Origin of the sequence: Bacteroides sp. OM05-12 (assembly GCF_003438995.1) — a bacterium.
In the GTDB taxonomy this organism is placed as follows: domain Bacteria; phylum Bacteroidota; class Bacteroidia; order Bacteroidales; family Bacteroidaceae; genus Bacteroides.
The window spans coordinates 19,284-76,954 of sequence record NZ_QSUN01000016.1; the positions used below are offsets into that span (position 1 = coordinate 19,284).

The window sequence follows — 57,671 nt, forward strand, 5'->3', positions numbered from 1 at the left end:
TTACTAATAAAAGCCACAATAATAATAAAATAATAGGTCTTCGCATATCGTTCATTTTTAATAACTTACCCAACCATACACAAATCTTTCTCTAGTTTTTTTCGAATGTGTTTATAATATAGCAACATATTCTCAATTTCCACATTTCAATTTGGGAGGTCTATAATATCCTGCAGACTTAGATGAAGCAGCTCTTTTATATTTTAATAAATTATTTCTACAAAAATAATAATGTATACTTTTTTTTGATTCATCAAGCACTGTTTCAGGAAGTACTCTATCGTGAATCATATCCGTTAATGCATCATACTTTTTTAAAACAGAAAGTGTCTCTTCAGTAAGCGGATAATCATCGTCATCCCAATAAAACAATTTGCTCTTTACTATTACATATCTAGATGGCAATTTGCCTTTACTACCAACCACTGCATCCGGTAAATAAAATAATTTGTTTATTGAGGGAATAATATTTATAACAAACAGATTCGCATAAACACTATCACAAATCCATTTTAAAGCACCCTGATTCCTTTGAAGAGTATAATGTTTCAATGTGTCTTGAATTCTAATATGAAAAATAGAATCTTGCTTAAATAAACGGCAGTTATCTGCAAAATCAGTTATAGCCTCATAAATAGCAAATTCTGCAAAGTTAGTGCTCTGGGGAATGTACTTTTCCTGGCTGTAAGAATTTACTAATAAAAGCCACAATAATAATAAAATAATAAGTCTTCGCATATCGTCCATTTTTAAGAACTTACCCAACCATACACAAATCTATCTCTAGTTTTTTCGATTGCATTTATAATATAGCAATATATTTCAATTCCCACATTTCAGTTTAGGAGGACTATAATATCCTGTAGCTGCATTAGTAACTACTCTTTTATATATTGATATATTATTTTTACAAAAATAATAAGATGCACCTTTTTGGGAATCATCAATTACAGTTTCTGGAAGCATCCCGTCATTAATCATATCCGTTAATGCATCATATTTTTTTAATACAGAAAGAGTTTCTTCAGTAAGCGGATAATCATCATCGTCCCAATAAAATAATTTATCCTTTACTATTACATATCTAGAGGGCAATTTACCTTTACTACCAACCACTGCATCCGGTAAATAGAACAATTTATTTACTGAACCAAAAATTTCCACGACCAATATATTTGCATAAATACTATCACAAATCCATTCTAAAGTTCCCTGATTCCTTTGAAGGGTATAATGTTTCAATGTATCTAGAGTCGTAATATAAAAAATAGAATCTTGCTTAAATAAACGGCAGTTATCTGCAAAATCTGTTATAGCTTCATAAATAGCAAATTCTACAAAGTTAGTACTTTGGGGAATGTACTTTTTCTGGCTGTAAAAATTTACTAATAAAAACCACAATAACAATAAAATAATAGGTCTTCGCATATCGTCCATTTTTAACAACTTACCCAACTATACACAAATCTATCTCTAGCTTTTCGAATGCGTTTATAATATATTCTTAATTTCCACAATTTAATTTGGGAGGTCTATAATATCCTGTAGCTATATTAGTAACCACTCTTTTATATTTTGATAAGTTGTTTCTACAAAAATAATAATGTGCGCCTTTTTGAGCATCATCAATTGAATATTCCGGAAGCATCCCATCATAAATCATATCTGTCAATGCATCATATCCTTTTAAAACAAAGAGCATTTCTTCGGTAAGCGGATAGTCATTATCGTACCAATAAAACAATTTACCCTTTACTATTACATATCTGGAAGGCAACTTACCCTTACTGCCAATCACTGCATCAGAATAATATCCCATCTTATCTCTTTCACCTGATATACCTACCATTAACAAATTTGTATAAACACTATCACAAACCCATTTTAAAGTACCCTGATCCCTTTGAAGAGTAACATATCTTGAGGTATCTTCAACATAAACATAGAAAATAGAATCCTGTTTAAATAAACGACAGTTATCTGCAAAATCAGTTATAGCTTCATAAATAGCAAATTCTGCAAAGTTAGTACTCTGGGGAATGTACTTTTTCTGACTGTAACAATTTACTAATAAAAGCCACAATAATAATAAAATAATAGGTCTTCGCATACCGTCTATTTTTAATAACTTACCCAACCATACACAAATCTATCTCTAGTTTTTTCGATTGCATTTATAATATAGCAATATATTTCAATTCCCACATTTCAGTTTAGGAGGTCTATAGTATCCTGCTGCTTTAGAAGTAATAATTCTTTTATACTTCAACAAATTATTCTTGCAAAAATAATAATGTGCACCTTTTTGAGCATCATCAATTAAAAATTCTGGAAGCATTCCATCGTAAATCATATCTGTTAACACATTATACTTTTTTAAAACAGAAAGCATTTCTTCAGTAAGCGGATAATCCCTATCCCGCCAATAAAACAACTTACCCTTTACTATTACATATTTGGAAGGCAACTTACCCTTACTACCAACTACTGCGTTCGGATAATATCCGATCTTATCCCTTTTACCTAATATTTCTATAACAAGTATATTCGTATAAACACTATCACAAACCCATTTTAAAATACCCTGATGCCTTTGGAGAGTAACATATCTTGAAGTATCTTCAACATGAACATTAAAAACAGAATCTTGTTTAAATAAACGACAGTTATCCGCAAAATCAGTTATAGCTTCATAAATAGCAAATTCTGCAAAGTTAGTACTCTGGGGAATGTACTTTTCCTGGCTGTAACAATCTGTTAGCAGGAGCCACAATAATAATAAAATAACAGAGCTTTTCATATCATTATTTTTTAATCATAATCAATGCCAGTTAGTATAGGGAAATTTATATGGAAATTTTCCACCATAATATTCCGGATGCGTCAAAATATAAAATTGTAAATGAGGATACATATCAAGCGCCTGATCTCTTGATTCTTTATCCTTCCCAGATGGCCGCATTCTGTCTGATACACTTACATTTGGATGTGTATGAAAGAATCCTGTTAAACTACTTTCTAAATTTGAATCAGGATATACCCTATTCCACACAACATGTCCCCTCGAATTTGCTTGATCAAAACGATTATTCGCATATTTACCTATTGACATATGTGTTGTTGAACCTGCACCGTCTTTAGAAAAATAAGCTCCGGCTATTTCTTTTCCAACCATATCGGATAATTTCAGAATAAAACTTTCCACTCCATCTACTGAAGCTTGCCCTTCTCCTCCAACAGCTATTATATTGCTATTTTCCTTAAAATTGATTCCATCACTCAAGATTCCCTTTTCTACATTATCTATCAAAGTTTTCACTTCTCCATTTTTATTTACCCGAGGAACATATTCATCATTTTTTTTATCATATTCAAATTTCCCTACCTGATCAAATTCATCATCGTTTTCTTCTACCAGATAAAAGGTTCCGGTTTTTTCATCATACCGATAAATATCCATACCATTGGGGTCGATATACATAATCGGATTATTATTACAATAAACATAAGGACTTATCGAATAATATTTCTCACACATAGGATCCATCGTACTAAATCGTCCTAACACGGGATCCTGCATCCGGGCACTGAAATCATACAAATCAATTCCATGCATACGCTCTAATTCTTTACCGCCATATTTATATTTCTGAACATCACCACCACTACTTTCACCAAATAATCCACCGAAAGGATAATAATGGTTTACCTGCTCTATACCGCCTGATTCATTTGCCACCACACGATTATTACCCTGATGATCTTTTAAATAGAAATGAAATGTACGATCTTTACAGGCAATATATCCTTCAGACAACAGTATTTTAGCCAATGTATCATTCTCATATACAAAGTTATCACAATAATCCGTATATCCACTATAAACAATACTCATATTTACTCCTCCGCTTCTCTGCATACTTCCTTCTGAGTGACCGTAAGAAACACGTAACTTCTTACCTTCAGCATCGTAATCATATTGAATATGATTTTGTGTGTAAGGAAATAATGCAATGCCCGGATTAAAAATCGTACTCTTCCTCTCCATACTCACCAAAAACGGTAAGTTCAAATTGTTATAAGCTATACTTTCAATTTTTTTATTCCTGTCCGAAGTCATATTTCCATTCGCATCATACGTATACTCCACATCTGTATCTGCTCCGTCTACAAAATGCATCACATCCTTATAAACAGGATCATTATCCGACACATCAGAAACACTTTTCAATTGATTACCGTTATATGTATAACTCAGATTGTCAATGATGCCATAAGGATCTGTCGAAGGATTCTCATCACCATTTACGATACGGGATTGTATCCGTTGGGCTTGCTGGGGAGTTATACGCCCATAACGGCTCAGTTGCAGAATATTTCCTTGCTTGTCATAAGATTCAACTTTTACATCAAATGAATTTGCATTAGCACACAGCGAAGAGGTACAATAAGCATAATCAGCAAAAGTCAAACGGTTAAGACCGTCATATTTAAATAAGTAATTTCTCGTTATATCTTCATTACCTACCTTCCAATCTATCCGGCTTATATTGCCGTTGTAGCATCTTCCGATATTGGCATAATACATTTTCTCGGTAAAATTCGGACTGATAATATCCGTCAACCAATTTCTGATATTATACTTATACTGTATTGTTTCAATGTTATTTATATTCTTTTGTTTCATCCGGCCTAAATTGTCATAACTGTAATTCGTAGTTATTGTTTTAGCAAATACGTTATAAGTAGTAGAAGTCAAACGTTCCGCATGGTCATAAGTATTGGTACAAATATCAAGAAAAGAAGTCTGATCCTTTGAATGCTCATGTACGTCTTTCAATACTTTGCCCGTAAAGGTATAAGTGTAATAATGATTATCGCCACCATCCAAATGATTGGTAGAGAGTTCCTGAATAATATTACCATGAGCGTCATAATAGTAAGCCATTGCCGTATAATTTCCCGAACCGTCTAATGCGTACGTGCGCTTGCCCGTCAGCAGTCCTTTTGCATTACCCCATTTCTTACCCTCTTTATCCCAATGAGGATCATACATCAAATAGATTTCTTTTTCAGGCATCAATTTCAGGAATTGATAATCATCATAGTAATAAACCGTCAAAAGAGTGGTGGGAGCCTGATGGTAAAAACCTTTGGAATACCCGGTATCTTCCTGAGGATACTGGTGAGGAGTCGTTGAGAAAGACTCCGTTACAAGCCAACCGGAGAAAGATTTACGAATGGAAGCGACATCACCGGCTTCCTCCACTTCCGAGACATAAAGCAAACGTCCCAATATATCGTATTTATTTACCAGCCAGACATTTCTTTTCCGTTGATTCCCATCCTGGCTCAGAACTAATCTGTCCGATCGGTCATAAACCTGATAAAAAGGCTCACAGCCCGGGAGTTTTGTTTCAATGCAACGGTTACGCTCATCATATTTATACTGATAAGCGTATTTATTCAGATTATCCGTACTGATATTGTCATTAATCATCGGAGGAAGAACAAAACAACGGTTACCAAAATCATCATATACATAATAGGTGTCATGTGCTTCCCCGTTATTCATTTGGCGTACCAAGATTATTTGTTCCTGATTATCAGTAAACGTATAGCTTAAATTGCCATCTTCATCTGTAGTCTCTACACAAAACAATTGACCGGAAATATAATTCCCATTTCGAGTGAGACCGCCGGAACTATTCACATAATAACGGCTCACTCTCAAATTACCGAAGCCGGTCTTTACAAGGTAACGGTTTTTAATTCCTTTACCTGCTGAGTGCCAAAGACTACCCGGACCGGTCTGACGTATCACCCGATTCAAAGACGAATTCTCATAAACGGTTTCATTATAAGGGTTGCTGTCACTATGTTTACTTGTTGCCTGACTTGTAAAGTCCGAGACATATCCGCCCCGTCCGGAAACTGGTGTGGGAATCCATTGTCTGGTCTCACGTCCGAAGCTGTCATACTCCTGCAAAGTCACCAAATCTTCTCCATCGGGAGTTATTCCTACCTGCACATTCTGACTGGGACGCCCCAAACCATCACAATATTGAATGTTATCTATGTATTGGGTTCCTTCCGCATTCAGCATCGTACGCTTTAGAATATAGTTCTGGTTCGAAGACAAACCATCCGGCATTACATGGCTGGGATGGGAGCGGGAAAGCGTTACCACTCCGGTAGTCCAATCCGAATTCTCCGTTACACAATTACCATTCGTATCCCAACTCACGTTTATCCGTTGAAGAGACCGGCATTGAGAACCGGGAATACCGTCGGTATTCTCCGCACTCAGGCGATCAGGCTTGCTCTTATTGGAAGTACCGTCATAAAAAATACTATCTTTGGTCATTCCGTTCCTGTCTTTCAGCACAACCGACTCTCCTGAATTACTCAGGATAATCTTGCGTTGATACAAAATCTGCCAATCAACAGTTGACGAATTAAAGTCGTAAAGATCCGCAAGCATAAAGTTACTGTTGTTATATTGATAGGCAACAAGTAGAGACTCTCCAGGATCGATACGTGTACCGGAAGGGATATTGAAAACTTCTGTTTTACCGCCACCCTGTAGCACCCAGCCCGACAAGTCAACACCGGCGAGACCGCCATTAAAAAGCCCCACATACTCCCCGTTACTATAAGCAACCCCTGTGGCTATCTGCTCATTGAGTGGAGAATCATACATTATTTCAGAAATATAGACTTTGTCTTGTGCCTGCGGCATTACAGGCAATAGTAGCAATATGAATGATAAAGACAACAGTCTCCGGCATAATACTATCTTATCCATAGCTTTATCGTTTTATTAGTTTCTCACCTGATATATGGCCATTCACGACAATACGCAAGATATATTCTTTCTGAGAATAACCGTCAAGAGAAATTTGTTGTGTGTAGTTGCCTCTTTGTTCCAGTCTCAAAGGAGTACGGGTCAGACATCTGCCCTGAACGTCAAACAGTTGGACAGAGACTTCCGCATCTTCCCGAAGATCATAAGATAACGAAACCGTATTACCTTCCGTATCGGGCAGTATCGTACAATTAAAGATATTATTATTATCCGGGGTAGATGTATCATTATCGGATTCCGGACTCCCATTTCGTCTTTTAGCAGAATTCCTCCCCTGCCCGGTACTTTCATCATTATTCAGACTGTCTCTTCTCTGTGAATTCTCAGGATCATCCTCCAAACTGTAATATTGTTCCACCGGAGTATAACAAAAAGCCGTACTGCCCAGCACATTCGGTTTCTGATGGAGAAAGACCGTGCGCCGGATGGTTTCAAATACAGGATAACGGTAACCCTCCGCATACCAGCGATAGGTATCTATTCGTGTGCGGAGCGTATCCGTTGCCAAATGGTAATCAATGCTATCGGACGAATAGACCGTATCACCTTTTTCAATTAATGGATAAGGGCAAAGACGTTCGGACATATTTTTCACATGGTGGATACGAAGCACATGCCGCAATGTATCACCTTCGGGGAGGGTCATTGAGCCATAACCGTCCGTTTCTACGGAAGATTTGCCCCTCGAAGTAAGGAACATTTGTCCGCAATAGTCACCGTTGCCATGAAAGTAGTCTTCATACCGACTACCGTATGCAGCGGGGTAAACAAGAAGAAGTTCCGGTTTACAATTAGCTATCAGGGTAGTCTTGTTCTCAAAGCCGCAACTAAATAAAGAATCACCCTGCTGGATATACTTATAAAGTGTACGCTGCTCACGGCCGATCATCACCGAATCGTCGTAACTGTAATATTTCAACTCGTAATGGTCATTTACCGGCTCCAAACGGCTAAAATCCCAAAGTACATTCTCGCCGGAATCACCCGGAGCCTCATATTCGACCTGTTGCTTGACAAGACAATCACCGGAACGAAATTCGTTATATAATTGAGTTAATGTAGTCTGACAATAAGCATCTATTGACGGATACAAAAATAAAAATAAGATAGTACAGTGTTTTTTCATAGTTTTCTATTTTCCAGAATAGTGATACTCATAATTCTCTATTGTTCTTTTTATCCCATTTTCTAAACTATGCACTTCCTTTAATTGTCCGAAAGAATCATAATCATAATAAACTATACGTTCATCCGGACCACAAATGGAAGTTACCCCCACCAAAGGCTTATAAGTCAAAACAGATATATGTGCATGAGGTAAAGAGCTACGCAACTGATTAATTCGATTCCAATCATCCGAAGCTGGTTCTAAGCGAGCAGCAATAGCTTCTATATCCGATTCCGAGATTTTATTCGTAACCTCGTCGTAAGTAGCATTTTTTATTTCAGCAATCGGATACATATTGTTATATCCCCATAAATAAACGACATTCACCTGATCTTTTCCACGCATCGCCGCTATTTTACCGTACGAAGTAAACTTATTGACGATTCCTGACGGCTCTCCATACAGTAGAGAAGGAGTTCCATTATAAAGACTGAAACTACTGGAAGACGTAGTAGCAGAAGGTTTTAACTCATAAATTTTATCCCTGAGATAAAGATTATTTTGATTTATATAAGTCATTAAAGTACCTCCTATTACCTTATCATTCAATCTTTTAATTACTTCTATAGGATAATCAATCATACGCTTACCTACCATTTCCTTATAAGGGCTAGCAGAGATGTCTGACACATAACGTGTTTCTACCGACAATCGCTCATTATTACTGGTAAGGGTAGTAACATTATTAGGTAAATCATATTCATTATATGCATAGGTTTCCACTAATTGTTTTTGTACTTCATAAGGATCTGCATCTTCTTCCTGATAATAATAAGTAGTTTTATTCTTTAATAATGCTTTCCCTGTAATATAATCAGAAACCAGCATATCATAGTATAAATAATCATCTGTCCACTCTTTTAGCCCAAAAGATATTTGCATAATAGGAACCGTATCACGTTCTTGATATTCATATTCATATATTTCATCCAGTAAGCTATAACCGCTATTTGACCAAATCGTTTTTTTCGTTAAATGCCCATATTTATAATCAGGGCAAATAAAATTAAAATTAAAATTTGGTTGTCCATTATATACTTCCCCTTCATATGAAACAGCATAATTATCAAAATTATCCAAAGGATCATATTTTACTAAAACACGATAACCGCAATAACGGGGATTCACATCTTCATCCTCCAAATAAAAGTATTCAACTGCCATATCGTCTCTAATTTCTTTAGCTGAAGCATAAAATATACCTCCTCCCGTAAGAGAGGCCAAGTTTGTAAAAGGAGTGGAAGATACATCGTATATAGTTCTTTGCATAGCATACTTATTACTGGGCATAGCATGTTCATCCCTTGTACGAACACGAGTAAAAGTTGGTGTTTCAGTTACAGAACCACTTGTAAAATGGAATTCCTGAACAGTACTATCAGACTTTGAATAATAATTAATAATCTTATCAATGCAGAGTCCTCCATATTTATCATTAAAAATAAAATTAGTATTATACTTAAAAAGGCGTTTTCCTCCAGCCGGATATTGAATAGACTTCAATGAATAAGCATAATTAAACTTTTCATTTACTGACAAGTCTCTCCCTATACTATATTCAAAAGTCGTTGGTTTATAAACATCTTCCTTATAAGTATTTGGAAAAGAACTATCAAATGAAGACGCTTCACTTTGATTTGTAACACTATTGCAATATCCAAAATAATCACGTCCAGCAAAAGAGGCTCTAAAAGGTAATTGAGGTTCGCCTGGTTCTTCACCGTAATAAGAGAATCTATAAATATGGGGGTCATCTGAAAATGAACTTCCATATTCTTTTATCGATTTCAATTTTAAACGTAAATCAGAAGAAGGATAAACAGGGTGAGAGATATAAGATTTAAAATAATCATATTCAAACGTCCAACGTTTCAGTATATTTCCTGAAGGAGTGTACACTTTAATTTCAGATAAGGCTTTCGGTTTTGAACTGCCATGCATCGGCAATAAATCTTCCCGTTCATTAGCTAAAATAAATTCTACACGAACACCATTAGAAGCAATTATTTCTGTTATATATGCATCGTGACTAAGTGTTTCATTATTAAATGCAGAAGCAGAAGTTGTTCCTTCTCTAAATATAAAATCAGTCCAAGCTGTATATCCTTTAATACGGCTCTTAATACCGGTTGACATTGTCTTATATGAAACATCATGAGTCCCATACTTTATCTGAATACTATCTTTATGCATCGGGCCAACAACTTTAGTCAGCCAACAAGAACAACTACATTTTGCATAATTGGTATAATAATCTATATTCGGAATATGAGCCCAACAATAATCCTGAATAATGTTTATAGAATAAGGTATCGAATACGAATATGTTGTTGTTCTATAATCAAAATCATATTGTATACCTTTCAAATCTTTAGCTGATAATGTTTGTCTCGAAGTCGGATTAAAATAGCCAAAAGAAAGTTGTTTACTTCCACATAAGTCTCTTATCTTTAGATCATATAAAAAAAAGCGTCCGGAATACCCCATAAAATTATATGAACCTAAATCCGGTATAGTCTGCCGATCGTATAAGTCTTCTAATGTTGTTTCACACTGTAGATTATTATCAAAACCAGTTATCTTCATATACGTTTTGAATTCTTCCGTCGTCATCAAATTATGGCAAAAATTCTTTTGATAATTACCGTATTTGTCATCTATGCAATTAGCCGTAATAACTCCTCCGGCATTCAAGCTCCAACCGAGTCCTACCCAAGTTGCAACCTGATCAACCTTTATACCACCGGCATAATAGCTTAATGTAATAGGCAACGAAAGCTCCCCACACTCTATAGTATATAAGGGTATTTCAATAGATGGTATTCCATGAGCCCAATCCACTGGTATATCTGCATAGCGCATCAACTCGCCAGCAGTAGGAGCTACAGGCAACACATTATTAAAATATTGATTATAAAGATTATTTTTACTGTTTTCAGCTTGCTTTATTCGAGCCAATGTTGCACTGTCCGACTTTACTACTGTTTCTTGAATATCTTGTGCATAAATAAGCAAAGGGAATATAAACAAATATGTTACAACCCAAATTTTTATCTCCTGTTTCATAGTATTCATTATAAGTATTAACAATACTACAAATATAGAAAACTAGAAGTAATTATAATTTTCAATATTGCAAAACCTGCTATACAAGATCACAAAGTCAATAATTTTTATATAACTAATAATCAAGTAAATAATATTATAAAATAATTTTAATTACTCTACAAGCGATATGCACCCATTAGAATTCATCTAGAAATTTATCAAAACTTAAATTTTGTTTTACTCCTATTTTTAATTTATACATTCGATATTTTACCATAAAAACAGTACTCATTTTCACATGCATCAAAGTTGCAATATCAACAGTAGGTATGTGGAGCTTTAGCAAACAGCAATATTTTATATCTAAATCCGTCAAATTGGGATAGTAAGTATTTAGTCTCTCAATAAATCCCAGATAACAGGAGTTTATTGTATCCTCTAAATTTAACCATTCCTCCTTTCCTAACTCTTTTTTCTGAAAGCGTTCTTTACCTTTCTTTTCTTGTAACATGAAAATTGAATTAATCAATGGATTGGTTCTCAAAAACAACTCTTGAAGTCTCCTAATTTCTAATTGTAGTTTGTCTAGTTCGGAATTCATAAATATTTAAATATAATAGTATATAAACATGATCTAGCTTCATGACGAAATAATAAAATATATGTAATCATATGAATTAAAATAAATTACTATTTATTACCTTCACCTTATCACTGTTTTGAGGTAAGTGCTTGATCTGTAATTTATAAAAGTGAAGGCACGTTTTTCGTCCTTATGTTTTTAAAAAACATCGGGATGATTGTCGACAAACATCGAGATGATTAAAAAAAACATCGGGATGTTTGATTCAACTTTTTGGGGGGAGTTCAAAAAAGAGTGCTTTCACTTTACTGTCTTATGTACCAGATGTTTATCTTCAAAGAGTGATAAGGTGAAGGCAGTTTCAACTAAAACTGAAAAACGCTTAAAGGGACGTTGGCAATCGCCTAAGGGAGCGTTACCGATCGCTCAAGGGGGCATCGGCTGACGCTCCCTTAGGTGATTACCGACGCTCCCCTAGGCGATTGGCTCATTTTGTATGAGCATTAAAGTGTTCTTATGTTTATAAATGAAGGACCGTACGATTGAAATTAATCATACGGTCCTTTGTTTGCAAACGATAGGAGTTTGTAGACAACCGACCGTATGCTAAACAGGGGGTATCAATAAGTTGCTTTTATTCTTTGATAATCATGATTGCCGTTCCTCCTCCCGGAGCTTGTTTTAATGTTAATACAGTGCTGGAGTTAACATTCTCTTCTGTGATTGTCACGGGATAAGGATTGTTTTTATAATTAGCTTCTTCGCCGTCCGCGAATATGTGTGCTTTGTAAGAAGCATTTGCGTCCAAGAAAGATAAGGGTAAATTAACCTCACGCGGTGAAGCATTGGTGATGCTTCCTATGAACCAGTTTTCACTGTCACGGTCTTTACGGGCTATGGTTACATATTCACCTATTTTAGCTTCGGGCACTACGGTCTTGGCCCAGTTCGTCGGGCAGGACGTAATAAAGTCGAAAGCCGGATTGTTTTCATAGTTCTCGATCATATCCGACGCCATTTGCAAAGGACTGTATAATACCACGGCAAGTGCAAGTTGCTTGGCCAATGTCGTTTGCGGATGAGTTTGCGGATGCACCGGATTATTGAAATTAAATGTTCCGGGCGTAAAATCCATTGGTCCTGCAAGCCCACGGGTGAATGGGATGGTTGTTGTATGTTCAGGAGGATTGCCACCGTCTGCCGACCATGCGTCATATTCTTGTCCGCGTACGCCTTCCTGTGTCATCAGGTTAGGGTAGGTGCGTTGAAGTCCCGTAGGCATCACCGGTTCATGATTGTCAATCATGATATTGTATTTTGCCGCAGTTTCGATTACTTTTCTGTAATGACGTACGCCATATTGACTTCCATGCAGCTCTTTATGGTCTAATAAGGGATTGACATATCCGGTTTTAACGGCATTGATACCATATTTCTGATAGAGTGCGAAAGCACTGTCAAGTTGTGCTTCATAATTTTGTGCCGCTCCTCCCGTTTCATTGTGTCCGATCAGGCGGACTCCTTTGGAAGCGGCATAAGAGGTTATTTTCTCCAAATCAAAATCGGGATAGGCTTTTGTAAAACTGAATTGGTCGCCGTTTGCACTCCAATCTCCGTCCCATCCGTAATTCCAGCCTTCTACCAATACCCCTGAAAAACCATGCTTCGCTGCAAAATCAATGTAATTCATGGTATTCTCTGTTGTTGCACCATGTTTGGGACCTTGTTCCCATGTTTGTTTCTTCATGTGCATACCCCACCATATTCCTATATATCTGCCCGGCTGAATCCAAGAAGTATCTTCAATTTTGCAAGGTTCATTCAGATTCAGCATTAGTCGGGATAGGATTAGATCGCCCGGCTTATCTGCGATAATGACTGTTCTCCACGGTGTTTGCATAGGGGCGTTGGCAAATACTTTTTCTCCTGTAGACCAAGGAGTAAGAAATGCTTTTAGTGTAGTGGTATTACGTTTTGGAGCCAGATTGAGAGATGCGTAATCCGTCAGGTTAGCCTCGTGTATCGTTAGATAGAGTTTTTCGTTTACTTTCATTGTCAAGGGAGTGCATATCGTATCCAACCGGCTGACTAAAGAGGGTTTGAACAATCCTTCATAGTACTCGGTATCCCATGGTATTGACCATGCAATCGCGTCTTCGGGCAGAGCAAATTCCGTTTGTTCATCCATTATGGTAAATTCTTTCAGATCGGGCTGTTCCGGGATAACGTAGCGGAAGCCGATACCATCATTGAATACCCGGAATACAACGGAGAAGTTCCGTTTGGGTTCGTCGGACTCCTCTACATCAACAATCATTTGGTTGTATTTATTCTCTATCGATGATTCTTCTCCCCAAGGCTGATGCCACATTTCGTTAAATGAAGAGTGCTCTATCTTTTTTATCTTCAGATTTTCGCCGAGATATCCTTCTTTCAAGGTTAATCCCAAGAAAGAAGTATCAATGACTTCCGTTTCTTTACGGCTTACAGTATAATACATTTTTCCGTCTTTTATGCCTGCGCTCAACTGGATATTCTTATCCGGTGAAGAAACCTTTTGAGAGTCTTCTTTTGTGCAACTGGCAGTGCTCAATATTGAAAGCGAAACAGTGAAAAGCAAGGAATAGATTTTTAAAGTTTTCATGTTTTTCATATTAAAGGATATTTTAAATCAATATGATGAAAATATAGAAGACACTCTGTCTCTATTTGATTGAAGCAAAAGTACTGTATCGCAAACTAATAAGTAAGTAATAAAATAAAAGTATAATGATATATTTTATACTTATGTAGCTAATACATTGAAAAACAGCGTTGTGTATTAAACAACGCTGTACATAAATATAAAGATAGTTAGATGGGAATTTGGGTCAAAATTAAGAGACGGATTCTATTTCCATGATCTTTTGCTCGAACTGCTCGTTCGGTATGATGGATTTATTCTTTGTTTTGGTTTTGTAAGTATTCACCGTATTCACGGAATAGTTCAGGAAATTGGCGATGTTGCTGCTTTCATTGATACCCAAACGTATTAAGGCAAATATGCGCATTTCCGGTGTAAGCATCTTACTGTTTTCCGGACAAGCTATATCCTCAGGTTTAAATAGCTGATTATAGGATTTGATGAAAGAGGGGAATAGCTTTAAAAAGACGCTGTCAAAAGAGGTGTGCATATTCTCCCTTTCCTTTTTTAAGTCGCTTTCTTTGAATGACATTCGTAAATCTTCATATTGTTTGGCCATGATCTTACGATTTACAAATTTATAAAGGTCTTCCATCCTGCCGATATACTCGGAGTTCAAGAAGAAAGCATATCCTATATATTCGTCTTTTATATTATTGCTTTCCGCCAATTTTTTGTTGGTCTCTTGTAATTGTATGTTTTGTTCTTCTATTTGAGCGTTATGTTTTTCTATTTGTTCATTGCGTTCTTCAATGATACCTTGTGCATTATTGAGTTTCCTTACTTGCTTGATAATCACAAATATGGTAATGGTCAGGGATATAAGAAGTAGTGACACGAAAGTAACGATACCGAATAATATGTTTCTCTCATTGGTGACTGCGTAATAGCGTGCTTGCTCTATTAACGGCAATACAGTGCTGATTTCTATTTTACGATGGCGTGCATTATAAAAGTCAGCATCCTCGAGTGCTAATTTTATATACTGGCTTGCCTTTGTCAGATCTCCTTTATCATAAAAGTATAAGGCCAGATCTTTTTTGGCGGTAGTTTCTCTTTTAGCCGATTCGGTATCTAAAATAGAGGCGAGAGCCTTATAATAAATCGCATTCTCCAAATCACCTTTTTCTTTGTAGAGGTCTCCTAGTATGGAACTGAGCAATGCTTGCCATCCCTTGTCAATATCGGGTCTGTGGAATAGTGTACTGAAGCAATCTATTCTTTCTTCAACACTATGAGAGTGAGTGGATCTGGAGGCACTTGCATAGATGTAATAGAAATTATCCGGTGGTAAACAATCTAATACGGAGTCACTGTAAACGTGATATAATTGGGCGTATTTATCCGTAAATGTACCGTCTGTATAATTACTCATATCAGAAAATAAACGGATACATTGGAAATAGAATTCGGCACGAATGTTTTTAGGTATGTTGTTTAAATTGGTGGAATTAACCACATCGCATGCATCTTTAAATATTCCGGCAGAGATATAACTGAATATCAAATTGCAATTTGCAATGACTTTCAATGAGTCATTCTGGCTGGCTAAAGCCATCTCTTGCACTTTTATAGCGTAGGCATGTGCAGAATCAAATTGATATGATTTATATTCATTGAACAGTCTGTTGTAAATATCATACTTCTCATGAACTTCATTCGTTCCTTTCAAACATTGTTTGAGACTGTCGATTCGGATTTCCCTACTCATAAAATAGATGTCCCGTTTCTCGACTACTTTGTCTAGAACATTGAGTATGGAATCTATTTTGTTTTGAGCGGACGTGATTGTTGCAGGTAGCAAAAATAAGATGAATAGTATGATATTTTTCATAACATTTAAAATGCGTTAAGACTACTTGTTTACTGCAAAAATATGATTTTTTTTCTCTTGAACCTAATATATTCAAACTATTTTTTCACAAATATTTTCTTTCCAACCGTATCGGTATCTGATTTTACAATATATAAGCCGGGCTTAAAACCGGGTATTGTTATCTTATCCGATGAAGAAATAGCTTGATAACATTCTCTTCCTGTTATATCATAAATTGATATCTGTATATTCCTGCAGCCTGATAGAATGATGCTTCCATTGATAGAATAGACTTTTAAATTATCTTCTTCATTTACCGGATGCATTCCTTGAGGGTTACAATCTTCTATGAAAATAAAACTGTCCGGCTTATCATTAGTGTCGGTTTCTGCACCGATATTTTCGTAAGACATTGAGCAATAAAAACCGTTTCCTTGTGCGTTGTCGTAGAAAATTCCATATCTTCCTGTCCCGTTTATATGGATGTTTTTCATTTGAAGATTCTTGATTTTATGATTGCTGCTTGCAATATGGATAGCATCGTTTTTTGAGTCATAAAGATTTATATTTTCGAATTTGATATTTTGCAAGTCATAATATGCACTGCTTGCAATATGGATTGCTCCTTGTCTGTTTCCCCAGAAATCGCCCTCAACACCCGGAGTACCATTGTTTACACCACCTCTGTAGATGGATATATCGTTAAATTCGTTATAGCCTTCAGTACCGAATCCTTTACCTGCAAAATCGCAATTAACTCTTAGTCCGGCTTCCATCGGATCAATAATAACGCAATGGCTTGCTTTGTTCTGTTGTCCGCCAAAAAATCCCAGGCTGGATGCACGCCAGTTATTTTCCGCCGTGTTATATCGGTAGATATTATTGATACATAGCTCTGAAGAAGACCATGATGCCATGTCGTCATCTCCATTGTTTCGGAAACTGCATTTCTCTACAATTGCATTTTTTATGCCGGAGCAGAGATTCAGCCCGTCGGCATAGTTATTCCGGAAACGGGAATGCTGAATTAAAAGATTATCAGAGTTCTTTCCATTGTAATTAGCTATCCATCCTCCACATTCGAAATGTTCTACCCATACGTTTCTGATAATGGAATTAGCTCCGAAACTTCCCATGAATCCTTTCCCTACCTGGTAGTTGGCATTGTTATCGTAGTATCTTTTGTTGTTTATCGTATTGATGTATAGTCCTTCAATAACGATATTGCTATTATCGGTTTCTATTCCTCTTTTATTGTATGTGGAACGATCGTCGGAAGAGGCTGTGAAGTATAATTCTGTGTACCACATACCTGCTCCTATGATTTTGGTATTGTCACTTGTTATGTTTATTTTTCTGTCGACTTCATATCTTCCTTCCGGTATAAATATTGTTTTTCCACCGTTGACTTGAATAAATGCTCCTAAATTTTTTGTAGGGTCATCGAATATAATTTTATTATCATCAGTGATGTCGTCAAACGTTATGGCAGCGGGTATTGGCTCTAATTCTATAAAATCAATCGTATATACAGAGCTGTTATCGGTGGTCTTTACTATTTTGAAAGTTGATCCTGCCGGGATTTTCTTAGCCAATTTGTAATGGCTTTCATCAAACCGCATGCGGGGAAATTTATTTGAAGCCGGAGTATTATCCGGATATTTGTTGTTTCCATATTTTAATGTGTATTGCCATGCCCAATAGGAGTCTAAGGTTATATCTTGCACATATTCATCATTTACATATAAAGCCAATGTACCTTTTGTGCCTTTACCATCTTCACTGTCCGGCAGAGAAAAGCGAATGGTGAGTCCGTCAGCCGCTTCATCATTTGTCCATTGGATATATGAGCCTTTTTCAGTCAGTTGGGCAGCCATCTGATTGGATGCTTCACTTTGCAACTCGGTTTGCAACACAGTTGGACTTAGAAATGAAGCATTTCCTGCACATCTATCCGGTTCTGCCTCATATCTTTTATAGGGTCGGTCATAATATCCTCTTTCAATATCATCATCTGGAAATGCAATGGATTGAGCAGACAAATTTAAATTTGATATGAATAAGGCTGATAATAAATAGAGGAAGTTTCTCATAGCTTAACAATGTTAAAAAATAAATTGAGAACAAAATAAGATAAATTAATATGGAAAAGGAAATAATATAATCGAAAATTACGTGGGTTAATTCTTATTATTCTTATATTCAATTGTTTACCAGTAAAATCTCTTTCTCCCGGACAAGAAATGTATAACAATAAAAAGAAATAAAATAAATTAATTATTGGGAATATTCACCCGGATATTCTATAGATTTGGACTTTCATGTTTATATTCTATTTATACTTTCTTATATTTTTGTATTTGCATGTTGTTGATTATTAGTAATATATGTGCTTCCTGAATAATATTTTCTAATATTAGAATAATAGATTTTTTTATTTCTTTTTAAGGTGTATACATTTGCTAATGATTTTTTAACCGATTTATTCACTTTAAAATTTAATAGTTATGAAAATGAAGAATTTTACTATGTTATTGGCGGCATTATCAGTGGGTACGTTTGCTAATGCGCAAGATCCGGTTTTAAATAACCCGGTAAAGGATGGTCACATGATTATTCAGTGGGATTATGCAAATGGTAAATTTGCCGAAGATGTAAATTTTGAGATAGATGAAACATTTGTTTATGCTCTGGATATAACTGGTACTCCTTTGGTAGATTGGATTGCCAGTGCTCCCGCTGGTATTACAAGGTCTGTAGGATGTACATTTTGGACTAATTATTCAGATCAAGGAACATGTGATGCGCGTTTAATAAAGATTAAAGGCAATATCTATGGTGCAACATTTAATCTTAAGCAATTCATAAAAACCAGAGCCCTTGAGCCTATGTTAGGTTTGCAGGAAGATGGAAGTTATTTAGCTACGGTTGCCGGTACTGTTACTGAAGTTTATTGTAATGTTTTCGGTTTTGGCTGGGAAGGAGTAGAATGGGGAAAAGAATGGTGGCAATTGGCAATGCCTGTTGCTGTATCTACAGTTACCCTTCCGTATACCGGTACTAAAACAGGTGATGAATTTTATAAAAATGATTATGATGATTCTAACTTCTTCCCCGGAGGCTTTAATGATTGGCAAGGATATGCTGCTCCGGGTGTAGTTCCTACGGCTATTGGTAGCAAAACAGTATCCTCTTCTCCGGTTGTAGGGTATGAATATTATAATATGGTAGGACAAAAACTAGCTGTTGCTCCGGTAAAGGGACTTTATATTGAGAGAATAGTCAGAGCGGACGGAACATCAGAGTCTAATAAAATATTGAACTAAAAAAGGTAAATAGGTTGTTTCAGGATTTTTAGATAAGCAAAGTTTGAAATATTAACTTTGCTTACTTTGATTAGTATGTTATGATATTCTAAGTAAAGTATTCTATAATGCTTTCTTAGTATATCTTTATTAACCCAATAATTGAGTATATGAAAAACAAATTAAGATTATTTCTTTTTCTGATTGTCGGTTTTTGTAGTTTGGCTTTTATTCAAACTTATGCACAGACAAATGGGAAAAGAATTTCAGGAACTGTATTTGATTCTAATAATGAGATTGTTATAGGGGCTGCTGTCAGTGTTGTGGGCACTACTACCGGAGTTGTAACTGATATTGACGGTAAATTTGTTTTGACAGTGCCTGTGGGGAGTACAATTAAAGTGACTTATCTTGGTTATGCTCCTTATCAGGAAAAAGTTATTGCTTCCAAGAATGTTTATAACGTAGTGCTAAAAGAGGATTATCAGGCATTGGATGAGGTTGTCGTTGTTGGATATGGAACTCAAAAGCGTTCGGAATTAACCGGGGCAATAACTACGGTCAAGTCCGATGAAATAAAAGATTTCTCAGCCAAAAGTATAGCAGAGGCTCTTACGGGTATGGCTGCCGGAGTAATGGTAACTAAAGGAAGCGGTTCGCCGGGAGAGACTCCGGATATTATAATTCGCGGTGCGGCTTCAGTAAATGGAATGTCTCCTTTGTACATTGTCGACGGCGTGAAACAAGGTACAGGTTTTGAGTTCAATATGCGTGATGTGGAGTCTATTGAAATCTTAAAAGATGCGGGTTCATGCGCTATTTATGGTGCACAGGCTGCCGGAGGTGTTATCCTTATTACAACAAAACGTGGCTCACAAGGAGAAAAAACTACAATAAACGCCAATGCGCGATTTGGAATCCGTAATATTTATACTGATATTAAGCTGCTGAACAGAGATGATTTCATCCGTGCCAAAGGTTATCAAGGAGCAGATATTCTAAGTTTTGAAGGCGTAGGAGATAAATCGGAATTACCGGATGTTGATTGGATGGATGTGATGTATGATACGGGCATAGAACAAGAGTATAATATTTCAATATCCGGCTCTACAAAGAAATCAAATTTCTTTTTGTCCGGTGGCTATTATAGTGAGGAAGGTGTTTTTCTGGACACAAAAGCAGACCGTTTCTCACTTCGAACTAATTTCGATTATACAATAAATAAGCATGTAACAATCGGTACATCTTTATATGGTAATTTGAGAAAAAATAATCCGGCTAAAGTATATTCTGTATATACAAATGCAATGCCGTTTCGTACGGTTCCTACAATGAAGCCGGTGGATGAAGATGGAAAATTTTCCATGACCCCTTCTTATTTGAATGGTCCTAATCTTTATGGAAATGAAATGACTTATCATTATAGAGATAACAATTATAGCTTGAACGCATTGGTTTATGCTAATGTTAATATTATCAAGGGACTGGACTTTAAAATAAACGCAGCCGGAAAGTTTTACGGATTCTCTAATAATGCATTTTCCGAAGCCTTTAATTTTAGAGCTGTTACAGAAAATGAATGGATGCAGGCTAAAGCCGGAACTTCTCAGGAGCTGACTTATAATGCGACTTTAACTTATGACAGGACATTTGGAGATCATGGCATTAAAGTGATGATCGGTACGGAGGCTACGAAATATGACGGCTATAATATAACGACAAATGCGAATGATTTTCCTGTTAAGATAGCAGAATCATTGAATCTTTCTTCCAATCCCGATAAAACAGCTTCAGACTTTATAGGAGTGGGCAGAGCTATGTCTTTCTTCGGTCGAATCAATTATTCTTATATGGGAAAATATCTTCTTACTGCTAATTTGCGTAGAGACGGTTCGGATAGATTCGGTCCTAAAAATCGTTGGGGTACGTTCCCTTCCGTCAATGGAGCATGGAGAATGAGTGAAGAATCTTTTATTAAGAATAATTTGTCTTGGCTCTCCAATGCTAAACTGCGAGCCAGCTGGGGTATCTTAGGTAATGACGGTATTGCACAGTTTTTGTATGAAGAAGCCTATGTAGGTGACCAGATTGTATATGACTTTGGAGGCAAAGGACAAGTACAAGGTTGGGCGAACTTTAAAGTGCCAAATGAGAAAATAAAATGGGAAGAAGTGCATCAGACGGATATTGGAGTTGACCTCGGATTCCTGAATAATAGATTGACAGTGACTTATGACTATTATAATCGCCAAACCAAAGATATGCTTTATTGGCGTATCGTACCATTGGCAAGCGGTATAGGTTATTATACTGATATGAATACCAAGATGCCGATTAATATAGGTAAAGTGGAAAATATAGGGCATGAAATCTCTGTAACTTGGAATGACCGTAGAGGCGGATTTAATTATATGGTTGGTGTTAATGCTTCTTTCAATAGAAATAAAGTTCGTCAGTTAGGTGAAGAAGGAGCTGCTCCGTTGGTATATGGTATAAATCGTACTGAAAATGGTAAGGCGATGGGATTACTTTACGGCTATAAGGCTGTTGGAATCTTCCAGAGTCAGGAGCAGGTTGATGAATATAATGCTAAGGCTCAGGCCATGGGCCGGAATTATTATTGGAAAGAAAAAACAGGTGTAGGGGATTTGATTTATGATGATTGTGGAAAAGGTTATGTTGATGAAAGTTGTCAGACGTATATCGGTAATCCTTGGCCTAAAATGTTTTATGGCATTAATCTCAAATTAGAATATAAAGGCTTTGATTTAGCGCTACTTTTCCAAGGGGCTACAGGCTTTGATATTTATAATGGAGTAAAAAGGTATACGCAGAATTTCGGTGATGACGGCAATACCACAAAAGATATTTTCAAGAATTCATTCTTTGGTGAGAACGGTTTGACGGATATGCCGCGTTGCGGGACATTTGATGAAGAGAACCAATGGGTGGGAGATCCTAGCCAGAATTATTCCACAGTATCTTCATTTTGGGTAGAAAGTGGTAATTATCTGAAATTGAAAAATCTTGTTTTTGGTTATTCTCTACCTAAGAATTTGTTGAAGAAAGCCTCAATAGAGAATGTTCGTGTATATTTCAGTGCATCTAACTTGTTTACTATTACAAAATATTCCGGTATCGATCCTGAAATAGCCGGAACTTCGAATAGTGGCAGTCAAAGTGTTTTGGAACGTGGAGTAGATAGATATGACCGTTATTTACCTTCCCGTTTGATTTCATTTGGTATAGATTTGACCTTTTAGTTAATCACAATAAGAAATAACGAATTATTATGAAGAATAAGATTAATCGATTTATATACACAGCTTTTCTGGCTACGACTTTAGTAGGATGTTCAGATTTCTTTGAAGTCACAGATAAAGGCTCTATATCTCCTGATATATTTCCGACGACTTTAGATCAGGTAGATTTAATGTTGAATGCAAGTTATGCCGGAAGTCATACAAAAGGATTGTATACTTTTTATTGGTTTCCGATGGGGGTTTATCTTTATGATAATACTTCCAATACGGATGCGACCTATGATAGTAGGGCGAATCAGATGAGCAATAATACCGATACGGATTGCGAATATAATGCTCAAACTTATTGCGATGTGTTGCGATGGATAGAGCTGTCTAATGCAGCTTTAGAAGGTATCGCTGATTATCGTGAACATTATGCTGTAGAGAATGAAGCTGCCGCTTTGGATTTTATGAAGGGACAAGCATTATTTAATCGTGCTTTAGCATATTGGCATGGACAAATATTCTTTGAAATCGAAAGTAAGAAAGATGGATTGGGATTGCCCTTGATAGACAAGGTTCCTAAAGCTCTTGATGAGATGATGCCGCAACGTGCGACGACCGAACAGACTTGGGATTTTGTGATAGAAACTTTAAAGGATGCGATTTCTTTATTGAAAGGTCACAATAGTGATCCTACCCGTGCTACTGAGTGGGCGGCAAAAGGTCTTTTAGCTAAAGTATATATGCAGGCAAGGCGTCCGGTTGAGGCAAAGCCCATACTCGAAGATATTATCAATAATAGTGGGAAGAAACTGGTTCCTTATTCCGTTTATTCGAATATGTTTTATGCAGATGAAGCGTATGAGTTTAACGAAGAATCACTGTATGAGATCGATATGACGATGAATGATAAGCAGAATGGTCCTTGGGGTGGATTTACAACTGGTAGTGGTATGCCGATGGTTTTTGCTCCGTGGCCGCTTAATCTTGATTTTCGTGATAGACCGTCTACTACGGAATATGATATAATAACCAATTCCACCGGAGGTTGGGGTAATAATTATGTTCACGATAAGAATGTTCGTCGTTTTGGTTTCGGATTGGGTGCTCCAGGCAATAGAATAAAGAATCCCGATTTTAAAAGTGGTGATCCTCGTTCTATTACGAATTTGCCGTATATCATTGATCCTGCTTATTATCAAAGAAGTTTGGAAATTCGCCAAAATAAAGAAGCCGATCCTCGTTTGTATATCAGCGCGGGGCAACCTTATGTGGATACAATGAAGGATTCTAAAGGAAAGGTGACATTTTATGATAGATCACCGGGTATGAATAACCAGCCGGATATATTATCATGGAACCATAAGAAATTCACGAATCGCGAAGGCTTCGAAAATCAGCTGAATTTTAGCAGTCCGGCGAATTATCCAATCATACGTTTGGCTGATATTTATTTACTGTATGCTGAAGTTCTGAAAGATTCAGACCCGTCTACTGCATTGGAATATATTAATAAAATACATCGTCGTGCTTATGATTATCCGATAGACCAACCTTCTCCGATAGATTATACAAGTTTGACTGACCGGACGAAAGCTGAACCGGATGACCATTTGGCAAATGATCCTTTGAAGTATGAACGTTGGGCAGAGCTATTTGCCGAAGGTCAATGGTGGTTTGACATACGACGTTGGGAAATAGGAGAACAGGAAATGAAGTATTTTAAAAATAATAGAAACGGCTCTTTGATTTGGAGAGGTATTGACTGTTATGTACAGCCTATTCCTAAAACGGAGATAGAAAGATATAACGGTAATATTAAGCAATCAGGAAATTATTAATCAAAAGATTATAGTCTGATATAACTTAAATAAAAGCGCGATCATTAGTCATTCGGAATTGAATGATAAATCATAGACGGAAAATATATGAGGTATATTATTCTGAATGACAGAAATGGTTGCTGTTTTTATGGTGTTATGTTATTGTCTTTTTCTTAATCCATAGATAAGTATGAAGGATAGATATCTGTTAATTGTGCTGTTGATCACAATTTTGGTTCCTATAGGGAAAGTTGCGGCTCAAAGTGTTGTGTTTCCTGACGATGATAAAGAGCGTGGGTATTATAACCGACCGTATAAAAGGTATGAGGCCGAATCCGGGAAATGCTCGGGTAGTGCATTATTCCTGAACCCCACTTATATTCAGACGGAATTGCAGAGTGAAGCATCTAATCAGATGGCAGCCCAATTGATTGAAAAGGGATCATTTGTTCAATGGGCAAATGATGAAGCGGCTGACGGACTCACCATTCGTTTTTCCCTGCCGGATGGTGAAGACGGTAAAGGAACAAAAGGCACTTTGGCTTTATATGTAAATAATGAATATGTACAAGACATAGTTTTGGACTCTTATTGGGCATGGCAGTATGCGTTGAAGAAAGGACAAACGTATCCTGATAATATTCCCGCCGGCAACAAATTTGCCAGAATGCGTTTTGATGAGATGCATGTCAGATTAGACCGTAAGATTCCTGATGGAGGCAGCTTCAAGTTGGTGAAAACGGATGATAATCAAATTCCGTATACAATAGATTTTGTAGAGTTGGAAGCCGTTCCTGAAGCTGTAACGTTTGAATCCATACAAGATGCAAATAAAGTCATGTATCTTCCTTCTGAAGGGAGGCTTGATCAGTTTATAGCAAAGAATGGTGGAAGAACAATCTATATTCCGGCCGGGAAATATGATGTAGAGGAGCGTATTTCTATTTCGCGACCGAATACAAAAGTAATAGGAGCCGGTATGTGGTATACGGAAATTTACTTTTCGGCTTCTTCGGATAATAAACAGACTTATAATAAAAGAGGCATTGAGGCCGATGCTGATAATATAGTTTTGGAAGGTTTGTATCTCAATACTGTAAATAATAAGAGATATTATAATGATAATTCCAATTATCAGGTAGGGAAAGGCCTGATGGGCAGCTTTGGGGCTAATTCTGTTATTAAAAATGTTTGGGTAGAACATTTTGAATGTGGAGGCTGGATTGATGGGACTGATCGCCTGAGAGTATCGCATTGCCGTTTTCGGAATAATTATGCCGATGGGATAAATTTGTCTTTTGGAAGTCGGAATTCTTTCGTAGAGTATTGCAGCTTCCGTAACAACGGAGATGATGACATGGCATCATGGTCACGAGGCCATAAGATGTGTGAGTATATAACCTATCGATATTGTACTGCGGAAAATAACTGGCGTGCATCCAGTGTCGGTTTTTTCGGTGGAAAAGGTCATAAAGCTCAAAACCTTGTTGTCATTGACCCTATGGAGGCCGGTTTGCGGGTAACTACAGATTTTCCGGGCAGGGAGTTTAGTGACGAGGATTTTATTGTGTATGATAATATCTCTGTTTATAGAGCGGGATGTCCAAAAGGAATACTGGGAGTCAGTGGTGACATCATTAACGGGAGTGCATCAGGGGCGATACATATAACCAGTTATTTGCAGTATGATCTTCATCATGTGAAGTTCTCTAATATTGATATTTTTAATTCAAAGGATGTGGCTATTTTCATTGGCTGTAAGAATAGAAAAAAAATAGATCAGCTTTATCTGGAGAATATTCTAATTGATGGGACACAAGGAGACGGTGTGTATTTTTCTCGTGCAAAGGGTAAAGCGTTTTATTCTAACTTACAATTTAAAAATGTGAAAGGAAAGAATATAGGAGAAGTATCAAACGGTTTTGAATTCTCTACGGACATTAAAACCGGGCTTCCCCAATAATTATCGGGGATAAGCATAAATCGGATTTTTTATAAAATCATGTGTTATTTATTCGTTTGGGCTTATCTCTTTGTGGGTTGGTGACACCTGTTGTTCAGCATACGGTCGATTGTCTGCAAACTCCTATCGTTTGCAAACAATCGACCGTATCTTTGTTAACAAACGACCTGATGTTTTTTTCAATCAACCCTATGTTTTTTTCAAACGACCTGATGTTTTTTAAAAACATCAAGGTGTTTATAAGTGAAATACAGTATAAAAAACGAATTGTCCTCAAATAACCTTCAATCTTTCAGTTTACTAATTTATGATTGATTATCAGATTGTTATCCTGAACCTTTCTTAGGAAAAAGATTCAGCCGAAGATGAATGATGAGTCTATGTGCTGAATGATTCTATCTTTCAGGGCAACTCATTCATTATCAGAGTGAAATTAGCAAACTGAAGGATGAAACTTATAGGTAATTATTGCTCTGAGAGTACACAAGTTAGACAATGTTACTTGGTGAAGTATTTTCATTTTCACAGTCACTGTCTTTCTTCTCATTTTCTTCTTCCTCTTCATCTTCTTCGTCAGCAAACGGATCCGGCTTTTGCGGGCCTTTGCCGGCAAAAAGTACAGAAGCTACCATACCTGCGATGGCTCCGCCAAGATGGCCCTCCCAGGAAACCGAATCTCTGGCAAAGAATGGAAGCATATCCCACACAAGCCCTCCATAGAGGAAAGTAACCAGCAAAGACACTGCTATAAGTGGTACGTGTTTGCGAATGATACCACTAAAAAACAGGAAGAAAGCAAGACCGTAGATTAATCCGCTTGCACCGACGTGCCAACCCGGTTTCCCGATGATAAAGGTGATGATGCCTCCTAGAATCCATACAAAGAAAAAGATCAGGGCTCCTAAATCCTTGTAGAAATAGAATAAACACCATAATAGAAAAAGTAAAGGTATTGTGTTGGCAAATAGATGTTTAAAGCTGGCATGTACCAATGGATGCGCAAAAATACCAAATACTCCTTTTTTCTCCATGGGGTAAACCCCCAGTCGGGTGAAGTCCCAATCCATACCCGTTTCCAAGACTTTTATCATGTAAAGGATGAAAATAAAGAAAAGAGGGATAACCATTGCTAGTAAAATACGGCGTATTTCGGGTTTCATACTATTGTTCTTATAAATATTTCTGCAATGCTACGAATATTTGCGGAAAAAATAAAAAATAATCAGGTAATTAATTTTGCTTTTGTGTTATAATTACTATTTTTGAGGCACTACAAATGGTTGTAGGGTATATTAAAGTAAAATTTTAACCTTAAAATATGCACAGCTATGAGCTATTTACGATTTGATAAGACTCTGATGGTGAACTTGGAAGAATCCTTGCAAAGAGAGATTCTCCGCACAAACAGATCGGGAGCCTATCATTGCACTACGGTTGTAGATTGCAATACCAGAAAATACCATGGACTGCTGGTTATTCCTGTTCCTGAACTGGATGACGAGAACCATGTGCTTCTGTCTTCGCTCGATGAGACTGTTATTCAGCATGGTGCGGAGTTCAATCTTGGGCTTCATAAGTATCAGGGTAATAATTACAGTCCCAACGGTCATAAGTATATTCGTGAGTTTGATTGTGAGAAAGTTCCAACAACTACATATCGTGTCGGCGGAGTAATAATGAAAAAGGAAAAGGTTTTCGTTCATCACGAGAACCGTATTCTTATTCGTTATACTTTGGTTGATGCGCATTCTGCGACAAAACTTCGTTTTCGTCCGTTTCTTGCTTTCCGTAGCGTGAAGCAGTATACTCACGAGAATGCACAGGCCAGCCGGGAATATCAGGAAGTGGAGAACGGAATTAAAACATGTATGTATCCGGGTTATCCCGAATTATATATGCAACTTAACAAAAAGTGTGAATTTCATTTTGAACCGAATTGGTACAGAGGCATCGAATATACGAAGGAGCAGGAGAGGGGATATGATTTCAATGAAGACCTTTATGTTCCGGGATATTTTGAAGTAGATATCAAAAAGGGCGAGAGCGTAGTCTTCTCTGCCGGAATTTCGGAAGTAAACACGCGTCAGTTGAAGAAAGTGTTTCAAGAAGAAGTGGATGATCGTACTCCGCGCGACAGTTTCTTGCATTGCCTGATAAATTCAGCTCATCAATTTCATAATAAACAAGGAGATAAGCATTATATCTTAGCCGGTTATCCATGGTTTAACTGCCGTGCACGGGATATGTTCATTGCTTTGCCCGGTCTTACACTGGCCATTGATGAAATTGATGAATTTGAATCGACAATGGCAACGGCGGAAGTCGCCATCCGGAATTTTATTAAGAGCGGGTCGAGCGAATGTAAAATCTATGAGATGGAACATCCTGATGTGCTTCTTTGGGCGGTATGGAGTTTGCAGCAGTATGCAAAAACAACCTCACGTGAGCAATGCCGACAGAAGTACGGGGATCTGCTTGAAAAGATTATAGAATATATCCGTAGGGAGAAACATGATAATTTGTTTTTGCATGACAACGGATTGCTTTATGCCAACGGAAAAGAAAAAGCCATTACATGGATGAATTCTACGGTTGACGGACATCCGGTTATTCCCCGTACAGGATATATCGTGGAATTTAACGCATTATGGTATAATGCTCTTCGTTTCGTGGCAGAAATATCCCGTGAAGGCGGTAATGCTGATTATGCCGAACTGTTGGATAGCTTGGCTGCTAAAGCAGCTGAATCATTTATTGAAACATTCCGTAACGAATATGGTTATTTATTCGATTATGTGGATGGAAACATGATGGATTGGAGTGTTCGTCCGAATATGATATTTACAGTTGCTTTTGATTATTCTCCGCTTGACCAGGCTCAGAAGAAAAAAGTATTGGATATAGTGACGAGAGAATTGGTAACCCCCAAGGGAATACGTTCGTTAAGTCCCAAGAGTGGAGGTTACAATCCTAATTATGTCGGTCCTCAGATTCAGCGTGACTATGCTTATCATCAGGGTACGGCATGGCCATGGCTAATGGGATTTTATATGGAGGCTTATTTACGTATTTATAAGATGAGTGGTATTTCGTTTGTGGAACGCCAATTGATTGGCTTTGAAGAAGAGATGACGCGTCATTGTATTGGTTCTATTCCGGAATTATTTGATGGAAATCCTCCTTTCAAAGGGCGTGGAGCTGTATCTTTTGCAATGAATATTGCTGAGTTCTTACGTATATTAAAGCTTTTGAGTAGATATAACCAATAAGGAGGAGGAACGAATATGAAAGTATTAATGTTTGGATGGGAGTTCCCTCCGCATATTTTAGGTGGTTTAGGTACTGCCAGTTATGGATTGACAAAAGGTATGTCCATGCAGGAAGATATGGAGATAACTTTCTGTATACCGAAACCTTGGGGTGATGAGGATCAGAGTTTTCTCAAAATATTGGGAATGAATAGCGTTCCCATTGTATGGAAAGATGTAAATTGGGATTATGTAAATGGTCGCGTGGGCAGCTATATGAATCCGCAGGATTATTTTGATTTGAGAGATCATATCTATGCTGATTTTAGTTATATGAACACGAATGATCTTGGCTGTATGGAGTTCTCCGGTCGTTATCCGGATAATTTGCATGAGGAGATTAATAACTATTCCATTGTTGCGGGAGTGGTTGCACGTCAGCAGGAATTTGATATTATTCATTCTCATGACTGGTTGACATATCCTGCCGGTATCCATGCAAAGCAAGTTTCCGGTAAACCGTTAGTTATCCATGTGCATGCAACGGATTTTGACCGTAGTCGTGGAAATGTAAACCCGACTGTTTATGCAATTGAAAAGAATGGTATGGATCATGCGGATCATATCATGTGTGTAAGTGAATTGACACGACAAACTGTAATTCAAAAGTATTTCCAAGATCCGAAGAAAGTATCTACGGTACATAATGCCGTATCTCCACTTTCTCAAGAAATTTTGGATATAGTGCCGAAGAGGAATCCGAAAGAGAAGATTGTTACATTCCTCGGACGTATTACCATGCAGAAAGGCCCGGAATATTTTGTGGAAGCGGCAGCGATGGTATTGGCAAAGACCAAGAATATCCGTTTTGTAATGGCAGGTAGTGGCGATATGATGACACAGATGATTCATCTGGCAGCAGAGCGTGGCATTGCGGATCGTTTTCACTTCCCCGGTTTTATGAAAGGAAAACAGGTTTATGAAGTGTTGAAAGCAAGTGATGTTTATATCATGCCGTCGGTTTCCGAACCGTTCGGTATTTCCCCATTGGAGGCAATGCAATGCAGTGTGCCTACTATCATATCTAAACAATCAGGATGTGCTGAGATTCTCGACAAATGTATTAAAACAGATTATTGGGATATTCATGCAATGGCTGATGCCATTTATTCTATTTGTACTTATCCGGCTATGTATGACTATTTGAAGGTGGAAGGTAAAAAAGAAGTCGATAATATCAAATGGGAGAATGTAGGATATAAAGTTCGTGGTATATACGACGAGATTTTGAAAAATTATAGATAACAATAAAATAATATAGATATGAAAACAATCTGTCTTTATTTCGAGATTCATCAAATTGTCCACTTGAAACGTTACCGTTTCTTCGATATAGGCACAGACCATTATTATTATGATGATTATGCAAATGAAACGGGAATGTCCGATGTTGTGGAACGCTCTTATAAACCGGCTTTGTCTGCATTGATTGAGATGGTGAAAAACTCGGATGGAGCTTTTAAAGTGGCTTTGTCTGTTTCCGGTGTGGCGTTAGAGCAAATGGAAATGCATGCCCCTTGTGTGATTGATTTGCTTAATCAATTAAATGACACCGGATGTTGTGAATTCTTATGTGAACCTTACTCTCATGGTTTATCCTCACTTGTTAATGAGGATTGTTTCCGTGAAGAAGTGAAACGTCAGAGTGATAAGATCAAGCAATTGTTTGGCAAGGCGCCGAAAGTATTCCGTAATTCAAGTCTGATTTATTCGGATGAGATTGGTGCGACTGTAGCCGGTATGGGATTTAAAGGCATGTTGACAGAAGGCGCTAAACATGTGCTTGGCTGGAAGAGCCCGCATTATTTGTACCATTGTAATCAAGCTCCGAGCCTTAAATTATTATTGAGAGATTTCAAACTATCGGATGATATCAGTTTGCGTTTCTCAAATGCGGATTGGAGTGAATATCCGTTATTTGCCGATAAGTATGTAGATTGGATTGCTGCATTGCCGCAAGAAGAGCAAGTAATCAATATCTTTATGGAATTGAGTGCGTTAGGCGTAGCTCAACCCCTTTCTTCTAATATTCTTGAATTTTTGAAAGCTCTTCCGGCTTGTGCAAAGGCTAAGGGCATAACTTTCTCTACTCCATCGGAGATTATTGGAAAGCTTAAGTCTGTATCACAGATTGATGTGCCTTATCCGATGTCTTGGTGTGATGAAGAACGTGACATTAGTCCATGGCTTGGAAATCCTCTTCAAAGAGAGGCATTCAATAAACTTTATAGTGTTGCGGAACGTGTGCATTTATGTGATGATCGTCGTATCAAGCAGGATTGGGATTATTTGCAAGCAAGCAATAATTTCCGTTTTATGACGACAAAGAATTCCGGAGTAGGAATAAACCGTGGAATATATGATTCTCCCTATGATGCTTTCACGAATTATATGAATATTTTGGGTGATTTTATTAATCGTGTGAATTCTCTTTATCCGGAAGATGTGGATGATGAAGAACTAAACTCTTTACTTACTACAATAAAAAATCAGGGTGAAGAATTAGTTGAGCTACATAAAGAACTGGATAAACTTGAAAGTAAGTTGGAGAAGACAAAATCAGCTTCTGCTCCGAAGGTTAAGCCGACAGTTAAAGCTACTGCAAAAGTTGCAAAGCCTAAAGCTGTAGAAGCTAAAAAAACTCCGGCTAAGAAAGAAAAATAAAAAGTCTCATTTAGGTATAATAAAAAAGCAGCTTTTAAAAGCTGCTTTTTTATTATCATGTTATTGTTATTTGAAAGTCGTATAAGTAACGTATAAATTGATCTTTTCTCCTTCCGAACCACCCTCCAGCTTGGCACTTGTAAGTTTCAAATCATGGCTGACGGCAACTACCGACTGATCTGTCCCCGAACTTTGAGTGATATTAACCGGTATTAATACAATTTTATTCCAGTCCGGATTCTTGTTTACCCAATCGGCATCTTTACTTTCCCCTTCTTTTCTCTCAGCAATACAAGCATTTACTAAATTGTTGATGTTACTGAATTTATAAATGTTATTGCTACCTAATGTTGTTACATAAGATGTTTTGTTATCGTACAATTCATTCTTCTCAAAGAAAGAGTACATCTCTTTTTTGCGTACCATTAAGATATATCCGGCTTTAGGCATCTTATACGGTGTGAGATTGCTTCCCGTTTCGTTGTAGGTAGTAAAGCTTAATTGCACTGAATTGAGTGTGTCTTTGGCATACTCTCCTGCATTTATTTGATCTATCGGTAATGTCGCTTCCGTGAAAATTCCGGCAGGGCTTTTTAAATAAGTCCAATTGTTCTGGGCTACTAAGTCTTTGAGCTTTGCTGAATTTTGGAATCTGTTTGCCTGAATGACTTCTTTGGTTGCGGAGAATACTGCCAGACTTTTTACCTTTATGGAGTCTTTGTCAGGTTCTCGAGTTGTTTTATCACGGATTATATTCCCTAATGTATCGGTTCCATATATATCAGCTGTTAGAATTAAATCCATATCACTTAAATAAAGGATGTTTCCGTCGCCACTTTCATGTTTGACATAAACTCCTTTGAATACATTTTGGATAAAAGACTCTGAGTTTGCGAAATAACCAGGGTTATTTTTATTCGCTTCTATAATTCTGTTTGCTAACTCCTTGGATAGGTCGGTTCTTATAGAATATGAATAGTAAGTGTTCCATAAGGAATCTTTTACCGACATATCTTTAATCGTATAATATTTACTTCCTAATGGTTGTGAAGCAGGATTATAATATTTCTCAGGATCGACAGCTGAATAATAATAGTCTTTATTACTTTGTAGATAATTATTTAGCTCATAAACGACCAATTTGTTTTGCGCGGTTGAATCTCCGTAGAAATCGTTTTTATTGTAGTATAAATATAGAAGTGCTTTATAGGAATCTTTGACTATTAAACTGTCAGGAATTGTATCTAATCTGATTGTCAGGTTATCTATACAGTTAAATTGAGTCATAAAGTCCGCTTCAAATACGCCAAAGTCCGGGTCGGTGTATTTTCCTAAATACGCAGTGCTTGTTCTGGCATATATAGAATCCGCCAAAATAGATCTGGTTGTAACTTCAAATATCGCATTCTTGACTTCGATTTTATCTCCGTCCTGCATCATACTTTCTCCTAAGTTTCCGGTATTGTCATCGCATCCGAAAAGAACAAGGGCGAGTAAAGCTACCCACAAATATTTTATTTTCATTGATTTGTCTGATTTGAATTTATTTCTTTTCAGTTTCCCATACTTGGTCGTAGAATTGGTCAAAAGCCTCGATATAGTTATCCGGTGATTGATAATCAAGGATAGGAATACCTGACTCATTTGCGAATTTCATGACATCTTGGTTCACCGATTCACTGTTTTGAATTACTCCGTCGGAATAGGAGATTGCCAATTTTATTAGTTCGGTGTAGTCAACCGGTTTATTTATTGATTTTAAATTATCTTCTTCAATGCCTTTTAATAGTAATTTAGACGTAAAATCATTATTAAAGCTGGATTTAAAATCATCTTCATATACAGAGAAAATCACTTTTGAATCCCGAAAAGACGGTTCGTCTTTATATGCTTTCTTTATATATAAAGGAGCTAATGCTGTCATCCATCCGTGACAATGGATAATATCCGGACACCAACGTAGTTTTTTTACTGTTTCCAATACTCCTCTGGCATAGAAGATTGCACGGCTGTCATTATCTTCGTATTCGACATCGTTTTCGTCAACCTTTTGTAATCTGTTCTGGAAATAGTCGTCATTATCGATGAAATAGACTTGCATTCTTGCTGATTGGATGGAAGCCACTTTTATGATAAGAGGATGGTCCGTGTCATCAATGATAAGGTTCATTCCTGAAAGGCGGATAACTTCATGCAGTTGGTTTCTGCGTTCATTGATATTCCCCCATTTAGGCATAAATGTCCTTATCTCTCTACCTTTCTCCTGAATAGCTTGTGGAAGGTATCTGCCGATATTGGCCATTTCTGATTCCGGAACGTAAGGAGTAATTTCTTGTGTAATAAATAAAACCTTGTTAGCTTTCATCATTTATAATATCTTTCTCTTCAAATATTCTGCAAAGATAATAAAAAAAAAGCGCATTTATACAAGTTTCTTAAGGCAATAATTGGAACGGAGATGTTAACTCCTTATTATTCAGTCTTTAAATAGATACTGTAGGCTGATCTTAAATCGTCAGCTTTTGCATTAATTTATAATATTTCTTCTTTATATGGTAAATTATCGTTTATTTTGCACGGTTTTTTTGTGGAACAAGGAATAAACATTAGAATAGAAATGAAATTAGTACATACTATCAGCGACTTACAAGCTGAATTGTCGGCTTTGAAAGCTCAGAATAAAAAGGTAGGGTTGGTTCCCACGATGGGTGCTTTGCATGCCGGGCATGCTTCGTTGGTTAAACGTTGTGTAGAGGAAAACGATGTGGCTGTGGTTAGCGTTTTTGTAAATCCTACACAGTTTAATGATAAGAATGATTTAATCAAGTATCCGCGTACACTGGATGCTGACTGTGAATTGTTGGAGTCGGTGGGAGCGAGTTTCGTTTTTGCTCCTTCTGTGGAGGAGATGTATCCGGAACCTGATACTCGTGTCTTTAGTTTTTCTCCGTTGGATACTGTCATGGAAGGTAAGTTCCGTCCGGGACATTTTAACGGTGTGGCACAGATTGTTAGTAAATTGTTTGATGCGGTACGACCGGATCGTGCTTATTTCGGTGAGAAAGATTTTCAGCAGTTGGCTATCATTCGCAAAATGGTGAAACAGTTGCATTATAACTTGGAAATAGTAGGATGTCCTATTGTACGTGAAGAGGATGGGTTGGCTTTAAGTAGCAGAAATGCAAGACTTTCTACCGTAGAACGTGAAATAGCTTTAAATATATCGAAGACTTTATATAAAAGTCGTACCTTTGCTGTCGATCATTCGGTGGAAGAGACTTTGCAGTTTGTTGAAAGTGAAATAGGAAAGGTGCAGGGATTGCAACTTGAGTATTTTGAGATTGTGGACGGAAATACATTGCAAAGTATTGCCAACTGGGATGATACAACGTATGCCGTAGGGTGCATAACTGTATTTTGCGGTGAAGTGCGTTTGATAGATAATATCAAATATAAAGAATAACTAAATAAACTAAGCCTTATGATGATTGAAGTGATAAAGTCTAAATTACACTGTGTACGTGTGACGGAGGCTGATTTGAATTACATGGGTAGTATAACGATTGATGAGGACTTAATGGATGCGGCGAATATGATTGCCGGAGAGAAAGTTCATATCGTAGACAATAATAATGGGGAACGTTTTGAAACTTATATTATAAAAGGAGAACGAGGTTCCGGTAAGATTTGTTTGAATGGGGCGGCTGCCCGTAAAGTTCAGGTGGGTGATATTGTCATTATTATGTCGTATGCCATGATGGATTTTGAAGAAGCTAAGACTTTTAAGCCGACAATCGTTTTTCCCGATTCTACTACCAATAAATTAGTAAAGTAAGTCTATTCGTATAAGCGAAACTCATAAACATATATTCCTACATCTTTAGAGATTTCTTTTTGGAAGTTTTCTGACTGATGTAGGATTTTTTGTTTTCATCTTACTGGTACTTGTTATTAAACATACGGTCGGTTGTTTGCAAACGATAGGAGTTTGCCATCAAACGACCGTATGTTTGTCTTCAATCGTCCGGGTGTTTTTATCACCTAAGGGAGCGTTGTCTAACACTCAAGGGAGCGATAGCTTACAGCTACTGGAGCGTTAGCCAACGCTCCCTTGAGCGTTTTTAGTTTGCTTATTTCGCTAAATTAGCTGTTTTGCAATTTACTTTAAACTGTCTTCACCTTATCACTATTTGCAGCTTTGTGTTTGATTGTCAATTGATTGCAGTGCAGGTGACTTTTTGAGTTGAGGATTGAGAGCTAAAAATAAGCCGTTTCGTTGTGATACGAAACGGCTTAAATACAGAGGTCTATAATTCAATAATCAATGATTGACGAGCATTTAATTGCATGTTTTTTGTTAAGTCAATCTTTTTACCGCTAACGAGTTCTTGTCCGTATTGTGAACCATCAAGGATTTCCTTGTACTGATGTATCGGTAATTCCTGTGCATCATTGGTTCCATTTAGGATTATTAACTCACTTTTACCCTGGTGCTTACGCACATACACATATATTCCCCCTGCAGGAACATTGTGCCTCACTGTTTTTGTTGTCATAATCAATCAATATTTGATGAATAACGGGGGCAAAGATAATGAAATAATCCATATATGGACTGGAAATATTTTCTCAAAAAGTATCAGATATGATGCAAACTGTATTTGGAATAGTTATATAATATATTGAAAATGTAACTTAATGTTTCTTTGGGTAGAACGCGGAAATGTACTGTTGATAAGGGAATTGTATGTGCTCAGACTGCTTTTTACTGCATTTTGCTGTATAAAAAAACTCCTGCTCTATTATAGAACAGGAGTTTTTCTTTATAGAATATTTTTTGATTTACATCAAGAAACCTAATAGGATACCGGCAGCAACAGCTGAACCGATAACACCGGCAACATTCGGACCCATAGCATGCATCAACAGATAGTTGGTCGGATCATATTCCAAACCTACTACTTGTGAGATACGTGCGGAATCGGGAACGGCAGACACACCGGCATTTCCGATAAGTGGATTGATCTTGTTGTCTTTCTTCAATATCAGGTTGAATAGTTTCACAAAGATTACTCCGGAAGCTGTTGCGATAACAAATGATAAAGCTCCTAAAGCAAATATCTTCACTGAATCGAGTGTTAAGAACTCGGATGCTTGAGTGGAAGCACCTACTGTTAAACCTAATAATATAGTAATCGTATCGATTAGCGGACCACGTGCCGTTTCTGCTAAACGACGGGTTACTCCACTTTCTTTCAATAAGTTACCGAAGAACAACATTCCTAACAATGGTAAACCGGATGGCACTAAGAAACAAGTAAGTAACAAACCGATAATCGGGAATATTACTTTTTCTGTATGAGAAACGGCACGAGGAGGTCTCATACGGATGACACGTTCTTTCTTGGTTGTTAGTAATCGCATGATAGGCGGTTGTATAACAGGAACCAATGCCATATATGAATATGCCGAGACAGCAATCGCTCCCATCAAGTTAGGTGCAAGTTTGGATGAAAGGAAGATGGCGGTAGGTCCGTCTGCACCACCGATGATACCGATAGCACCTGCCTGCATAGGGTCAAATCCCATTTCCAATGCAATCATATAGGCTCCGAAGATACCGAATTGTGCTGCGGCACCAATGAGCATTAGTTTTGGATTCGATATCAGTGCCGAGAAGTCGGTCATTGCTCCGATTCCGAGGAAAATCAATGGTGGATACCAACCTGATGTCACTCCCTGATATAGAATGTTAAGTACAGAACCTTCTTCATAAATGCCGACTTTTAAACCGGCTTCCATGTTGAAAGGAATATTACCAATGAGGATACCGAAACCAATAGGAATCAGCAGCATCGGTTCAAACTCTTTAGCTACTGCTAAATAGATGAACACCAAACCGATTGCTAGCATGATTATATGTCCGGTTGTTGCATTGGCAAAACCGGTATATGTCCAGAAATCGGCAAGGTTATTTCCTAAGAATGTTACGAATTCTCCCATATTATTCGATGATTATGAGGTCAGTACCTTCGAGAACAGAATCCCCTTTGCTAACATTGATAGCTGCAATCTTACCATCCTTGTCCGCATTGATGTTATTTTCCATCTTCATTGCTTCAAGGATAATGATTGTTTGTCCTCTTTTTACAGTATCTCCTACGTTTACTTTGATATCAAGAATGACACCCGGTAGCGGAGATTTGACTCCTGATTTACCTGTAGATGCCGCAGCCGGTTTTGCTACAGGAGCTGTTGGAGCTGAAACTGGAGCTGAGGCAGCAGGAGCTGCCGGCCGTGCAACTGGTTTCGGAGTTGCTTTTTTAATTACTTTTTCCATCTCCACATTATATGGAGTGCCATTTACTTCAACGTGAGCGATATTGTCTTCAATGTCACCGATTGTAACTTTATATACGTTACCGTTGATTGTATATTTATATTCTTTCATCGTTTTTTCTTTAATCGTTAGTAATTGTTACTTTCTATGCGGGGTTTCGCGAAGTGTATATATCTTAGAACTCCATGGAGAATATGTACGTTTTACCTTATTAATGGTAAGAATCGTATTTTCCACATCGTGTACATCACTTTGCAACTCGTGCATAGCCAAAGCTATTGCTGCGTAAACTTCACCCGGACTTTCTCCTAGATTTGCATCTTTAGCTTCTTTCTTATCTGTAATACCTTGAGCTTTCATCGCATTACGCTTACTTAGGTTAGTTGCAACTGTGCCAACAATCTTAAATAAGATGAAAAGAAGAATTAAGCCGCAGAATACTACACTCATAGCAGAAATGGACATACCTATACCAACACTATCATGCTCTTCAAACTTTTCTTGTTTGGCGTTTGAATCAATTGTTTTATTATTGGTACTTGGGGTAACGTATTTGTCACCTGTTCCATCTTTTATTTCCCATTTATCAGAAGCATCACTGACACGTCCGTATGATTGGTTGGCTTGTAATGTTCCCGCAGGGATAACAATTTGGTCTAACAGCTTATTGCCTGAGTCGTACAATCCAATCCAGTTGTTTGTTTCCGGATTCAATACGAAATTCGTATGGAATGTACCGCGTCGGGGTTCTCCATCTGCCCATAAGAGAGCATGCTGGCGTGGCTTTATTTGAGTTAGTATATCACCTTTTGGGATGAAATAGCTAATTGTATCTCCCGGAGTGCTGCTTGCTTTTAATCTGAATGCTGCAAGGTCTGCACTTCCGTATGATCTGTTAAATATTTCAATCCATGCACTATGACATCCGTAGTCGTCTTGATAGTTGTTCTCATTGAGGATCAACACTTCGTTCAATAATAATTTTGACTTTGTGTTTGATTCCCCACAAGAACTTAGACCCAACCCCAGCGTTAGTAGCAGTGAAAGAAATATTCCTGTTTTTTTCTTCATAATTGTCTTTGTTTAAATACGACTTGAATTACAATGGAATATTACCATGCTTCTTGGCAGGGTTTGTCAGTTTCTTAGTTTGCAACTGTTGCAATGCGCGAATGATACGGAAACGAGTGTTTCTCGGTTCGATAACATCGTCAATGTAACCATATTTAGCTGCATTATAAGGATTAGCAAATAGTTTAGTGTATTCAGCTTCTTTTTCTGCCATGAATGCAGCCGGATCTGCCGCTTCTTTTGCTTCTTTTGCATAAAGAACCTCAACGGCACCTGCACCACCCATCACTGCAATTTCTGCTGTAGGCCATGCATAGTTCATGTCACCACGAAGTTGTTTACAACTCATTACGATGTGAGAACCACCATAAGATTTACGCAATGTAATGGTTACTTTAGGTACTGTTGCTTCACCGTAAGCATAAAGTAATTTAGCACCGTGAAGGATTACGCCATTGTATTCCTGACCTGTACCCGGAAGGAATCCCGGAACGTCTACCAATGAAACAATAGGAATATTGAATGCATCGCAGAAACGAACGAAGCGTCCACCTTTACGTGAAGCGTTGCTATCAAGTACACCTGCTAAATATTTAGGTTGGTTGGCTACAATACCGACTGATTGTCCGTTGAAACGTGCGAAACCGATAATTATGTTCTTGGCATAGTCCTTTTGAACTTCCAAAAATTCTCCGTTATCTACAATCGCAGCGATAACTTCATACATATCGTATGGTTTGTTGGGGCTGTCAGGGATAATTTCATTTAAAGAATCCTCCAAACGGTCGATAGGATCATTACATTCTACCAAAGGAGCTTCTTCCAAATTGTTTTGAGGTATATAGCTGAGAAGACTACGGATTAAAGCTAAACCTTCTTCTTCTGTTTTTGCTGTAAAGTGGGTTACTCCGGATTTGGTTGAGTGAACGCTTGCACCACCAAGGTTTTCCTGAGATACATCTTCACCGGTTACGGTCTTTACCACTTTCGGTCCGGTAAGGAACATATAAGAAGTACCTTCCATCATCAAAGTAAAGTCGGTCAAAGCAGGAGAATATACGGCACCACCGGCACAAGGGCCGAAAATACCTGAGATTTGTGGAATAACACCGGAAGCAAGAATATTACGTTGGAAGATTTCCGCATATCCGCCTAAAGCGTTGATACCTTCCTGAATACGAGCACCACCCGAGTCATTGATACCGATACATGGAGCGCCCATCTTCATAGCCATATCCATGACCTTACATATTTTTAATGCCATTGTTTCAGACAAAGAACCTCCGAATACGGTAAAGTCCTGTGCGAAAACATATACTAATCTTCCATCAATTGTTCCGTATCCAGTAACAACACCGTCACCAAGGAAAGATTTCTTTTCTTGTCCGAAGTTAGTACATCTGTGCTTAACAAACATATCCAGCTCTTCGAAACTGCCTTCATCAAGAAGCATCGCAATACGTTCGCGAGCAGTGTATTTTCCTTTAGCGTGTTGCTTTTCAATAGCTTTTTCGCCACCGCCTAAGCGAGCCTGTGCACGTAGCTCAATCAGCTCTTTTACTTTTTCAAGTTGGTTACTCATGAATTTGTTATTTAATTATGGATTATAATATTATTTCTCACAAAGTTCTGTTAATACTCCTAATGTGGATTTAGGGTGTAAGAATGCAATGTGCAAACCTTCAGCTCCTTTGCGGGGGGCTTTGTCTATCAAGCGTATGCCTTTTTCTTCTGCTTCAGCGAGCGCATTGGCAACTCCGTCTTCGATAGCAAATGCTACATGATGAACACCGGCACCTTTATTCTCTATAAACTTAGCGATTGTACTCTCCGGGCTGGTTGGCTCAAGTAATTCGATTTTGGTATCACCTACTTTCAAAAAAGCTGTTTTCACTTTTTGGTCTTCAACGACTTCAATATTATAACATTTTAGTCCTAAGACGTTTTCATAGTAAGGCAGTGCTTCTTCGATACTTTTTACAGCGATGCCTAAATGCTCGATGTGTGAGATCTTCATGGTTAATTATATTTTAGTTAGTAAACAGTTTGTATACTTGTCTTTAAACAGTACAAAGTAAGTCATTTTGAAATAAATAAAGAAATATTTCTTCATTTTATTTTTTGCATCGTGGCTTTTGAATTCTTAATTCTGCTCTTTTAGTTCGTTTTGCCTTGGTGAGCCTTGCGTTTACCCGTGGGAAACCTGTTGTTTGACCATGGGCAAACGATAGGATTCCCATGGACAAACGATTCAGATATACTGATGTTTGGATTCTGTGATACTGTACTTCTTAAAATTCGATAAGGATTCTTGCGTTTATTTGCCTGGATGTCAGATAATTGGGGACGGCGTATTGCTGGTTGTACACATCGGTTACCCAATAGTAAGAATTGACATTATTTATATCTAAGAGGTTGAACACATCGATTCCCAACCAGATATTCTTGAAACATCGACTTATTCTGCCTTGTTTGTCTCTGTTCTCGTTATCCAAAAGTCGGTAGGACATACCGATATCTACTCGTTTGTAGGCAGGACTACGGAACACAGCTTGCTCGCGTCCGCTATGGGGAGGACCGAATGGCAGACCGTCAGCGAAAGTCGCTTTCAAGTTCATTTTCCATCGATCACTTTTCGGGAAGTAGTCACTAAAGTAGAATGATAAGCTATAACGTTGGTCGGTTGGACGAGGAATCCATGTGCCGTTTATTTTTTCTTTTGTCTGCATCAAACTAAAGCTTAGCCATGAATCCGTACCCGGCACGAATTCTCCGAACAGTTTCATGTCGATACCTGTGGCATATCCTCGTGACATATTTCGACCGTAATAACTGATGCGCACGTTGTCTACATTATAAGGTACAAGATTGCTTAGAATCTTATAGTAAATCTCTGTGGTGAACTTGAATGGCCGGTTCATTGCCCGGAATTTATAGTCACCGGCTAAAACAAAATGAATGGAGCGTTGTGATTTGATATTTTTGTTCAGATTAACAATCGCTCTGCCGTTAACGGTAGTCGTATCTCTGAATTCTTTATAAAATGGGGCTTGATAATACAAACCTGTCGCTGCCCGGAAAGTGAAATCTTCATTGAATTTCGGTATTAATGCTGCCGAGACACGAGGGCTGAATATAAATTCTTTGTTCCAGTCCCAATAACTGCCACGTATACCGCCTATTAGTGTAACTAATCCTATTTTTGAGGAGAACTTATAGGTGTCTTGTGCGAAGAAAGAATACCTGTTGCTGCTTATCTCATTTTGAGAGGACAGATTATAGATGAGTTCCACATCGTTTGCAGTGTGGGGCAATGAGTATCCTGCAGAGTCGCGCATCTCCCATTCACGGAGTTTTTCTTTTATCTTTTCTTGTTTTAATTCTAATCCCCATTTAATTTGATGTCTTTTCAGCTGGCTGTTTCCTGTCAAGGCGTAGCTCTGTACTGTTGCAGTCAGATAGTTGCGGGCATGCTCCATATAGGTACCTACTCCTACGGTTTGATCTTCGCTTACTTCACCGTTTTCTCCTGTCTCATCCAATGCATTGAGCCAATATTGTCCGGTTATGTCATACGTTTCTTCCTCTTTAGTTTTGAAAGCTGACATTTGAAACGTAATGTCGTTGTATTTGTTAAACCGATGCGTCAGGTTTATAGAGCCGAAATATGTACGGAATAAATCCTTTTCCTGTCCGTCGAAATAAACCTTGAATTCCTTGACGGATTCTAGTGTACCGAACTTCGTGGTACGGTCTTCCGGTTTAAAATTATAATGGTTTTGTGAGAAGTTACCAATGAAACCGACTTCCCAACGTTTGTTGGGGGAGTAAGTCATATAAGTTTGGTAATCAACGAAATTAGGATTGTATTCGCCTTTGGTATCCAAACTTCCCAATAAGTAGCGATTGGTTTTATAACGAACCCCGTTTGTCATTGAGAAATGTCTGGTAGCAAAGCCTACATAGGCACTTCCGCCCAACAAACTGACAGAACCACTCGCTTCAAAGCGCGTTGGCTTTTTGTAGGTTATATCTAATACTGACGCCATCTTGTCTCCGTATTTAGCTTCATAGCCACCCGCCGAAAAGCCTATGTTTTCTACCATATCCGGATTGATGAAACTTAACCCTTCTTGTTGTCCGGAACGGATTAATAAAGGACGATACACTTCTACTCCGTTCACATAAACGATGTTTTCATCAAAGCTACCTCCGCGTACGTTATATTGGGAGCTTAACTCGTTGTTTGAGCTGACTCCGGCTTGAGTAGCGATAAAGGACTCTACACTTCCCCCGGTAGCATCAGGCATCAGGCGTGCACCTTTTAAATCTAATTGCGCAGTAGAACTGGTTTGCCTCTTGCTTTCGGTAATGGTTACTTCTCCTAATTCATATTCGGAATTTGGAAGCATTACATTCAGCGTGATATTACCGTGTGGGTTTCTTAATATCTTTTTTCTGGTTTGATATCCCAGCATTGAATAGACTATAACAACGGTGTCTTTGCTGGATACGGTCAAAGAATAACGTCCTTTCAAATCACTGACTGTTCCGATAAGTTGTTTCTCCACATGGATATTGACTATTTCCAGCGGATTACCTTCTTCGTCCGTGACTAGACCCGATACCTTTGCTTTTCCCTGCGCTAAGATTCCTATAGAGGATAATATAAATAAAAGTGCTATTAACGCACGTAATTTCATAGTTCGTCTTTCTTTAATGTATAGTGTATAACGTAAAAAAAAGATTATACGTATATCTTCTCTAATAATTTATTTAAAAAATTCCATTGAAAACGGAACCATCTTCGTGTACTACTCTGCTTTCCTCCGAAACGAAGGATAAAATCTCGATAACCATGTTCTCTAAATGGTAATCCCGCATCCATAAACTCTAAGTGTTGGTATTTATGTTCGTAAGAGTATTCGACCGCTTTCCATACGGCAAGGATGCCCGGGTACTGTTTCGCATAAGTTTTTCTCATACCGCCGGAGAAGAGCAAGTATGCGTCATCACCGGAAAATAAGCAAACAGAGCCGCCAATTATTTTGTTTTTGTATTTTACAATGAATATCTTGGCAATTTCAGAGAGACGCTTATCCTTGACGATGACCCGGAAGAAGTTGGGGTCGGGAAAATGCTTTTGTATATGTGCTGAATAGTTTTTACTTAACATTTTTGCGAAGCTCATAATTTCTTCTTCTGTTTTTGCTTCACTTATCGTTGCACCATTTTGAATCCCTTTCTTTATTTGTCGTCTACGGGATTCGCTAATTCTTTGCATAGGCTGTTTAAGGCTGTGAAGTGAGTTTCTTACCCGTAGCCAATTAATCGGGAAATAATTATTGTTTCTGAAGTATTTGTAGCCGAATAAAGAATTATCCAGATTGCGGAACTCTATTAAAAAGGATTTTCTTAGCGCTTCAAGGGTTATATGTTCCAGCATTTCACCAAAAACACTTTCTTTATCAATTGTTTCATCAAAATATTCTCCTGTTCCATAGATCTCGCAACGTTTGATAAAAGAAGGGGGAAACATTCGTTTCGATTTTCTGATTACGGCTAAAAGTTTTGCAACAGGTTTGTTATCGGCATATACTACGATTAAAAAAGGTTCGTATCCGGATGTTGCTTCATAAATAAGAAACAGTCCTTTGGAATGGAATATATTGTTCCCCGGTAATTCCGGGATTTGATTTCCTTCGTAATATGTGGTGAGTTGCAATAACATAGTGTTTGCAAATTTATTATTTTTTGTTTATGATTCCACATTCTAGTTGTATATTTGTACAAAATAATCTAGCGAATTAAAACTTTATACAATAGATGATATGGAAAATTTCAGTGAATTAATAGAAAACAGACGCAGTATGAGAAAGTTCACTTCCGATGAATTGACTCAAGAAGAGGTGGTCGCTTTGTTAAAAGTCGGCTTAATGTCTCCTTCGTCCAAGCGTACTAATTGCTGGCAGTTTATAGCAGTAGATGATAAAGAAGTCTTGAAAAAACTGTCTCTTTGCAAAGAGCAAAGCGCAAGTTTTATAGCAGATGCGGCTTTAGCTATTGTTGTTGTTGCAGATCCTTTGGCCAGTGATGTCTGGATAGAGGATGCTTCAATTGCTTCTATTATAATTCAGCTTCAGGCAGAAGATTTAGGCTTGGGTAGTTGTTGGGTACAAGTTCGTGAGCGTTTTACTGCGGAAGGAATACCTTCTGACGAATATGTTCGTAACCTTTTGGATGTTCCATTGCAATTACAGGTGCTTTCTGTTATAGCAGTCGGACATAAAGGTATGGAACGTAAACCTTTTAATGAAGAGCATCTTCAATGGGAAAAGATCCATATAAATAAATATGGTGGTAAATAAGCTGATGGAGAAGGAGAAAAGTTTGCATAAAATAGTATTGATAGGGGCGGGAAACTTAGCCACCAACTTAGGAAAAGTATTGGTGTCCAAGGGATATTCTGTTGTACAAGTTTATAGTCGGACGGAAGAGTCGGCAAAGAATCTGGCCACAACATTGTCTGCTGCATATACCACTTCATTGGATGAGGTAAGAAAGGATGCGACGTTGTATATTGTTTCTTTAAAAGATTCGGCTTTAATAGAACTGCTTCCTGAAATTGTTGCTGACAAGCAAGACTCTTTTTTTGTCCATACTGCGGGTAGCATATCAATGGATATATGGAAAGGATATGTGAAACATTATGGAGTCTTTTATCCGATGCAGACTTTTAGTAAATCAAGAGAAGTAGACTTCTGTCGGATTCCTATCTTTTTGGAGGCAAATGAACCATCGGGGTTAAGTATTCTTCGAGAAATAGCAAATGAGTTGTCTGTTTCAGTTCATGAGGTATCTTCAGAGCAACGACGCTATTTGCATTTGTCTGCTGTGTTTGCTTGTAATTTTACCAATCACATGTATACATTGACAGAAAAGCTTCTGCATAAATATGGAATACCTTTTGATGTAATGCTGCCTTTGATAGATGAAACAGCCAATAAAATACATGAACTCTCTCCGGAAAAGGCGCAGACCGGCCCTGCCATCAGGTATGATCTGAATGTAATAAACAAACAGTTGGAACTCCTTTCAGATGAACCTGAGATGCGTCAACTTTATGAATTGATTAGTAAAGATATTCATCGTATAAATGAAAATAAACGATAGAAATGAGTAATATAGATTATGATTTAAGAAAGATAAAAGTATTGGCTTTCGATGTCGATGGAGTGTTGAGTAAGGAAACGATTTCACTGCATCCGTCCGGTGAACCGATGCGTACGATTAATATAAAGGATGGTTATGCTTTACAGTTAGCGGTAAAACGTGGTTTTCAACTCGCTATTATTACCGGAGGCAGGGGAGAAGCAACTCGGATTCGTTATGAAGGTCTTGGTATTCAAGATGTTTATATGGGAGCAGCTGTTAAGACAAACGAATATGCTCAATTAAAGAAGAAATATGATTTGCAGGATGAAGAAATAATGTATATGGGAGATGATATTCCTGATTATGAGGTCATGTCTTTGTGCGGATTACCTTGCTGCCCTGCTGATGCTGCGCCTGAAATAAAAGAAATAGCTAAATATATTTCTCATCGTAATGGTGGAGATGGTTGTTGTCGTGATGTGGTAGAACAGGTGCTAAAGTCGCAGGGAAAATGGATGTCTCATGACGCTTTTGGCTGGTAATAATTAAATAAGGAATACAGATGTTGAATAATTTAAAGAAATACAAAGTCATACTGGCATCGGGCTCTCCCCGTCGTCGTGAATTGTTGTCCGGTTTAGGTATTGATTATACGATAAAGGTTTTGCCGGATGTGAATGAAGCATATCCTGAAACATTAAAAGGAGAGGATATACCTTTATATATAGCTCGCGAGAAAGCCGAAGCCTATTTAAAAGGAATAGAATCTGACGAACTGATTATAACAGCAGATACAATTGTTTGGCTTGATAATGAAGTTCTTGGTAAACCGACTGACGAACAGCAAGCGAAAGTAATGCTCCGAATGCTTTCGGGAAAGACGCATCATGTTATAACAGGTGTTTGCCTTACTACAAGTGAATTCCAGAAAAGTTTTACAACCACGACAGAAGTAACTTTTGCGAAACTGAGTGAAGAAGAGATCGATTATTATGTGGAAAAGTATCGTCCTTTAGATAAGGCTGGTGCATATGGTATACAGGAATGGATTGGTTTTGTTGGGGTAGAAGCTATTAACGGCTCTTATTTTAATGTAATGGGATTGCCTATACAGCGTTTGTACAAGGAACTCAGTAAGTTATAAGTAAATCAATGCATTAAAGAAATAACAATAAGCTAATATTGCTAATGATACTTGCAATATTAGCTTATTTGTTTTACCTTTGTTTTACCCTAGTCGATTGATTTACAAAAATGGTTTTACCCTAGTTGGATTGGTGACAGGAAGTTACACGATTAATTTATATGCACGATGGCAACAGTAAAAGTAGTAATCCTCAAGGAAAAAAAGAGGAGTGATGATACATGGAATGTCAAGATTCGAATTATACACGAGAAAAAAGTGTCTTATATGGCTACTTCTCATTATGTGTCTATTGACTCGATTAATAAGAAGACTTTTGAATTGAAGGAACGTAATAATCCCGTCTATGACCAAGTGATGGTTGATGTACTGAAAATAAGGTCGGAATTGTCTGCTATGGGTCATCAGATTGACTACTATACTGCACAAGGATTGGTGAAGTTGATGAAAGATAAATTGTCAGGGAAGCCGGATGGAATAAATTTCTTTGATTTTGCTGAAGATCATACTCAAAAATTGATAAATGAAGGGAAGCGTCTGAGTCAATCTTATTGCGCTATGCTCTCAAGGCTAAAAGAGTTTGTAGGTAGTAGAAATCTCATGTTCTCTGATATAACTTCTAATTTCCTGTTTAATTTTGATGCCTTTCTTCGTGCGTCTGATTCAAAACATGGATTTGGCAAGATATCCTCATCCGGTGTCAGGCTATATATTGGTAAGATACAACATTTGTTCAATTTGGCAAAGATAAAGTATAATGATGAGGATGCAGGTATTATAAGAATAGCCAATAATCCGTTTCAAAAATATAAACTACCGAAAGTAAATGAGATAAAGAAGAAAGCGTTGTCTGCTGATGATATAAGAAAGATAAAGGAGTTTGAGGTGCCTCTGAACATGAAAGGCACATTAGTCGCAAGAGATGTTTTTATAATGTCTTTCCTTTTGTGTGGTATGAATACAGTGGATATGTATTTTTTAAAGCCGGAGATAGATGGTAGATTTGAGTATGAGCGTAGGAAGACATCTGGAAGAAGGGATGACAAAGCGTTTATTTCTATAAAGATAGAGCCTGAATTAAGACCTTATATAAACCGGTATAGAGATGAGGTAGGGGATAGGGCATTCAATTTCTTTATGAGGTATTCCAGCGATAAGCAGTTTGTATCAAAGGTGAATGGTAATCTTAAATACATCGGAGATGCGTTAGGTATTGAGAATTTAACCTTATATGCTGCCAGGCATTCTTTTGCAACTATCGCTCGAAATGACTGTGGAATCTCAATGGATGATGTTGCCATGAGTCTTAATCATAAGTCGGGGCATAACATAACTGATATTTATATCAAGAAGGACTGGGAGCGTATTGATAATGTTAACAGAAAAGTTATAGATTATGTGTTTGGAATGAAAGAAAAAGCCGGGGAATGATGCCCGGCTATATAAATGTCTCAAAACACAATCTACTATACAATTGTCAGTTTGGCAGTAGGGAGAATGTAAATTAAACTGTGTCAGCAAAACAATAAATTATTAATTTTGCTAACCCAGTTTAATTATGAGTGAAGAATTTGATTTTGAAAGTATCAAGAACAAGGCAATCGAACAGCTCAAGGCTGGCAAACCCTTGTTAGGGAAGGACGGAGCATTTGCCCCGTTATTGGAGAGTATTTTAAATGCCGCCCTTGAAGGAGAGATGGATGCCCATCTTTCATCGGATGAGCGTCAGAGTGGAAACCGTCGTAATGGCAAGATGGAGAAACAGGTTCAAACATCGATGGGAGAAGTAACCGTATCTACGCCGCGTGACCGTAATTCCACCTTTGCCCCTCAGTTTATCAAGAAGCGTGAAACCGTTCTTGCAGAAAGTGTGGCAGACCGTATAATCGGGCTTTATGCCCTTGGCAACAGTACACGTGAAATAAGCGATTGGATGGAAGAAAATCTTGGCAATCGTGTATCTCGATAAACAATCAGTTCTATCACAGACCGTGTACTTCCGGAAATAAAAGCGTGGCGTTCCCGTAGTCTGGACTCTGTTTATCCGATAGTCTGGATGGATGCTATTCATTATAAAGTCACCGATGAGAGAGGCTGTGCCGTTACCCGTGCAATTTATAACGTATTGGCTATAGACAAGGATGGTCGTAAGGATTTGCTTGGGATGTATATCTCTAAGAATGAGGGAGCAAACTTCTGGTTGAATGTGCTGACCGATTTACAAAACCGTGGTGTACATGACATCCTTATAGCTTGTGTCGATGGCCTGAAAGGCTTCCCTGACGCCATCCAAAGCGTATTCCCTGATACCATAGTACAACTTTGCATCGTCCATCAGATACGCAACTCGATCAAATATGTCGGCAGTAAACACCAGAAGGAGTTTCTTAAAGACCTAAAACGGGTTTATGGTGCTGTCAATAAGGATGCTGCAGAAACAGAACTTCTTAATTTGGATGAAAAATGGGGAGAGAAATACCCCATTGTTATCAAGTCATGGCAGGACAACTGGGAAAAGCTCACTGAATACTTCCAGTTTACCTCTGATATACGTCGTATGATTTATACTACGAATACGGTTGAAGGGTACCACCGTCAAATACGGAAAGTGACAAAAAACAAGGGCGTGTTCCCCAATGACACCGCCCTTGAAAAGCTTGTTTACCTGGCTTATCGCAACATACGCAAGAAATGGACTATGCCACTGGCTAATTGGGGGACCATTGCGCAACAACTGGCGATAAAGTTTGGTGATAGATTTAAATTGTTATAATTTTACGCTCGTCGGGAGTGCTGATGCACCCCCTTGGCGCTGGCCGATCCCCGACCGATGAGTTTAGGTGAGATTTAACGCTTGACACAGTTTATTTTACAGACCCGCAGTAGGATTGAAATACGTTTTTGTCTTTATTTTCGTATTATTAGACCTTCTTTTACCTCGTTGCTGTTCTTTATTTCTTTACTGATAATCCAATGATGTACAGTCCTCCCATTTCCGAATATTGCATAAGTCGTTTCTAATTTCCATCCTAATTTACTCATGAAATTCATAGCTTCTACCATTTGAGTGACCCTTAATCTTTCCCCGTTTTGATTTGTAAGTTCATTCATCTCTAATTTTTCTCCGTCTAGAATTATTTCAACGGACACACTTTTTGCAGACACATTGTCAACTCCTTTGAGATCACAATATACTTTGTTAGTATCTTGACCGAACATTGTTAGTGCGATAATAAGAAGAAGTGTTGTTAATAAGATTTTCTTCATGTTCTTTTTGTTTTTAATTTGTTTTTTAATTCGTTGAATAAATCGGGATTTTCAAGTTCTCCCCAATAGTACTTTTTATAAATGTCCCGATCAAAGCTTTGTCTTTTCTCATATACAATAAGGCACTCCCTATCACAGAGAACGATAACAAAGGACTCAAGTAGATGAGCATAAGAACGTGCTTGTAAGAATGCAGCTTCTGTTTCTTGATTATTTTTCATGTATAGTTTTGCTTCAATCAAAACCTTAGCTTTTTCTTCATCTGGTTTATTGTTGTAGTGCAAAGCATAATCGGGGAATATCCGGTGTCCACGTCCGGCATGAATCGGTAGCTGCCGGATGAAATCTTTATTCTCATACCATCCCATAGAGTTAAGTAATGGCTCCAGTAATTGCAATTCTACATCCCTTTCTCTTTCTATATTTATATCCTTTGGTAAATCCGGAGCGTACAGTTTCGGCAAAGCTTCCGTGCTGAATACTTTTGCTTGTATCATACGCATGAGTTCTGAATAATCCTCACTACTCATCGGCCAGCCGTTTACTCCTTGAAATTTCTTTCTTATAAGCGGATGCTTGGAAAAGTATTCATCTGCTTGGAGTTCCTTTAACGTGATGTGAGGAATATCTATTTTTTCACTTATGTATGTGTTGCTGTAATAGTGAAAGAATGGGTCTATTACTCCATCCGTTTGTGCTATCCATAAACAAGTAATTGCACTAACTGGAGATGTTTCATAATGAACGAGAATGTCTCCTTTCTTGGTCTCTTGATTAGACTGCCAAAATCCAGTAGTCCAGTATTCTCCGTATCCTTTTATTAGTCCACCAATAAACCACGCTTGTGTGGGTTGCGGAATATCACTTTTTTCTTCTTTATGTAAGAGGTTGGGTGCATAGTCATACAAGAATGCACTAAATTCATCGGGCGTTAAGTTATTTTCTGTTCTGAATTGATAGAATACTTTACATAGCTCCCAATAATACATACATCTACCTTTATAGTCTGGTTTTTTTGGAATTGACGGCAACTCTATATCGAAGTAATCAACTAACTTTTTAAGTTCATAGAAGCGGTCTATATATAGATATGGGAAGAAGTACTCGTTAAGTAGAAAATTCAATTCCATAGACAAGAAAGGAACATATTCAAGCATCCTATCAAAGTCACCTATTTTTAGAATTTCCTCATCCTCTATGTGAAGTCCAGTAGATATGATTTCTTCATACAGAATACCCGCCTTATCTAATGTTGGAAACTCTATATCCTCATAATCTGATACTTTGCAACACCAAAAATCTTCCAGTATATCGCAGATAATATCTGTATTGAAACTGTCTTTTAGTCTTGGATTGTATTTTTCTAAAAGGTATTTTTCTTCAATCCATTCTTTTCTATCTGAAAAGCTGGATATGACTGCTTTACCGTCAGAAGATTGCTTATATAGGTTCCATGTGTATTGGTTGAATTTCATAGTATTGAGCAAACGTTACAACTGATTCCTTTTTATTTTCCCTTTTATTATAAACATGGAAAGTATATCTTCTTTATTTATTTTGGTATCTCCTTTGAAGTTTGGATTGCTTGCCCGAAGAATTATCTTGCTTTCGTCATCACAGTAATGAATTTGCTTTATTGTGCGCAAATCATTAGCATTACTATTAGTAACGACAAGGTACGCTTCTCCCCATTGAATAACATCGAAGTTAAAAATTTGCTTAACTGCAACTATTTCGCCAGCACAATATTGGGGATACATTGAATCTCCAACTACCGGAATGTAGGCATTGCAGTCGTTTAAGTGTTCGTAATCAATATAAAAAGTCGGGTTTTCTGGGGTGTCCATATTCATTGATAATATTGAGCAAGAGGCTTCTATATCTTCAAAATACGGAACTCCTTTGCCGCTTGTATTTGTCGGAAGATGTTTTTCTTCTTTTATAAAAGGGTCTCCTTTTCCAGTAAGAAGCCAATCTGAATTGATGAATAATGCTTTTGCATTGACTATATTACTAATTACATCAAAAGAGGGTTTGCTTTTTCTTTCACCTAAAATAGTATTCATTGTAGGCTGCTTTACATCTACACTTCTACAAAATGCACTTGTGTTACCATCAAACCTCTCATTTATAATAAATTGTATTCTTTCGTTAATAGTGTCCATAGTTATATACTGTTAAATAATGCAAATGCGTTAGATAATTAATGCAATATCGTTTGATGTATGATGCAAATGCATTATATTTGCATCGTCGTTAAGAACAACGATAATAACGATACAAAGAAAGGCAATTAAAATCTTTTACGCAATAGTATAAACATATTAAATACACGATTATGAGCACGAATTTTAAAAATCAGATGAAAGAAGTCATGTCAATGGCATGGCGATTTTTCAAAGTAACAGGTGAGAGTTTTGCTGATTGTCTGAAAAGAAGTTGGCTGGTTTATAAACTAACAAAGGCAATGAAGACAAAAACGGTTCAGTTCTTCTATCAAAAAGTGAATGGTGAGATCAGACAGGCGTTCGGTACTATGAAAGATGAAATCATTCACGATAAGGTAAAAGGTACAGGTGTACGAAAGAATGAAGATCTATTTAATTACTGGGATACAGAGGCAGACGGATGGCGTTCATTTAAAAAGTTTAACCTTATAAAAATTGCATGATTATGACAAATTACGAGATACAACAACATATAGATGCTCTTTACAGGGACTTGAACAATGTAGAGGGTATGGATGAAGAAACGGCTCGTAGAGTTTATAACGTAGATTGTAAAAGTGAAATCATCGAAGTTATTCAAGATGAAATAGATACCTGCAAGGCTATAATGCAACCTGATCTCGAAGATGATGACATGGATTACGACGCACTTTGCGAAGTTCAAGGATTGAGCCGATACGCATAACTACTTACCCTACTGACGGATTGAACGGCAGCCGATAGCGAGAATCGGGCAGGGTTCTATTGATTAGCTCTTTGACATCATGTGAAAGCCTTTACAGTGTAATTCATAAACTGTTTAGGTGAACCAAAGATAACGAAATATAGAAACTACTATAGCGGAGACGCGGTGATTGGTGGTAAGGCTATATTATTGAAATGAAATTACTTTCAGCACTGAAAATCGTCCTCACAGTAGTGAGTATGGGCGTTGGGCGTGCTTATCGCTGAAAGGTCTATATAGCCCGTGCCGAACTTGTGATAAGAGTTCTTCTCTTCGATGAGAGCACGGGCACTAACTAATACATATTATTATGAAAATATTACCATTAGCATTTGTTTGGTGTGTGTCATTCATTGTGATGGCTATCACTTGTATGAGTTCCAATATTGTGTTTTGGATCTCTTTTATAGTTTTCGCTATTGACTGTATTTATATGGCGAGAAATAACAATAGGCTTGAGAGTGAGATTGATGAACTTTTTGGAAAATGACCCTCAAAACTGCATTGATATGAATACTATGACACGGAAAGAATGCTTAGATAAAATTCAAGAAGTAGTTGACAATTTAGATACGCTTCTTACTGTAATAAAATCACCTTCTAAAACAACAGTTGGTTGGGATTGTGAAGTGTACGAAGATGAAGCAAAGAATCTTACAAATGCGTTAAATGATTTGCGTGTTAATTACGGCAATGAGACAAGGACAGAGTTTAGCGAAGGATTAAATAACGAAAAAAAAGTGGAAATGAAGAAACAACAAGTAATAGACAAGGCTCAGGGCTATTCTAAGAATGCCCTGATTCAAAAAGGATACATGGCAGGTTTTCAAGCTGCTTGTAATATTGTTAGGGAGAAACTATCAACTTGCTACAATGACGATTTTTGTGATGAGATGGAAGAGCTTTCAGAAGTAGCATGGATGGATTTCGGAGATGAATTAGAAGCTAAAATTAATTCTTAACAAAGAAGTAATGAATTTATGACCCATGCCACTACCAACCTTGATCCAAATACCGAATTTGTAAACAAATATGGAGACTACATAGCTGATAGAATTAAGGAGATGTTTAATATAATCAAGATTGAAGGCAGTTCAAGAAGAAAACAATAAATAATAATTTGTAACAGGTATGAAAGTATTAAGCCTATTTGACGGAATGTCTTGCGGTCAAATTGCATTGAAGCAACTTGAAATTATCCCGGAAGTGTACTACGCTTCGGAAATAGACAGGCACGCTATCAGGCAAACGCAACTGAACTTTCCCGATACCATTCAACTGGGTGATGTGACCAAGTGGATGGAATGGGGCATAGATTGGTCGTCAATAGATTTAGTATTGGCCGGCTCCCCTTGTCAAGGCTTTAGTTTTGCCGGAAAGCAACTTGCATTCGATGATCCACGCAGTAAGTTATTCTTTGTATTCATAGACATTTTAAACCATATCAAGTTGCTTAATCCTGATGTGCTGTTCTTGCTTGAAAATGTGAATATGAAACGTAGCCACATGAGGATTATATCCGAGTATTGCGGAGTATTTCCGGTAAATATTAACTCTAATTTGGTAAGTGCTCAGAATCGGGACAGGTGGTATTGGACGAATATTAGGACAAAGCAAGTAGGATTATTCGGAGAAGTTTATACAGACATTCCACAGCCGGAAGATAAAGGAATATTCCTTCGTGATATTCTTGAAAGTGAGGTAGATGAAAAGTATTTTGTGTCACAGGCTGTTATTAACCGGATGAATAGTCCTCATAAGTGCTTTACTCCAAATATTAATCCTGATAAAACAGGATGTTTGAGTACAGGTAATAATTCATCTAAGATGTCTTTTGATTCTGGTACTACGTTTATATCGATTGGCGGGAAAGCGCCAACACAACGTGCAGCAACTGGGCGTTCTATTAATAAAAAGCATAATTACCAATTTATTTGTGTTGCAATGCGAGGGCGTGAAGATGGCAAACAGCATTTAGAACCACAAAATACGGGTAAAACAAATTGCCTCACAAGCGTACAGAAAGATAATCTAATATTGCAACATCCTCGTGGCAATAATAAGGGCAATGTTTTCGATGGCAAAACTCCAACATTGTCCGCTTGCGCATGGGAGCAAAATAATCTGCTATGCGTTAGCTCAAATCAAAAACATGCTACAATAAGTCATAATAAATCTACCCCAATGGTTAGTGCTATGGAAATGGGTGGAGGACATGTTCCTATGATAAACCCCGATGGAATTATCCGAAGATTAACTCCTATTGAATGTTCCCGATTACAGACAATACCATCTTGGTATAAATGGAAATGTTCAGACACTCAAATATACAAGATGCTTGGTAACGGGTGGACGGTAGATATCATTGTACACATACTGTCTTTTATAAAAGAGAAATTTAATATTAATGTAGCCTGAAAAGGCTCAAAACAGAATGTTAACGAACGAAATTAAACGCTCGAGAGTTGGTAGTCTTTGAACTCATATCTTGTATATTTAGCGACCTACTGTCCGGCCGGCAGCAAGGAAATACCGTACAAGCGGGCGTTTAGAATATTGTTTTGTCGTGTTTTATTTTGTGTTTGTACTGGGTGTGCCGTTCGTGAGAATAGTACACCTTTCTTATATGGTAGGTTAGCTCAGTGGTAGAGCGTAGTTGTACGGGTATTTACAGCTAAGGTCGGGAGTTCAAATCTTCTGCTTACCTCTCATTATTAATTAATATTTAATCTTATGGCAAAAATAACAGAAGAACGAAAGAAAATTGAAGCACTTAAAAAAGGAGCTTCCTGCCTTTTCCCTGAGAGGGATAAGACAAAAATAAGTGGATGTGTTCAGAGAGCCAATATCAAGGCTAAGATATCTGGTAAATACAAAGATGACACAAAATACTCTCTTGATTCCAATCCTAAAAACAAAGAGGGATTCATCCGGGTGGTTCGGAACTATTAATCTATCAACTTACACGATTATGGATAGAATATTAACCGAATTAACACCTGAATGCGAGATTACAGCACGAATGTATGCGCAAGGGTATGAGAAGAAAGAAATAGCTTCTATGAAATGCAGGGCGTTGAGCACGATCAATAACCAACTGCAAGAAGCTTTCAGGGTTCTTCGGATTAGAAACGGGAGAGAGCTTGCAACAATGCTTCATGAACGAATGGCAGGAATGAAGTTCACTATGAACTTTTCACCTTTTATACGTTCCGCGGTTGCTTGTTGTTTATTGTGTGTATTCTCAATTTCCTTTTATAAAGGA

45 protein-coding genes, 1 tRNA gene and 1 pseudogene (1 of these 47 only partly in view) are annotated in these 57,671 nt (G+C 37.5%); 22 read left to right on the plus strand and 25 right to left on the minus strand.

Features of this window, described 5'->3' with window-relative positions:
• Positions 1–132: 132 nt before the first annotated feature.
• From DXB63_RS12265 to DXB63_RS12320, 11 genes are all read right to left on the minus strand, one after another.
• Positions 133–738 carry a hypothetical protein gene (locus DXB63_RS12265; RefSeq protein ID WP_147332288.1) on the minus strand — a complete coding sequence of 202 codons (606 nt, stop codon included), beginning with the start codon at positions 736–738 and terminating at the stop codon, positions 133–135.
• Positions 739–822: 84 nt separating this feature from the next.
• Positions 823–1,428, minus strand: coding sequence for a hypothetical protein (locus tag DXB63_RS12270; RefSeq protein ID WP_147332289.1), 606 nt, complete (start codon positions 1,426–1,428; stop codon positions 823–825).
• Between the two features lie 76 nt (positions 1,429–1,504).
• The gene (locus DXB63_RS12275; protein ID WP_122126716.1) at positions 1,505–2,110 is read right to left on the minus strand and encodes a hypothetical protein; all 606 of its coding nucleotides are present in this window, start codon (positions 2,108–2,110) and stop codon (positions 1,505–1,507) included.
• Between the two features lie 84 nt (positions 2,111–2,194).
• Positions 2,195–2,800, minus strand: a complete 606-nt coding sequence (locus DXB63_RS12280; RefSeq protein WP_122126717.1) for a hypothetical protein — start codon at positions 2,798–2,800, stop codon at positions 2,195–2,197.
• 21 nt (positions 2,801–2,821) lie between these two features.
• Positions 2,822–6,808, minus strand: coding sequence for a DUF6443 domain-containing protein (locus DXB63_RS12285; protein WP_122126718.1), 3,987 nt, complete (start codon positions 6,806–6,808; stop codon positions 2,822–2,824).
• A gap of 4 nt (positions 6,809–6,812) precedes the next feature.
• A complete protein-coding gene (locus DXB63_RS12290; protein WP_122126719.1) occupies positions 6,813–7,994 on the minus strand; it encodes a T9SS type A sorting domain-containing protein in 1,182 nt (393 codons plus the stop codon).
• A gap of 6 nt (positions 7,995–8,000) precedes the next feature.
• The gene (locus DXB63_RS12295) at positions 8,001–11,102 is read right to left on the minus strand and encodes a hypothetical protein (protein WP_122348257.1); all 3,102 of its coding nucleotides are present in this window, start codon (positions 11,100–11,102) and stop codon (positions 8,001–8,003) included.
• A gap of 178 nt (positions 11,103–11,280) precedes the next feature.
• Complete coding sequence (locus DXB63_RS12300; RefSeq protein WP_122126721.1) at positions 11,281–11,685, minus strand: hypothetical protein; 405 nt, start codon at positions 11,683–11,685, stop codon at positions 11,281–11,283.
• Positions 11,686–12,301: 616 nt separating this feature from the next.
• Complete coding sequence (locus DXB63_RS12310; RefSeq protein ID WP_122126768.1) at positions 12,302–14,311, minus strand: glycoside hydrolase family 97 protein; 2,010 nt, start codon at positions 14,309–14,311, stop codon at positions 12,302–12,304.
• Between the two features lie 232 nt (positions 14,312–14,543).
• Positions 14,544–16,184, minus strand: coding sequence for a DUF6377 domain-containing protein (locus DXB63_RS12315; protein WP_122126723.1), 1,641 nt, complete (start codon positions 16,182–16,184; stop codon positions 14,544–14,546).
• A 77-nt stretch (positions 16,185–16,261) separates the two neighbouring features.
• Positions 16,262–18,259: a T9SS type A sorting domain-containing protein gene (locus DXB63_RS12320; RefSeq protein ID WP_122126724.1), complete on the minus strand. Its 1,998-nt coding sequence runs from the start codon at positions 18,257–18,259 to the stop codon at positions 16,262–16,264.
• A gap of 414 nt (positions 18,260–18,673) precedes the next feature.
• On the opposite strand from DXB63_RS12320, the gene DXB63_RS12325 reads away from it, so the two are divergent.
• From DXB63_RS12325 to DXB63_RS12340, 4 genes are all read left to right on the plus strand, one after another.
• Positions 18,674–19,492, plus strand: coding sequence for a hypothetical protein (locus DXB63_RS12325; RefSeq protein WP_122126725.1), 819 nt, complete (start codon positions 18,674–18,676; stop codon positions 19,490–19,492).
• Between the two features lie 149 nt (positions 19,493–19,641).
• Positions 19,642–22,734: a TonB-dependent receptor gene (locus tag DXB63_RS12330; protein ID WP_122126726.1), complete on the plus strand. Its 3,093-nt coding sequence runs from the start codon at positions 19,642–19,644 to the stop codon at positions 22,732–22,734.
• A 29-nt stretch (positions 22,735–22,763) separates the two neighbouring features.
• Positions 22,764–24,560, plus strand: coding sequence for a RagB/SusD family nutrient uptake outer membrane protein (locus tag DXB63_RS12335; RefSeq protein ID WP_122126727.1), 1,797 nt, complete (start codon positions 22,764–22,766; stop codon positions 24,558–24,560).
• Positions 24,561–24,732: 172 nt separating this feature from the next.
• Positions 24,733–26,505 (plus strand): glycosyl hydrolase family 28-related protein, encoded by a 1,773-nt coding sequence (locus DXB63_RS12340; RefSeq protein ID WP_122126728.1) that lies wholly within the window; start codon positions 24,733–24,735, stop codon positions 26,503–26,505.
• 488 nt (positions 26,506–26,993) lie between these two features.
• Here DXB63_RS12340 and DXB63_RS12345 read toward each other — a convergent pair whose 3' ends face one another.
• Positions 26,994–27,665 carry a rhomboid family intramembrane serine protease gene (locus tag DXB63_RS12345; RefSeq protein WP_122126729.1) on the minus strand — a complete coding sequence of 224 codons (672 nt, stop codon included), beginning with the start codon at positions 27,663–27,665 and terminating at the stop codon, positions 26,994–26,996.
• A gap of 168 nt (positions 27,666–27,833) precedes the next feature.
• Here DXB63_RS12345 and DXB63_RS12350 point away from each other — a divergent pair, with 168 nt between their 5' ends.
• From DXB63_RS12350 to DXB63_RS12360, 3 genes are read left to right on the plus strand one after another with little or no spacing between them, the layout of a single operon-like run.
• On the plus strand, positions 27,834–29,774 hold the full coding sequence (locus tag DXB63_RS12350) for a glycogen debranching enzyme N-terminal domain-containing protein (RefSeq protein ID WP_122126730.1): 1,941 nt from the start codon (positions 27,834–27,836) through the stop codon (positions 29,772–29,774).
• Between the two features lie 15 nt (positions 29,775–29,789).
• Positions 29,790–31,058 carry a glycosyltransferase gene (locus DXB63_RS12355; protein ID WP_122126731.1) on the plus strand — a complete coding sequence of 423 codons (1,269 nt, stop codon included), beginning with the start codon at positions 29,790–29,792 and terminating at the stop codon, positions 31,056–31,058.
• Between the two features lie 18 nt (positions 31,059–31,076).
• On the plus strand, positions 31,077–32,477 hold the full coding sequence (locus tag DXB63_RS12360; RefSeq protein ID WP_122126732.1) for an alpha-amylase: 1,401 nt from the start codon (positions 31,077–31,079) through the stop codon (positions 32,475–32,477).
• Positions 32,478–32,543: 66 nt separating this feature from the next.
• Here the strand turns inward: DXB63_RS12360 and DXB63_RS12365 are convergent, their stop codons facing one another.
• Positions 32,544–34,001: a DUF4270 domain-containing protein gene (locus DXB63_RS12365; RefSeq protein WP_158563679.1), complete on the minus strand. Its 1,458-nt coding sequence runs from the start codon at positions 33,999–34,001 to the stop codon at positions 32,544–32,546.
• 19 nt (positions 34,002–34,020) lie between these two features.
• Positions 34,021–34,845, minus strand: a complete 825-nt coding sequence (locus tag DXB63_RS12370; RefSeq protein ID WP_122126734.1) for a glycogen/starch synthase — start codon at positions 34,843–34,845, stop codon at positions 34,021–34,023.
• Between the two features lie 249 nt (positions 34,846–35,094).
• Here DXB63_RS12370 and panC point away from each other — a divergent pair, with 249 nt between their 5' ends.
• Both panC and panD read left to right on the plus strand, forming a co-directional pair.
• On the plus strand, positions 35,095–35,940 hold the full coding sequence (panC, locus tag DXB63_RS12375) for a pantoate--beta-alanine ligase (protein WP_122126735.1): 846 nt from the start codon (positions 35,095–35,097) through the stop codon (positions 35,938–35,940).
• Between the two features lie 18 nt (positions 35,941–35,958).
• Positions 35,959–36,312 carry an aspartate 1-decarboxylase gene (gene panD, locus DXB63_RS12380; protein ID WP_122126736.1) on the plus strand — a complete coding sequence of 118 codons (354 nt, stop codon included), beginning with the start codon at positions 35,959–35,961 and terminating at the stop codon, positions 36,310–36,312.
• Between the two features lie 472 nt (positions 36,313–36,784).
• On the opposite strand, the gene DXB63_RS12385 is transcribed toward panD, so the two are convergent.
• The 8 genes from DXB63_RS12385 to DXB63_RS12420 form a co-directional block, all read right to left on the minus strand.
• Positions 36,785–37,033, minus strand: a complete 249-nt coding sequence (locus tag DXB63_RS12385) for a cyclomaltodextrinase C-terminal domain-containing protein (RefSeq protein WP_122126737.1) — start codon at positions 37,031–37,033, stop codon at positions 36,785–36,787.
• A gap of 286 nt (positions 37,034–37,319) precedes the next feature.
• Positions 37,320–38,480 carry a sodium ion-translocating decarboxylase subunit beta gene (locus DXB63_RS12390; protein WP_122126738.1) on the minus strand — a complete coding sequence of 387 codons (1,161 nt, stop codon included), beginning with the start codon at positions 38,478–38,480 and terminating at the stop codon, positions 37,320–37,322.
• Between the two features lies 1 nt (position 38,481).
• Positions 38,482–38,928, minus strand: coding sequence for a biotin/lipoyl-containing protein (locus tag DXB63_RS12395; protein ID WP_122126739.1), 447 nt, complete (start codon positions 38,926–38,928; stop codon positions 38,482–38,484).
• A 27-nt stretch (positions 38,929–38,955) separates the two neighbouring features.
• Positions 38,956–39,891 (minus strand): OadG family transporter subunit, encoded by a 936-nt coding sequence (locus DXB63_RS12400; protein ID WP_122126740.1) that lies wholly within the window; start codon positions 39,889–39,891, stop codon positions 38,956–38,958.
• Positions 39,892–39,916: 25 nt separating this feature from the next.
• Positions 39,917–41,470, minus strand: a complete 1,554-nt coding sequence (locus tag DXB63_RS12405) for an acyl-CoA carboxylase subunit beta (RefSeq protein WP_122126741.1) — start codon at positions 41,468–41,470, stop codon at positions 39,917–39,919.
• A 30-nt stretch (positions 41,471–41,500) separates the two neighbouring features.
• Positions 41,501–41,905 (minus strand): methylmalonyl-CoA epimerase, encoded by a 405-nt coding sequence (gene mce / locus DXB63_RS12410; protein WP_122126742.1) that lies wholly within the window; start codon positions 41,903–41,905, stop codon positions 41,501–41,503.
• A 274-nt stretch (positions 41,906–42,179) separates the two neighbouring features.
• Positions 42,180–44,591 (minus strand): TonB-dependent receptor, encoded by a 2,412-nt coding sequence (locus DXB63_RS12415; RefSeq protein ID WP_122126743.1) that lies wholly within the window; start codon positions 44,589–44,591, stop codon positions 42,180–42,182.
• Between the two features lie 44 nt (positions 44,592–44,635).
• Positions 44,636–45,619: a GNAT family N-acetyltransferase gene (locus tag DXB63_RS12420; protein ID WP_122126744.1), complete on the minus strand. Its 984-nt coding sequence runs from the start codon at positions 45,617–45,619 to the stop codon at positions 44,636–44,638.
• Between the two features lie 100 nt (positions 45,620–45,719).
• On the opposite strand from DXB63_RS12420, the gene DXB63_RS12425 reads away from it, so the two are divergent.
• The 6 genes and pseudogenes from DXB63_RS12425 to DXB63_RS12450 all read left to right on the plus strand — a co-directional run bounded on the left by DXB63_RS12425 (position 45,720) and on the right by DXB63_RS12450 (position 50,960).
• Complete coding sequence (locus DXB63_RS12425; protein ID WP_122126745.1) at positions 45,720–46,256, plus strand: nitroreductase family protein; 537 nt, start codon at positions 45,720–45,722, stop codon at positions 46,254–46,256.
• Entirely contained in the window at positions 46,243–47,061 is an 819-nt protein-coding gene (locus DXB63_RS12430) for a Rossmann-like and DUF2520 domain-containing protein (protein WP_233522851.1), read from the plus strand. The genes DXB63_RS12425 and DXB63_RS12430 overlap by 14 nt, the downstream gene beginning before the upstream one ends.
• Positions 47,062–47,063: 2 nt before the next feature.
• Positions 47,064–47,585: an HAD family hydrolase gene (locus DXB63_RS12435; RefSeq protein ID WP_122126746.1), complete on the plus strand. Its 522-nt coding sequence runs from the start codon at positions 47,064–47,066 to the stop codon at positions 47,583–47,585.
• A gap of 20 nt (positions 47,586–47,605) precedes the next feature.
• Positions 47,606–48,187, plus strand: coding sequence for a Maf-like protein (locus DXB63_RS12440; RefSeq protein ID WP_122126747.1), 582 nt, complete (start codon positions 47,606–47,608; stop codon positions 48,185–48,187).
• Between the two features lie 168 nt (positions 48,188–48,355).
• A complete protein-coding gene (locus DXB63_RS12445) occupies positions 48,356–49,618 on the plus strand; it encodes a site-specific integrase (protein WP_122126748.1) in 1,263 nt (420 codons plus the stop codon).
• 127 nt (positions 49,619–49,745) lie between these two features.
• Positions 49,746–50,960 (plus strand): annotated as a pseudogene (locus DXB63_RS12450) (IS256 family transposase).
• 134 nt (positions 50,961–51,094) lie between these two features.
• On the opposite strand, the gene DXB63_RS12455 reads toward DXB63_RS12450, so the two are convergent.
• Genes DXB63_RS12455 through DXB63_RS12465 form a run of 3 tightly spaced genes read right to left on the minus strand, consistent with a single transcriptional unit; the run spans position 51,095 to position 53,619 of the window.
• Positions 51,095–51,454, minus strand: a complete 360-nt coding sequence (locus DXB63_RS12455; protein ID WP_122126749.1) for a hypothetical protein — start codon at positions 51,452–51,454, stop codon at positions 51,095–51,097.
• Positions 51,451–52,929: a type I restriction endonuclease subunit R gene (locus tag DXB63_RS12460; protein ID WP_122126750.1), complete on the minus strand. Its 1,479-nt coding sequence runs from the start codon at positions 52,927–52,929 to the stop codon at positions 51,451–51,453. The genes DXB63_RS12455 and DXB63_RS12460 overlap by 4 nt, the downstream gene beginning before the upstream one ends.
• 15 nt (positions 52,930–52,944) lie before the next feature.
• Positions 52,945–53,619: a S24 family peptidase gene (locus DXB63_RS12465; RefSeq protein WP_122126751.1), complete on the minus strand. Its 675-nt coding sequence runs from the start codon at positions 53,617–53,619 to the stop codon at positions 52,945–52,947.
• A gap of 173 nt (positions 53,620–53,792) precedes the next feature.
• Here DXB63_RS12465 and DXB63_RS12470 point away from each other — a divergent pair, with 173 nt between their 5' ends.
• The 7 genes from DXB63_RS12470 to DXB63_RS12500 form a co-directional block, all read left to right on the plus strand.
• A complete protein-coding gene (locus tag DXB63_RS12470; protein ID WP_122126752.1) occupies positions 53,793–54,125 on the plus strand; it encodes an SH3 beta-barrel fold-containing protein in 333 nt (110 codons plus the stop codon).
• 2 nt (positions 54,126–54,127) lie between these two features.
• Complete coding sequence (locus DXB63_RS12475; protein WP_122126770.1) at positions 54,128–54,367, plus strand: hypothetical protein; 240 nt, start codon at positions 54,128–54,130, stop codon at positions 54,365–54,367.
• A gap of 548 nt (positions 54,368–54,915) precedes the next feature.
• On the plus strand, positions 54,916–55,368 hold the full coding sequence (locus DXB63_RS18245) for a hypothetical protein (protein WP_233522852.1): 453 nt from the start codon (positions 54,916–54,918) through the stop codon (positions 55,366–55,368).
• A gap of 169 nt (positions 55,369–55,537) precedes the next feature.
• Positions 55,538–56,824 carry a DNA (cytosine-5-)-methyltransferase gene (dcm, locus tag DXB63_RS12485; RefSeq protein ID WP_122126753.1) on the plus strand — a complete coding sequence of 429 codons (1,287 nt, stop codon included), beginning with the start codon at positions 55,538–55,540 and terminating at the stop codon, positions 56,822–56,824.
• Between the two features lie 210 nt (positions 56,825–57,034).
• Positions 57,035–57,113, plus strand: a tRNA-OTHER gene (locus DXB63_RS12490).
• A 26-nt stretch (positions 57,114–57,139) separates the two neighbouring features.
• The gene (locus DXB63_RS12495) at positions 57,140–57,358 is read left to right on the plus strand and encodes a hypothetical protein (RefSeq protein ID WP_122126754.1); all 219 of its coding nucleotides are present in this window, start codon (positions 57,140–57,142) and stop codon (positions 57,356–57,358) included.
• 19 nt (positions 57,359–57,377) lie between these two features.
• Positions 57,378–57,671: the 5' portion of a response regulator transcription factor gene (locus tag DXB63_RS12500; protein WP_122126755.1), read on the plus strand. Its footprint extends 87 nt past the window's final position; 294 of the gene's 381 nt are visible here — the first part of the coding sequence; its start codon is at positions 57,378–57,380; its stop codon lies off the right edge, out of view.

What these genes read in the sequence shown, in the direction of transcription:
- DXB63_RS12265 (WP_147332288.1), bottom strand. Translation starts at nt 738, where the DNA reads ATGCGAAGACTTATTATTTTATTATTATTGTGGCTTTTATTAGTAAAT.
- DXB63_RS12270 (WP_147332289.1), bottom strand. Translation starts at nt 1,428, where the DNA reads ATGCGAAGACCTATTATTTTATTGTTATTGTGGTTTTTATTAGTAAAT.
- DXB63_RS12275 (WP_122126716.1), bottom strand. Translation starts at nt 2,110, where the DNA reads ATGCGAAGACCTATTATTTTATTATTATTGTGGCTTTTATTAGTAAAT.
- DXB63_RS12280 (WP_122126717.1), bottom strand. Translation starts at nt 2,800, where the DNA reads ATGAAAAGCTCTGTTATTTTATTATTATTGTGGCTCCTGCTAACAGAT.
- DXB63_RS12285 (WP_122126718.1), bottom strand. Translation starts at nt 6,808, where the DNA reads ATGGATAAGATAGTATTATGCCGGAGACTGTTGTCTTTATCATTCATA.
- DXB63_RS12290 (WP_122126719.1), bottom strand. Translation starts at nt 7,994, where the DNA reads ATGAAAAAACACTGTACTATCTTATTTTTATTTTTGTATCCGTCAATA.
- DXB63_RS12295 (WP_122348257.1), bottom strand. Translation starts at nt 11,102, where the DNA reads ATGAAACAGGAGATAAAAATTTGGGTTGTAACATATTTGTTTATATTC.
- DXB63_RS12300 (WP_122126721.1), bottom strand. Translation starts at nt 11,685, where the DNA reads ATGAATTCCGAACTAGACAAACTACAATTAGAAATTAGGAGACTTCAA.
- DXB63_RS12310 (WP_122126768.1), bottom strand. Translation starts at nt 14,311, where the DNA reads ATGAAAACTTTAAAAATCTATTCCTTGCTTTTCACTGTTTCGCTTTCA.
- DXB63_RS12315 (WP_122126723.1), bottom strand. Translation starts at nt 16,184, where the DNA reads ATGAAAAATATCATACTATTCATCTTATTTTTGCTACCTGCAACAATC.
- DXB63_RS12320 (WP_122126724.1), bottom strand. Translation starts at nt 18,259, where the DNA reads ATGAGAAACTTCCTCTATTTATTATCAGCCTTATTCATATCAAATTTA.
- DXB63_RS12325 (WP_122126725.1), top strand. Translation starts at nt 18,674, where the DNA reads ATGAAAATGAAGAATTTTACTATGTTATTGGCGGCATTATCAGTGGGT.
- DXB63_RS12330 (WP_122126726.1), top strand. Translation starts at nt 19,642, where the DNA reads ATGAAAAACAAATTAAGATTATTTCTTTTTCTGATTGTCGGTTTTTGT.
- DXB63_RS12335 (WP_122126727.1), top strand. Translation starts at nt 22,764, where the DNA reads ATGAAGAATAAGATTAATCGATTTATATACACAGCTTTTCTGGCTACG.
- DXB63_RS12340 (WP_122126728.1), top strand. Translation starts at nt 24,733, where the DNA reads ATGAAGGATAGATATCTGTTAATTGTGCTGTTGATCACAATTTTGGTT.
- DXB63_RS12345 (WP_122126729.1), bottom strand. Translation starts at nt 27,665, where the DNA reads ATGAAACCCGAAATACGCCGTATTTTACTAGCAATGGTTATCCCTCTT.
- DXB63_RS12350 (WP_122126730.1), top strand. Translation starts at nt 27,834, where the DNA reads ATGAGCTATTTACGATTTGATAAGACTCTGATGGTGAACTTGGAAGAA.
- DXB63_RS12355 (WP_122126731.1), top strand. Translation starts at nt 29,790, where the DNA reads ATGAAAGTATTAATGTTTGGATGGGAGTTCCCTCCGCATATTTTAGGT.
- DXB63_RS12360 (WP_122126732.1), top strand. Translation starts at nt 31,077, where the DNA reads ATGAAAACAATCTGTCTTTATTTCGAGATTCATCAAATTGTCCACTTG.
- DXB63_RS12365 (WP_158563679.1), bottom strand. Translation starts at nt 34,001, where the DNA reads ATGAAAATAAAATATTTGTGGGTAGCTTTACTCGCCCTTGTTCTTTTC.
- DXB63_RS12370 (WP_122126734.1), bottom strand. Translation starts at nt 34,845, where the DNA reads ATGATGAAAGCTAACAAGGTTTTATTTATTACACAAGAAATTACTCCT.
- panC (WP_122126735.1), top strand. Translation starts at nt 35,095, where the DNA reads ATGAAATTAGTACATACTATCAGCGACTTACAAGCTGAATTGTCGGCT.
- panD (WP_122126736.1), top strand. Translation starts at nt 35,959, where the DNA reads ATGATGATTGAAGTGATAAAGTCTAAATTACACTGTGTACGTGTGACG.
- DXB63_RS12385 (WP_122126737.1), bottom strand. Translation starts at nt 37,033, where the DNA reads ATGACAACAAAAACAGTGAGGCACAATGTTCCTGCAGGGGGAATATAT.
- DXB63_RS12390 (WP_122126738.1), bottom strand. Translation starts at nt 38,480, where the DNA reads ATGGGAGAATTCGTAACATTCTTAGGAAATAACCTTGCCGATTTCTGG.
- DXB63_RS12395 (WP_122126739.1), bottom strand. Translation starts at nt 38,928, where the DNA reads ATGAAAGAATATAAATATACAATCAACGGTAACGTATATAAAGTTACA.
- DXB63_RS12405 (WP_122126741.1), bottom strand. Translation starts at nt 41,470, where the DNA reads ATGAGTAACCAACTTGAAAAAGTAAAAGAGCTGATTGAGCTACGTGCA.
- mce (WP_122126742.1), bottom strand. Translation starts at nt 41,905, where the DNA reads ATGAAGATCTCACACATCGAGCATTTAGGCATCGCTGTAAAAAGTATC.
- DXB63_RS12415 (WP_122126743.1), bottom strand. Translation starts at nt 44,591, where the DNA reads ATGAAATTACGTGCGTTAATAGCACTTTTATTTATATTATCCTCTATA.
- DXB63_RS12420 (WP_122126744.1), bottom strand. Translation starts at nt 45,619, where the DNA reads ATGTTATTGCAACTCACCACATATTACGAAGGAAATCAAATCCCGGAA.
- DXB63_RS12425 (WP_122126745.1), top strand. Translation starts at nt 45,720, where the DNA reads ATGGAAAATTTCAGTGAATTAATAGAAAACAGACGCAGTATGAGAAAG.
- DXB63_RS12430 (WP_233522851.1), top strand. Translation starts at nt 46,243, where the DNA reads ATGGTGGTAAATAAGCTGATGGAGAAGGAGAAAAGTTTGCATAAAATA.
- DXB63_RS12435 (WP_122126746.1), top strand. Translation starts at nt 47,064, where the DNA reads ATGAGTAATATAGATTATGATTTAAGAAAGATAAAAGTATTGGCTTTC.
- DXB63_RS12440 (WP_122126747.1), top strand. Translation starts at nt 47,606, where the DNA reads ATGTTGAATAATTTAAAGAAATACAAAGTCATACTGGCATCGGGCTCT.
- DXB63_RS12445 (WP_122126748.1), top strand. Translation starts at nt 48,356, where the DNA reads ATGGCAACAGTAAAAGTAGTAATCCTCAAGGAAAAAAAGAGGAGTGAT.
- DXB63_RS12455 (WP_122126749.1), bottom strand. Translation starts at nt 51,454, where the DNA reads ATGAAGAAAATCTTATTAACAACACTTCTTCTTATTATCGCACTAACA.
- DXB63_RS12460 (WP_122126750.1), bottom strand. Translation starts at nt 52,929, where the DNA reads ATGAAATTCAACCAATACACATGGAACCTATATAAGCAATCTTCTGAC.
- DXB63_RS12465 (WP_122126751.1), bottom strand. Translation starts at nt 53,619, where the DNA reads ATGGACACTATTAACGAAAGAATACAATTTATTATAAATGAGAGGTTT.
- DXB63_RS12470 (WP_122126752.1), top strand. Translation starts at nt 53,793, where the DNA reads ATGAGCACGAATTTTAAAAATCAGATGAAAGAAGTCATGTCAATGGCA.
- DXB63_RS12475 (WP_122126770.1), top strand. Translation starts at nt 54,128, where the DNA reads ATGACAAATTACGAGATACAACAACATATAGATGCTCTTTACAGGGAC.
- DXB63_RS18245 (WP_233522852.1), top strand. Translation starts at nt 54,916, where the DNA reads ATGAATACTATGACACGGAAAGAATGCTTAGATAAAATTCAAGAAGTA.
- dcm (WP_122126753.1), top strand. Translation starts at nt 55,538, where the DNA reads ATGAAAGTATTAAGCCTATTTGACGGAATGTCTTGCGGTCAAATTGCA.
- DXB63_RS12495 (WP_122126754.1), top strand. Translation starts at nt 57,140, where the DNA reads ATGGCAAAAATAACAGAAGAACGAAAGAAAATTGAAGCACTTAAAAAA.